The organism is Hymenobacter sp. FMD4, assembly GCF_058932745.1.
The window spans coordinates 57,302-101,219 of sequence record NZ_JBZYWH010000020.1 but is presented as its reverse complement, the minus strand read 5'-3'; the positions used below and the strand labels follow the sequence as shown (position 1 = coordinate 101,219).

Annotated in this window: 34 protein-coding genes (1 of these 34 only partly in view); 20 read left to right on the top strand and 14 right to left on the bottom strand. The window is 56.3% G+C overall.

What is annotated here, in order from left to right; translation table 11 throughout:
• Positions 1–63 precede the first annotated feature (63 nt).
• On the bottom strand, positions 64–1,104 hold the full coding sequence (gene thiL, locus AC5FXY_RS16835) for a thiamine-phosphate kinase (protein ID WP_493557870.1): 1,041 nt from the start codon (positions 1,102–1,104) through the stop codon (positions 64–66).
• 377 nt (positions 1,105–1,481) lie between these two features.
• Here thiL and AC5FXY_RS16830 point away from each other — a divergent pair, with 377 nt between their 5' ends.
• From AC5FXY_RS16830 to AC5FXY_RS16820, 3 genes are read left to right on the top strand one after another with little or no spacing between them, the layout of a single operon-like run.
• Positions 1,482–1,943: a helix-turn-helix domain-containing protein gene (locus AC5FXY_RS16830; protein WP_493557869.1), complete on the top strand. Its 462-nt coding sequence runs from the start codon at positions 1,482–1,484 to the stop codon at positions 1,941–1,943.
• A 6-nt stretch (positions 1,944–1,949) separates the two neighbouring features.
• Positions 1,950–2,354 carry a hypothetical protein gene (locus AC5FXY_RS16825; protein ID WP_493557868.1) on the top strand — a complete coding sequence of 135 codons (405 nt, stop codon included), beginning with the start codon at positions 1,950–1,952 and terminating at the stop codon, positions 2,352–2,354.
• Positions 2,355–2,410: 56 nt separating this feature from the next.
• Positions 2,411–2,821, top strand: a complete 411-nt coding sequence (locus tag AC5FXY_RS16820; protein WP_493557867.1) for a hypothetical protein — start codon at positions 2,411–2,413, stop codon at positions 2,819–2,821.
• Positions 2,822–3,012: 191 nt separating this feature from the next.
• Here the strand turns inward: AC5FXY_RS16820 and AC5FXY_RS16815 are convergent, their stop codons facing one another.
• Complete coding sequence (locus AC5FXY_RS16815; protein ID WP_493557866.1) at positions 3,013–3,636, bottom strand: hypothetical protein; 624 nt, start codon at positions 3,634–3,636, stop codon at positions 3,013–3,015.
• Positions 3,637–3,765: 129 nt separating this feature from the next.
• Between AC5FXY_RS16815 and AC5FXY_RS16810 the strand changes: the two genes are divergently transcribed.
• The 7 genes from AC5FXY_RS16810 to AC5FXY_RS16780 all read left to right on the top strand — a co-directional run bounded on the left by AC5FXY_RS16810 (position 3,766) and on the right by AC5FXY_RS16780 (position 8,849).
• Positions 3,766–4,353 (top strand): TetR/AcrR family transcriptional regulator, encoded by a 588-nt coding sequence (locus tag AC5FXY_RS16810; RefSeq protein ID WP_493557865.1) that lies wholly within the window; start codon positions 3,766–3,768, stop codon positions 4,351–4,353.
• 31 nt (positions 4,354–4,384) lie between these two features.
• Positions 4,385–5,383, top strand: coding sequence for a 1,2-phenylacetyl-CoA epoxidase subunit PaaA (paaA, locus tag AC5FXY_RS16805; protein WP_493557864.1), 999 nt, complete (start codon positions 4,385–4,387; stop codon positions 5,381–5,383).
• A gap of 255 nt (positions 5,384–5,638) precedes the next feature.
• On the top strand, positions 5,639–6,298 hold the full coding sequence (locus AC5FXY_RS16800; protein WP_493557863.1) for a phenylacetic acid degradation b: 660 nt from the start codon (positions 5,639–5,641) through the stop codon (positions 6,296–6,298).
• 26 nt (positions 6,299–6,324) lie between these two features.
• Positions 6,325–7,080, top strand: coding sequence for a 1,2-phenylacetyl-CoA epoxidase subunit PaaC (gene paaC / locus AC5FXY_RS16795; RefSeq protein ID WP_493557862.1), 756 nt, complete (start codon positions 6,325–6,327; stop codon positions 7,078–7,080).
• Positions 7,081–7,214: 134 nt separating this feature from the next.
• Positions 7,215–7,694: a 1,2-phenylacetyl-CoA epoxidase subunit PaaD gene (gene paaD, locus AC5FXY_RS16790; protein ID WP_493557861.1), complete on the top strand. Its 480-nt coding sequence runs from the start codon at positions 7,215–7,217 to the stop codon at positions 7,692–7,694.
• Positions 7,695–7,760: 66 nt separating this feature from the next.
• Positions 7,761–8,363, top strand: coding sequence for a hypothetical protein (locus AC5FXY_RS16785; protein WP_493557860.1), 603 nt, complete (start codon positions 7,761–7,763; stop codon positions 8,361–8,363).
• Between the two features lie 156 nt (positions 8,364–8,519).
• Entirely contained in the window at positions 8,520–8,849 is a 330-nt protein-coding gene (locus AC5FXY_RS16780; protein ID WP_493557859.1) for a hypothetical protein, read from the top strand.
• A 68-nt stretch (positions 8,850–8,917) separates the two neighbouring features.
• Here the strand turns inward: AC5FXY_RS16780 and AC5FXY_RS16775 are convergent, their stop codons facing one another.
• Together AC5FXY_RS16775 and AC5FXY_RS16770 are read right to left on the bottom strand one after the other, a co-directional pair.
• Entirely contained in the window at positions 8,918–10,660 is a 1,743-nt protein-coding gene (locus tag AC5FXY_RS16775; RefSeq protein WP_493557858.1) for a M3 family oligoendopeptidase, read from the bottom strand.
• 123 nt (positions 10,661–10,783) lie between these two features.
• Positions 10,784–11,893 carry a 2Fe-2S iron-sulfur cluster-binding protein gene (locus AC5FXY_RS16770; protein ID WP_493557857.1) on the bottom strand — a complete coding sequence of 370 codons (1,110 nt, stop codon included), beginning with the start codon at positions 11,891–11,893 and terminating at the stop codon, positions 10,784–10,786.
• Positions 11,894–12,100: 207 nt separating this feature from the next.
• Here AC5FXY_RS16770 and AC5FXY_RS16765 point away from each other — a divergent pair, with 207 nt between their 5' ends.
• Positions 12,101–12,802, top strand: a complete 702-nt coding sequence (locus tag AC5FXY_RS16765) for a peptidoglycan DD-metalloendopeptidase family protein (protein WP_493557856.1) — start codon at positions 12,101–12,103, stop codon at positions 12,800–12,802.
• 70 nt (positions 12,803–12,872) lie between these two features.
• Here AC5FXY_RS16765 and AC5FXY_RS16760 read toward each other — a convergent pair whose 3' ends face one another.
• Positions 12,873–14,087 (bottom strand): ABC transporter permease, encoded by a 1,215-nt coding sequence (locus AC5FXY_RS16760; RefSeq protein ID WP_493557855.1) that lies wholly within the window; start codon positions 14,085–14,087, stop codon positions 12,873–12,875.
• Between the two features lie 54 nt (positions 14,088–14,141).
• Between AC5FXY_RS16760 and AC5FXY_RS16755 the strand changes: the two genes are divergently transcribed.
• From AC5FXY_RS16755 to AC5FXY_RS16745, 3 genes are all read left to right on the top strand, one after another.
• Positions 14,142–15,407: an exo-beta-N-acetylmuramidase NamZ family protein gene (locus AC5FXY_RS16755; protein WP_493557854.1), complete on the top strand. Its 1,266-nt coding sequence runs from the start codon at positions 14,142–14,144 to the stop codon at positions 15,405–15,407.
• A gap of 51 nt (positions 15,408–15,458) precedes the next feature.
• Positions 15,459–16,412, top strand: coding sequence for a methionyl-tRNA formyltransferase (gene fmt, locus AC5FXY_RS16750; protein ID WP_493557853.1), 954 nt, complete (start codon positions 15,459–15,461; stop codon positions 16,410–16,412).
• A 67-nt stretch (positions 16,413–16,479) separates the two neighbouring features.
• Positions 16,480–16,965, top strand: coding sequence for a dihydrofolate reductase (locus tag AC5FXY_RS16745; RefSeq protein WP_493557852.1), 486 nt, complete (start codon positions 16,480–16,482; stop codon positions 16,963–16,965).
• Positions 16,966–17,043: 78 nt separating this feature from the next.
• Here the strand turns inward: AC5FXY_RS16745 and porU2 are convergent, their stop codons facing one another.
• Both porU2 and AC5FXY_RS16735 read right to left on the bottom strand, forming a co-directional pair.
• Complete coding sequence (gene porU2, locus AC5FXY_RS16740; RefSeq protein WP_493557851.1) at positions 17,044–22,155, bottom strand: putative type IX secretion system sortase PorU2; 5,112 nt, start codon at positions 22,153–22,155, stop codon at positions 17,044–17,046.
• 56 nt (positions 22,156–22,211) lie between these two features.
• Positions 22,212–23,330 (bottom strand): putative type IX sorting system protein PorV2, encoded by a 1,119-nt coding sequence (locus tag AC5FXY_RS16735; RefSeq protein ID WP_493557850.1) that lies wholly within the window; start codon positions 23,328–23,330, stop codon positions 22,212–22,214.
• A 371-nt stretch (positions 23,331–23,701) separates the two neighbouring features.
• Here AC5FXY_RS16735 and AC5FXY_RS16730 point away from each other — a divergent pair, with 371 nt between their 5' ends.
• Complete coding sequence (locus AC5FXY_RS16730; RefSeq protein ID WP_493557849.1) at positions 23,702–24,091, top strand: PadR family transcriptional regulator; 390 nt, start codon at positions 23,702–23,704, stop codon at positions 24,089–24,091.
• A gap of 26 nt (positions 24,092–24,117) precedes the next feature.
• Positions 24,118–26,712, top strand: a complete 2,595-nt coding sequence (locus AC5FXY_RS16725; RefSeq protein ID WP_493557848.1) for a PspC domain-containing protein — start codon at positions 24,118–24,120, stop codon at positions 26,710–26,712.
• A 309-nt stretch (positions 26,713–27,021) separates the two neighbouring features.
• Here the strand turns inward: AC5FXY_RS16725 and AC5FXY_RS16720 are convergent, their stop codons facing one another.
• The 3 genes from AC5FXY_RS16720 to mce all read right to left on the bottom strand — a co-directional run bounded on the left by AC5FXY_RS16720 (position 27,022) and on the right by mce (position 29,644).
• Positions 27,022–28,464: a CCA tRNA nucleotidyltransferase gene (locus AC5FXY_RS16720; protein ID WP_493557847.1), complete on the bottom strand. Its 1,443-nt coding sequence runs from the start codon at positions 28,462–28,464 to the stop codon at positions 27,022–27,024.
• A gap of 176 nt (positions 28,465–28,640) precedes the next feature.
• A complete protein-coding gene (locus tag AC5FXY_RS16715) occupies positions 28,641–29,213 on the bottom strand; it encodes an L-threonylcarbamoyladenylate synthase (protein WP_493557846.1) in 573 nt (190 codons plus the stop codon).
• 5 nt (positions 29,214–29,218) lie between these two features.
• The gene (gene mce, locus AC5FXY_RS16710) at positions 29,219–29,644 is read right to left on the bottom strand and encodes a methylmalonyl-CoA epimerase (RefSeq protein ID WP_493557845.1); all 426 of its coding nucleotides are present in this window, start codon (positions 29,642–29,644) and stop codon (positions 29,219–29,221) included.
• Between the two features lie 154 nt (positions 29,645–29,798).
• On the opposite strand from mce, the gene AC5FXY_RS16705 reads away from it, so the two are divergent.
• The 4 genes from AC5FXY_RS16705 (at position 29,799) to AC5FXY_RS16690 (ending at position 32,434) form a co-directional block, all read left to right on the top strand.
• Entirely contained in the window at positions 29,799–31,013 is a 1,215-nt protein-coding gene (locus AC5FXY_RS16705; protein ID WP_493557844.1) for an IscS subfamily cysteine desulfurase, read from the top strand.
• A 98-nt stretch (positions 31,014–31,111) separates the two neighbouring features.
• On the top strand, positions 31,112–31,528 hold the full coding sequence (gene iscU / locus AC5FXY_RS16700) for a Fe-S cluster assembly scaffold IscU (RefSeq protein ID WP_493557843.1): 417 nt from the start codon (positions 31,112–31,114) through the stop codon (positions 31,526–31,528).
• Positions 31,529–31,618: 90 nt separating this feature from the next.
• Positions 31,619–32,026 (top strand): hypothetical protein, encoded by a 408-nt coding sequence (locus AC5FXY_RS16695; protein ID WP_493557842.1) that lies wholly within the window; start codon positions 31,619–31,621, stop codon positions 32,024–32,026.
• Positions 32,027–32,107: 81 nt separating this feature from the next.
• On the top strand, positions 32,108–32,434 hold the full coding sequence (locus tag AC5FXY_RS16690) for a HesB/IscA family protein (RefSeq protein WP_493557841.1): 327 nt from the start codon (positions 32,108–32,110) through the stop codon (positions 32,432–32,434).
• A gap of 274 nt (positions 32,435–32,708) precedes the next feature.
• Here AC5FXY_RS16690 and AC5FXY_RS16685 read toward each other — a convergent pair whose 3' ends face one another.
• The 4 genes from AC5FXY_RS16685 to AC5FXY_RS16670 form a co-directional block, all read right to left on the bottom strand.
• On the bottom strand, positions 32,709–35,408 hold the full coding sequence (locus tag AC5FXY_RS16685; RefSeq protein ID WP_493557840.1) for a T9SS type A sorting domain-containing protein: 2,700 nt from the start codon (positions 35,406–35,408) through the stop codon (positions 32,709–32,711).
• A 455-nt stretch (positions 35,409–35,863) separates the two neighbouring features.
• Entirely contained in the window at positions 35,864–39,625 is a 3,762-nt protein-coding gene (locus tag AC5FXY_RS16680; protein ID WP_493557839.1) for a T9SS type A sorting domain-containing protein, read from the bottom strand.
• 993 nt (positions 39,626–40,618) lie between these two features.
• Complete coding sequence (locus AC5FXY_RS16675; RefSeq protein ID WP_493557838.1) at positions 40,619–41,638, bottom strand: T9SS type A sorting domain-containing protein; 1,020 nt, start codon at positions 41,636–41,638, stop codon at positions 40,619–40,621.
• Between the two features lie 247 nt (positions 41,639–41,885).
• A protein-coding gene (locus tag AC5FXY_RS16670; RefSeq protein WP_493557837.1) for a T9SS type A sorting domain-containing protein crosses the window boundary here: on the bottom strand, positions 41,886–43,918 show its 3' portion. The gene runs 1,126 nt beyond the window's last position; the window shows 2,033 of its 3,159 coding nt (coding positions 1,127–3,159); the start codon falls outside the window, past its right edge; the stop codon is at positions 41,886–41,888.

The window sequence follows — 43,918 nt, the reverse complement described above, 5'->3', positions numbered from 1 at the left end:
GAAATTAATGGCAGCTCAAAAAGAGTGGTGCCACAGCTTATAGGCCGTGGCACCACTTTCGTTTTACTGCCGCCCGAAATGCGACCAGCCCTGCGCCCGCAGCGGCACGGCGTTGCCGCCCTTCGTGGCCAGAATAGCGCCGTCGGCGGCTTCCGTAACCTTACCAATGATGGTAATGTCCGGGTGATTCTTAAGCTTGTCAAAATCGGTGAGCGGCACGGTGAACAGCAGCTCGTAATCCTCGCCGCCGTTGAGGATGCACATCACCGGGTCGAGGCGAAACTCATCCGCCACGTCGTACACCTGCTGGTCGGCCGGCAGGCGGTCGGAAAAGATGGTGGCCCCTACGCCCGACGCCGTGCAGAGGTGCATGATTTCGGAAGCTAGTCCATCGGAAATGTCAATCATGCTGGTGGGCACCACCTCCATATCCCGAAGCATGTGCACCACGTCCATGCGGGCTTCGGGCCGAAGCTGGCGCTGCACCACGTAATCATAGGCAGCCAGGTTGGGCTGCGTTTCGGGGTCGGCCAGGTAGGCCTGCTTTTCGCGCTCCAATATTTGCAGGCCGAGGTAAGCGCCCCCTAGGTCACCGGTTACGCAGATCAGGTCGTTGACTTTGGCACCGCTGCGCCGCACCGCCTTGCCGCGGGGAGCCGTGCCCATGGCCGTCACTGAAATGACCAGCCCCGCCCGCGACGACGTGGTGTCGCCGCCGATTACGTCCACCCGATACGCTTCCGAAGCAAGCCGAACGCCTTCATAGAACTCCTGCACCGCTTCCACCGAAAACCGGTTGGGCAAGGCCAGGCTCACCGTAATCTGCGTGGGCAGGGCGTTCATGGCCGCAATGTCCGACACGTTTACGGCCACGGCTTTGTAGCCGAGGTGCTTGAGCGGGCAGAACATCAAATCAAAATGCACCCCTTCCACCAGCAGATCGGTGCTGACCACTACTTCGTGCTCGGCCGGCGGCGCGATGATGGCCGCGTCGTCGCCGATGCCCAGTACCGTGGTGGGTTGGTGCAGGGTGATGGTATTCTGAATGAGGCGAATCAGGCCGATTTCGCCGACTTTATTAAGCGGAGTGACTTGTTCTGACATAGCATTAGCACTACGGTGCAAAGGGCCGCAAAGGTAATCTTCTGCTCTTCGAAAACTTACTGCCTCTTATGGCTGAGACCAAGCAGTATAATGCGCTCGAACTCGGGCGGCGCATACTCCCCTATTTTTCGGACTGATACCGTACGGCAGTAGCGCTCAATCGGACCTGGCCTCTGCTGTGCACTCGGATCAGTTTCCTACTCAATTCACCTTGCGGATAAAAGTATTTCTGCCGATCGGCTACGGCGTGTTCCGATATTCTTTGGAACATATAAATGCTTGACCTTATCTTTCAAGCCCCCTGTACTGTACGTATGCACAAGCATGTGTAAATTGATTGCACGCAATCCAGCATATTGACAGCACGGCAATAATCAATGGAGCCTAAGCAAGAAGGAAATACTATCAATGAGCGCATCAAGGTATTGATATCCGCGCTCGGCATTAGTGGTAGAGCCTTTGCAAACCGCTTAGACATAAAGGACGGCACCCTGCGCAATTACATAGACAGAGGCTCCAAGCCAGGCTCAGATTTTATCGAGAATCTATTGAGAAAGGTGCCGGAGGTTAGGGCCGAGTGGCTTTTGCTGGGCCAGGGAGCCATGTTTCATCAATTGACAGAAGCCGCTGAATTCCCTGCAATCTATCGATCAAACCGCAGCGTCAGCCAAGTCGGAACCACCGGCAGCTTGGCGCAGAGCAGCAGCGCCCAACGCTTCAGCAGTACCGAAGACTGCGAAAAAACGGTGGCAGCACTGCAACGCGAAAACGAGTTGCTGCGCAGCCAACTAGCCGATAAGGAAATGATCATCCAGCTGCTCCAGCAGCGGCAGAAGTAACTTGGTATGCAACTGCTAGCCACCTACTCCTTTCTTGACTTATACCTGCACCAAAGTCCCGGTCGGGCGCTAGAGGCGCACTGGAAAGGCTTTGTTAGCAGCACCTTCTTGCGCCAAGCCGTAGGCGACGCCTTGAAGCTGGCGCGCCAGCACCGCATCAGCGGTTGGATTGCCGATGACCGCTTGCTTGGCCCCGTACGCCCGGCCGATCTGGAATGGATTGGCACGGTAGCGCTGTCTGAGTTGGTGGACATTGGTGTCAAGCGCATGGCCCGCATCGAGGCCCTTGATCCGTTGAACCAGATGCTCATCGGTCAGGTGCAAGAGGAAGCCCAAGCCACGCTTCCCTTTGAGCTACGCGTGTTCACCGACATCAAGGCTGCCCGGGCCTGGGCTTGCGGGTCCATTTAACCGCTTTCTCATTTCTCAGCTGCCAATCCGCAGCTTCCCCATTGCTCCCACCCCGAATGCGCTTACTTAAGACCTACCCTTTTCTCAACCTGTATCTGCATGAAGGGGCCAGCTGTGCCATTGAGGCCCAATGGAGCGGATTCATCAACAGCGCAGACCTACGCCAAGCCGTACTAGACGCGCTAGCCGCAGCCCGTGAACACCAGGCTACGAGTTGGATAGCCGATGACCGGCTTTTGGGCCCCGTTCGCCCGACCGATATAGATTGGATTGCCGCCAATGCGCTGCCCATCATGGCTGATATTGGCATTACCCGCTTCGCGCGCGTCGAGGCCGCCGATCCACTCAACCAGTTGCTCATCAACAGCGCTTACAAAACCCAAGCACTAGGATTGTCCTTTGAAGTCCGCGTGTACAACGACGTCGATGCTGCTCGGGCTTGGGCTTGCGGCGCGCCTAATTCTTAACATGATCTAGCTGCCTCAGCAGCAAAAAAGAGCTTGTTTTCCTCAACTCTAATTACCGCTCACCCCGCTCGTAGAGTAGGGCAGACATGCTTTTACTGCTCCTGATTAGTGGTGGCTGCCGTAGCGCTGACAGTGCGGCGGCAAGCCCATGATGCAAAGCTCTGCTGAGGAACGTTTGGCTTCACCAAACCCTATTGCTTCTTATTCGCTGGAGGAAGCAGCGTAATGCGCTCGATCTTGGGCGCCTCGTGCTCCTCCACCATTTCCACTTGGTAGCGTCCGTACTCCGGCACCGTCACCAGCACCGCGTTGGGCATGGCTGCCGTTGATTGGGCCTGATACGCGGCCTTGGCCGCTGAACTCAGCACGTCGTCCGCCTCCTGCGAGTACAGCAGCCAATCGTACTCAAAGCCCTCCGCTGGCCCGCCGTGCTGCTTAGTTACCGAAAGCTTTTCGTCGGCCTGCTGAAACTGCTGCCGCTTTTCTTCGACAAACCGCTCGCTGAAAAGGCCAGACTTGCTCAGCTCGCTTAGGTACAGCTCCGCTTTTGCGAAATCGACGCGGTAATGAGCCGCGTGGCCTGTGCCCTCCGTCCTGATTACCGCATTCAACAGTTTATTGAGGCTCTGATGATTAGCCTGATACCAGTGTACAAACTGCTTGGTTACGTTGATCCTGTTATCCGGCGATGTGGCAGTGCTTCCCGAAACCGATGCTGTTGCCTCGGTGGCCTGTTCGGGCCGATCAGTAGAGGAATTACATGCGGCGGCTGTAACGAGCAATCCAGCCCCGAGCAGACAAATGCGAAGATTCATGCGTTTATTTAGAACCAATGATTCCGCAAGCACGGGATTAGTTGGGGTACAGCCAAACCCAAAAGAATATTGCAACTTGGAGTTGCTAACGAACGTTAGGAACCATATATTTGTTTGCCTAGTGCATCTATGGAAACTTCGGCCCCTACCCTTTCGCGTAAAGCTCAAATTGATCAGACGGCAACCGCGCTGTTTCGCCAGCGGGGCTACGCCGCCACGAGCATGCGCGAGCTAGCCGCCGCCCTGGGCATTGAAGCCGGGAGCATTTACTCGCATATCCGTTCCAAGGAAGAGATTTTGCACCGCATTTGCTTCCGCCTGGCCGATGAATTCATGGCTGGTCTGAACGAGGCCACGGCCGACCCAGCAGCTTCTCCTGCGACGCAGCTGCGCCGCGCCATCGAAAGCCACGTGCGCGTGCTGATTCACGATGCCGATGCTTCCGTGGTGTTTTTGCACGAGTGGCGGCACCTGAGCGAGCCGGCGCACTCGGAGTTTTTGAAGCTGCGCCAGAACTACGAAGCGGCTTACCGTGAGCTGATTGCCCGCGGCGTGGCCGCTGGCGAGCTGCGCACGCCCGACCCTGCTTTTGCGGCGCTGACGCTGTTTGCTAGCCTGACGTGGCTGCCCAACTGGTACCGCACCGATGGCAAGCTCAGCCCCGATCAGATTGCCGAACGCCTAACCGATCAGCTTCTCGGCGGTTTGGCTAACTAAATCAGTATTCCCACGCCAATTTCACCCTACCATGTACGGATCCGTCAGCACCCACGACATTCCGGCCCAAGCCTCTACCGGACTCGAAAACGAGGACCCGCAGAAGCTGGCTGAATTCGAGGCCCGCATTGCCCGCGGCGAGAAAATCGAGCCGAACGATTGGATGCCGGCTTTGTACCGCAAGCAGCTCATTCGTATGATTGAGCAGCACGCCCACTCCGAAATCATCGGCTCTCTGCCCGAAGGCACGTGGATTACCCGTGCCCCTGGCTTCCGTCGCAAAATGGCCCAAATGGCCAAGGTGCAGGATGAAGTAGGTCATGCGCAGCTCTTGTACTCGGCCGCCGAAACGCTGGGCAAGACCCGCGAGGACATGATTACGGACCTGATCAACGGCAAGTCGAAGTACTCCAACGTCTTCAACTACCCTACTCCGACCTGGGCCGACTCCAATGTTATTTCCTGGCTGATCGACGCCGGCGCCATCGTTAACCAGATGGCTAACGCCAAAGGCTCGTACGGCCCGTACTGCCGCGCTCTAGAGCGGATCTGCGCCGAGGAATCCTTTCACCTGAAGTACGGCCACGATGCCGTGGTGCACATGGCCACCGGCACGCCCACGCAGCGTCGCATGATGCAGGAAGCCCTCAACCGCTGGTGGCCGCCCATCATGACGTTCTTCGGCCCGGCCGATAAGATGAGCCAGCACACCGAAATCCTGATGCGTTGGAAAGTAAAAATGGCTTCCAACGACGATTGCCGCCAGCAATTCCTCGACATGTACGTGCCGAAGATTCTGGAAATCGGCCTGACCATTCCCGATCCGAACCTGCGCAAAAACGAGGAAACCGGCAAGTGGGAATACACTGAGCCGGATTGGGACGAACTGCGCCGCGTGATTAACGGCGACGGCCCCTGCAACAAAGAACGCCTCGCGGTACGCCGTGCCGCCGAGGAAAACGGTGCCTGGGTACGCCGGGCACTACAAGCCAAGCAGCAAGCCACGAAATACGTGCGGCCGCTGGCCTAAGCATTTGCCATTGGCCATTTAGCAGCCGCTTTCCCACGTTTCCCGCTCCGGGCTGCTAAATGGCTATTGGTAAATGACCCTTGAAACGAGCGCGGCGGGGTACCTGAAGCTGCATTCCCCCCTGCATTTCCCCGAAATTCGGGTACCCTGCTGCTGCTCTCCCTACTCTGTGAACTTGTGTGATGGTGAAATCGTGAGTCTGACGTTCTACGACGCTCACCATTTCACCATTTCGCTACTCACCACTTCCCCATCATGCTTACTTCCCTCGACCCACGTATCACCCGCCTGGGTCTGCCGGATTCCGACCCGGCCATTGCTCCCAAAGAAACCCTCGACCAGTTTGAGACTTTCGAGGTGTTTCACCAGAAAAAGGACGGCGCCGCTTTTACATATGTAGGCCCGGTGCACGCCCCCACGCCCGACGTGGCCTTTCTTTTTGCCAAGGAGCAATACAGCCGCCGTTTCCCGTGCACGGGCATGTGGGTGACACCCACCCGGGCCATCAGCCTCACGGGCTACGTTGGCGACACGGAATCGGTGTACGACACCATTACGGAGGCGCTGCCGACGGAAGCGGGCACCGCTCCCGACGAAAGTGTGCAGCAGGCCGAAGCTTACGCCCGCGGCGAGGAAGATTACGCCATTTTTCACCTCAAGAAACGCGGCAAGGCGCACACGCACGTGGGCATGGTGCGCGCGGCATCGGCCACCGAAGCCTTACTACAGGCCAAGGCTGCATTTGGTGAGCAGCGCCCGGTGGTGAATGTATGGGTGGTGCGCTGGGCTGAGGTGTTGACTTCCGACGAAGACGACCGCGACATCTGGAGCACCACGCCCGAAAAGAAGTACCGCGACGCCATTGCCTATAAAGTGCAGGACCGCATCGACCGATTCAAGCAAGAACAGGCCTAGTACGGGCTTTGCGTTTTTATACCCTCATGAATACCAACGCCCTCAAAGACCTGCTTTACCGCCTCGCCGACGACCAGTTGATTCTTGGTCACCGGAATTCCGAATGGAACGGCCTCGGCCCCATTTTGGAAGAGGACATTGCGTTTTCCTCCATGGCGCAAGACAAGCTAGGCCACAGCCTGCAGCTGTACACGCTCTTGCACAACTTGGGCGAAGCCGAGCCCGACACGGTGGCTTTCACGCGCAATGCCCCGCAGTTTCACTGCTGCCAGTTGGTAGAGCTGCCCATCGGTGACTACGCTTTTAGCCTGATTCGTCATTTCTTGTACGACCACGCCGAGCTGCTGCGCTTCGAGATGCTGGCTACCAGCTCCTACGAGCCCCTGGCGCAAGTGGCCCGCAAGCTGAAAGGCGAACTAAAGTACCATGTGCTGCACGCCAATACCTGGGTGAAGCAGCTGGGTACGAGCACCGACGAAGCCATCGAAAAACTACAAGCGGCGCTGAACGAAACGCTGCCTTACGCTCTCGGTATCTTTGAAACCACCGAGCAGGAATCGGCCATCATCACTGAGGGTTTCTTCCTTGGCGAAGACGAGTTGAAGGCCCGTTGGCAGGAAAGCATCAGCAAAGTACTGGCTCAAACCAGCCTCGAGCTACCCGATCTGACGACCACAGTGCCAGTATTCGGCGGCCGCCACGGAGCGCATACCGCACACCTGCAGCCCTTGCTGGATGAAATGGCCGAGGTATTCCGCCTCGACCCGACTGCCGATTGGTAGGCTACTTGCTGTGCCCGTTTAACCATTCCCAACTGATTCCGCTGATCCTTTTAGCGGAATCAGTTGTTTAACAGCAGCGCCTCTCACCTTTCCTAAGCGCCCCTAAGTATCCGCCGCTTATACCCACATCAGTCATGGATAAGGCAACGATTTTCTCTTGGCTCGAAGTAGTGAAGGACCCGGAAATACCGGTGCTTTCGCTTGTCGACCTAGGCGTCATCCGCGATGTACGCATTGCCGACGACGGCTTCGTGACCGTACGCATGACCCCTACCTTCTCTGGCTGCCCGGCTATGGATTACATGCAGCGCGACGTAGAGCGCGTGTTGCGGGAACATGGAGTGGAGCGCTTTGCGGTAAAGATGTCGTTGGAGGAGGCTTGGAGTAGCAATTGGGTAACGGAGAAGGGTCGTGCCGCATTGAAAGAATTCCGGTTGTCACCGCCGCCGATGCACCAAGGCATCGTAGACCTGGATATTTTGGAGTATGCTGAGTGTCCACACTGTGGCAGTCACAATACCACGCTCAGGAGCCCGTTCGGCCCCACGCTATGCCGGGCACTGCATTATTGCAACGACTGCCGGCAAGGCTTTGAGCAGTTTAAGCCGGTTTAGTGCCGCGCCTGCATATCAATTGCAACTTTGGGAATAATTCAGCTTCTTCCTGCGTTTTACCGACCTATGCGTAAACTGCTGTTTTACTTGCCACTGCTTATGCTGCTGGCTGCGGCTTCCTGCCGCAAAACCGGAGACAATCCGGTAGCTAATATTCCAGTTGACCCTACATCACCCACGGCGGCTCGTGCTCAGCTGGAGGTACTGCGCGACACTGTGGATTCGCGTTGGAAGCAGATGATGGACAGCGACAACCAGAAGCTGGTGGCTACCACGGCCGTTCTGAAAACACTGGAAAAGCTTCCCGGCACCAACCCTGGGCGCGCTCAACAACTAGCTAAAGCCAATGACCGCCTGCTAGGTCTGCGCTACGACCAGCAGACAATGTCTGTCTCCGAGCGCATCGATGCTTACGATATAGCTCAGGATTCTGTCCTGCGTGCTGTGTACGACCTGGCCCAGGCGCAATACGACCGCAGCCAAGAGGTGCAGGCCTTGACGGAAACCATCAAAGTAGCCGACAACGAAGTGGCGGGCTACCGGGTGCGTTACGATCAGGCTGCCAAGCTTTATAACAACTACTTGCAGATGCACGGCCAGGCGTTGCAAAAGGCTGGCCGTAAGTACGCCAAGCTGCAGCCATTGCCGTTGTTTGAACTAAAGCCGTAAAGCACCTTAACACCTTGTCTTCCAGTCACCCAAAGCAGTGCTTTGGGTGACTTTTTTGTTTCTAAGGGCTACATATATATGTCATAAATTGTATGCAACGCCAAGCTGATTAACTGGCTCTTACTATTGATCTATCACCCTAACCAACCTAACTCCATGCGTCGCCCCTTAATCTGGATGCTTGGCCTGCTGCTGACCCAAGCTGCATTCACTTGCGAAAAGAATGAACCCGGACCATGCGAAGATTGCGCTACCCCGGCCACGGTGCGTAACCTCGCGGGCCTCGATGGCTGCGGGTATGTGCTGGAGCTCGACAACGGCCAGCGTCTCGAACCAGCCGGCGAGCCGTGGCACCGGTTCACAAAACGTGACGGCGATAAGGTGATGGTTACCTACGCCCAGGAGTCACGCGTTAGCATCTGCATGGTTGGCCAAACGGTGCAGGTAAGTTGCATTCGCGCCATGTCAGACGGCAGCGGCAACTAATGCCTTGCCTCATAAAAAAGCCCGAACTACAGCAGTGGTTCGGGCTTTTTTGCTTTAGAAAAGCGACTTTAGAGTTGGGCCATTTCGGCGCGAACAAAGTCGGCCAGGCTGCGCAGGTAATCGGTGCTGAAATCGAAGCGGATACCTGCTGCTTCGTATATCTCACCGATGGTGGCCGTGTAGCCTAGCGCCAAAGCCCGCTTGTAAGCTTCGAGGCCAGCGTGCGGATCGTGGCGGAAATTGCGCCATACTGCTATGGCGCCGAGTTGCGCCATGGCGTACTCGATGTAGTAGAACGGCACTTCGTACAGATGCAGCTGCTTCTGCCAGAGCCACGGCTTATAGGCTTCGATGCCTTCCCAGCTTACCGTGCGCTGGTTGAACTCGTCAAAAATCTGCGTCCAGCGGGCTTGGCGCTCGGCGGGGCCGTGCTTCGGGTTTTCGTAAATCCAGTGCTGGAATTTGTCGATAGTAGCTACCCACGGGAATGTTTCGAGGACGCTTTCCAGGTGCGTCTTCTTGGCCCGGCGCAGCTCATCGGCATCGGAGAAAAACACGTCCCAGTGGTCCATTGAAATGAGTTCCATGGACATGGAAGCCAGCTCTGCTACCTCGCTCGGCGGGTGCTTGTCGGCACCCATGGGCAGGCGGCGCGTCAGGAAAGAGTGTACGGCGTGGCCGCCTTCGTGCAGCATCGTGATGACGTCGCGCAGCGAAGAGGTAGCGTTCATGAAGATGAACGGCACGCCGGTCTCGTCCAGCGGGTAGTTGTAACCGCCCGGTGCCTTGCCTTTGCGCGACTCCAAGTCCAGATGGCCCATATCGCGCATGGTAGTAAGGCAGTCGCCGAGGAACGGGTCGAGGCGCTGAAAGACGGTGATGGTCTTGCCAAGGAGTTCCTGGCCGGTCTCAAACGGCCGCAATGGTGCCTTGCCGGTGGTATCCACGTCGAGGTCCCAGGGGCGCAGCTCGTTTAGTTGCAGATCCTGCCGGCGCTCCTGGTCGATTTCATCGATCAGCGGCACTACCGTATCCTGAATAGCCTGATGGAAGTCAAAGCAATCCTGCGGCGTGTAATCGAAGCGGCCGAGGGCCGCAAACATATAGTCGCGGAAATTGGGAAAACCCGCATTCAGCGCCATCTGGTGCCGAAGGCCTACCAGTTGCGTAAACAGTTTGTCCAGGGGCAAAGCATCCTGCACCCGACGGTCCTGCACGGCGCGCCACGCTTCTTCCCGCTTGGCGCGGCTGGGGTCTTTGAGGCGGTCGGCTGCCCGCTGCAAGGTCATTTCCTCACCGTCGAGGGTGACCGTCATGGCCCCCACGGTAGCGGCGTACTCCTGCTGCTTGGTGCTGATTTCCGTTTTGAGCGGAATGTTCTCGGCACGATAGATTTCCAGGGCGCGCCGCACAGAGCGCAGGAAAATGCGGTACCGCTCCGGGTTCAGCTCGCCGGCGTAAGGCGACTGCACCAGCTTCTCGTTCAGGGCATGGTCGTAAGGCGCCGCATTAGGTTCGATCTGGCTTACGAAGTACTGAAACGCCTCGGAACGCTGCTGATCCTGCGTATCGCAGGTCATGCGGATGTAGCGCCACGCGAGGTCTTCGCTCAGCACCGACTCCAGCTCGGAGCGGTCGAGCAGCCACGCTTCCAGCTCTTCGCCGTTGTGCACAGGCCGGTCGCGCAGCTCAATGAAGTAGGGCTCAAGAGCTGCCCAATCGGTGACGGTAAAAGATTCGGGCAGGTAACGTCGCGGCGGCCGGGTGGCTGTCGTAACGTCGGTGGTAACTTCCGGAAGTGAGTGGATCATGGGCAAGAGCAGCGGTACCAAAGCACCAGCATTAAAGTATGTACCTACGCAGAATTTCGCCAGGCGGCTGCAAGAAAAGCCGCAAAAAAAGCACCAATTAGCCGCGAAATTCCGGTAGGTAGATTACCCGATTTCGATGACTACATCGTTGGTGAGCGGGTGGCCCACGCATACCAGCACGTAGCCCTGTTTTAGCTCAGAGTCGGACAGGCCTTCACGCTCGTCCAAATGCACTTTGCCCGAAAGGCACTTGCCACGGCAAGCCGTACATAAGCCGGCCTGACAGCTGTAAGGCAGGTCGATGTCCAGATCAAGCGCCGTTTCCAGAATTGTTTTCCCGGGCGGTACTTCCAGCTCGTAATCGGTGCCTTCGTACTGAATCTTGACCTTACGAGCCACAATTTCATCGGAGTCGTCGGCCGTGACGGTACCGTGGCCTTCGGGCTGGGTGGCAGCGGTTTCGGCTGAGTCGGCAGAAGCCACGAAGCTCTCGCGGCGAATACGCGCCGCTGGCACGCCCAGCAGCTCCAGAGCAGCTTTGGCTTCGGTCATCATACCTTCCGGCCCGCACATGTAGTACTCGGCCTGCTCGGCCGGGAACTGATGCCGATTCTCCAGAATGCGCAGCAACATGGTGCGATTCAGTCGGCCGGCGTGCTGGTGAGCAGCCACCGGCTGGTTGGGCTGGCTGAACACGTGCTCTACTTGGAAACGGCCAGCGTATTGTTGCTCCAGGGCTTGCAACTGCTGCCGGAAGATGACAGACTCCTCGTTGCGGTTGCCGTAAACCAGCAGCACGTGGCTTTGTGGCTCGTCATGCAGTACGGCCTTCAGAATCGACATCAGCGGTGTAATGCCCGAACCAGCACCAACGAGCACAATGGAGCGCGACGTGGCCGGGTTGCACTGCACCGTGAAATTGCCCATGGGGACCATGGCCTCTATTTGCTGCCCTACTTGCACGTTGTCAAGCAAGTAGTTGCTTACCAAGCCGCCGGCCACCCGCTTTACCGTTACGGAAAGACGCGGCGATTCGCTTGGGGTGCTGCTCAGGGAGTATGAGCGCCGCTCGGGACGGCTGCCAGAGCCGCAGGGCACAATCAGGGTGAGAAATTGACCCGGTTGGCAAGCCACGGGCTGCCGATCGGCGCGCTCGAGGTGGATGGTGATGGCGTCGTCGGTTTCGTGGGTCAGCTCGACGACGTTCAGGCTCAGGTAAGGACTAGTGCTCATGCGGTTCTCGGCCGGTGGGCGGCGTTCGAAAACAGGGTGTAGTGGAACAACAACGAAGCCCGCCGCAAGTTGCGGCAGTGGGCGTGCAAGGTACGGCAAAAGCGGAGTAAAGGGTAGGCTATACTTGCTTGGGAGTTGCGAGTTTGTCAGTTGTTCGTTGTTAGTTGCGGGTGTTTTGGGCTGATAATTAACAACTGCACCTTTCTTTTGACACCCGCTTCCCCCCTCACCCAGCTGCTGCAGCGCCACGCGGCCGAATTCGGCCCCGTGCTGCCCGTCGATCTGAATGCCGACGATGTCATGCGGCTTGACTTTACGGCTGCCAATCCACTGCTACAGGATGCCGACCTGCGCGACACTTCGGCATTCGATTCGCTGGTTGCCGATTTGCTTGCGGCTGGTCATGCCCGAATCGGCGTGGGTGGCTACTTGGAAAACCGCGTTATCTACCGGCGCAGCCCGGTTTTGTTTGGCGACACAGCCCTACCAGCCCGTTCCCTGCACCTGGGTGTAGATGTGTGGCTACGCGCCGGTACGCCCGTGCTGGCCCCGCTGCCCGCTGTGGTACATAGCCTTGCTGATAACGACAACTTCGGCGACTATGGCCCTACCGTAATCCTGCAGCACGAGCTGGAGGGGACCGTGTTTTACTCACTTTACGGCCACCTTGGTCGGGCCGAATTGGTGTACTTGCAGGAAGGTCAGGAACTAGCCAAAGGCGAAGCTTTCGCCGCCGTAGGGCCGTGGCCGGAGAATGGCGACTGGCCGCCGCACCTGCACTTTCAGCTCATCGCCGATATGCAAGGCCGGCGAGGTGACTTCCCAGGTGTGGCATTGCCGGAAGAGCGCGACATCTGGGCCGAGCTTTGCCCCGATCCGAACCTGGTGCTGCAGAGCCGGTGGCTGTAGTTGCAAGTGCTTTCAGCCCGCAGTAGCGGCAGTGTTCAGCTGCTTATGCGGGCTTGCACTGCAGTTGAACCTAGTCGAATTTAATGGCCACCACCGGCTTGATGCGCGCAATCATGTAAGTCGGAATCAGCACAGCCAGCTGCGAGGTAATGAACACGGCTAAGTTTATCAGCAGGATAACCGAAGGGTCCCAGTAAATCGGTACCCGATCCATGTAATAGTTCTCGGGGTCGAGCGGGATGGGGTGGAAATAATACTGGATAGCGCAGAAGCCCAGACCGATAATATTGCCCCAGAGCAAGCCTTTCAACGTCAGATTGAGGCCGCGGAAAAAAAACATGCTCCGGATCTGATTGTCAGTAGCCCCAATGGCTTTCAGCACCCCGATCATGTTGGTGCGCTCCAAAATCATGATAAAGATGGTGGCCACCATGTTAAACGTCGCCACAAAAATGATCAGGATCAGGAAGATGATGACGTTACGGTTGAGCAGTTGTAGCCAGTCAAACAGCTGCGCGTACTGATCGGTAATCTTGTCCAGCTTCAGGTCGTAGCGCAGCGTGTTGTAAAGGTCATCGGCCACGGGATTGAGTTGGCGGAAGTCTTTCAGCACCACTTCGTAACCGCCCACCAGCGAATCGGGCCAGGCGTTCAACTCCCTGATTTGGCGAATGTCGCCGATGACGTAAACCTCGTCGAACTCGTCGAGCCCGGTCTGGTAAATGCCCGACACCACGAATTTGCGTACCCGTGGCGGATTTTGGATAAAGTAAAACAGCGCATCGTCGCCTACTTTCAGGCGCAGCTTATCGGCCATCTTGCGCGAGAGCAGCACTTGTTCCGAAGCACTGGTATCGGAAAAAGTCAGAAACTTTCCTTCCAGTAAGTTGGCCCGCATGGGCGACAGGCCGTTTTCTTCGTCGATGCCCTTCAGCACCACGCCCAGTACTTCGTCGTGGGTTTTGATAATGGCCGTCTTGCGGGCAAAAGGCTGCGACGATTTGATCTGGGAATAGCGCCGAAAATCGCGCGTCAGTTCGGCGCCGTTGATGGGCTCTACCTCCAGCGAATTATTGTTATCGTACTTGCTGACGGTGAGGTGAGCCCCGAAAGAGAATATCTTGGCCTGGATTTCGTTGCGGAATCCTTCCAGGATGGCAAAAGACACCACCATAACCGCCAAACCCATGGCAATGCTGATAATGGCGATTTTGGTCACCGACGAGGTGAAAGACCCCGAGTCGGAGCCTTCAATCTTCTGGGATATGTACCGCGAAACGTTCACTGGCCGTAAAGCTACGCGAAGCGGGCTAGTTTTGTCACCCTTTCTACTGTCAGGATGTCGACGATGATTTTCAATGGACTGTCGGCGCTGTGTGCGCTTTTCTTAATGCAAGGTCCGGCCTGTACGCCGGCGCGGCAAACAACGTTGCCCGATGCGAGCAATAACGCCACATCCAGCAACGAGGGTTCAACGGCAGGCAGCACCGCTCCGGCCGCGGAGCCAGCCGCGCCCAAACTGCAGGTAGGTGCCGAACGCTTCGGCGAGTACCTGCCGCAGCTGCGTGGTAAACGCGTGGGGCTGGTGGTTAATCAAACCTCCCGTACGCACGGCTCGCACTTGGTGGATACCCTGCTGGCGCAGGGCGTGCAAGTCAAGAGCATTTTTGCGCCCGAGCACGGCTTCCGCGGCGAAGAGGCCGATGGGGCAACCATAAAAGACGGGAAAGATGCCCGCAGCGGCTTGCCCGTTCGCTCGCTTTACGGCGCCACCCGCAAGCCCACGCCTGAGATGATCAAGGACCTGGACGTGTTGGTGTTCGATATTCAAGATGTAGGCGCGCGGTTCTACACCTTTATCAGCACCATGCATTACGTGATGGAAGCGGCGGCTGAGCAAGGCAAGACCGTACTGGTGCTGGACCGACCCAATCCCACCGGCTACTACGTCGATGGCCCCGTACTGGAGCCCAAGCACAAAACCTTCGTGGGTATGCACCCCATTCCCGTGGTGCACGGCCTGACGGTAGGTGAGCTGGCCAAGATGATCAACGGCGAGAAGTGGCTGGCCGGCGGCAAGCAGTGCCAGCTGACAGTAATTCCGGTGGCCGGCTACACCCACGCCACGCGCTACGCGCTGCCCGTGCGGCCGTCGCCGAATTTGCCGACGGCCCATTCGGTGGAGTTGTATCCCAGTCTGTGCCTGTTTGAGGGCACCGATGTGAGCGTAGGCCGCGGCACCACCATGCCGTTTGAAGTAATCGGGGCTCCCACTCAGCCAGCTACCCGACCGTTTAGCTTCACGCCTTCGCCTAACCGAGGCTCTACCTCCCCGCCGCAGAACGGCAAGCGGTGCTACGGTGAAGACCTGCGGCAGATCGGCGACCTGGGCTTTACGCTTAAGTACCTGATTGACTACTATCAGCAGAGCACCGACAAGGCCAACTTTTTCAACAAAGGTTTCGAACGACTCATCGGTACCGATGCCGTGCGTCAGCAGATTATAGCCGGCAAGTCGGAAGCGGAGATACGCCAGTCCTGGGAACCGGCCCTTGGCCAATACAAGCAGATGCGCACGAAGTACCTGATGTATCCCGAGAAATAACAAGCGGCGCGGAGTAACACTCCGCGCCGCTTGGCTTTATTTGCCGCCTTTATGACTGACTCTTCTCCCCTCCGCATCGTTTTTATGGGCACGCCCGATTTTGCCGTGTCCACGCTTGAAGCTCTGCTGGGCTGGCCCGGCTGCCAAGTGGTGGCCGTGGTGACGGCCCCCGACAAGCCGGCCGGGCGCGGGCAGCGACTCAACGAGTCGGCGGTAAAGCAGGCCGCGCTGCTACACAGCGTGCCGGTACTGCAGCCTCCCAACCTGAAGTCGCCGGAGTTTCAGGACGAGCTGCGCAGCTACGCCGCCGATTTGCAGGTAATCGTGGCCTTTCGGATGCTGCCTGAAGCCGTATGGAACATGCCGCCCATGGGCTCCATCAACATTCACGCCTCCCTGCTGCCCCAGTACCGTGGCGCGGCGCCTATCAATTGGGCTTTGATCCATGGGGAGCAGGTAACGGGCGTAACTTCTTTTTTCCTGCGGCACGAAATCGACACCGGCAACCTCATCTTTCAGGATGAAGTTGCCATCGCGCCTGAAGATGATTTTGGGACCCTGTATGGCAAGCTGAAGCAGGCCGGAGCGGCCCTCGCGCTACGCACCGTGCAGGCTATTGCGGCCGGCAATGCTCCGAGCATCCCGCAGCCCGACCGCGGCGACCTGCGGCCGGCGCCCAAGCTGCAAAAGGAAACGGGCCGTCTCGACTTTTCCCAGCCAGCGGCGGCACTGGTCAACCTGGTGCGTGGTCTGGCTCCTATTCCCACGGCCTTTACCACACTTCCTGATGGCCGTGGGCTGAAGGTATTTCGGGCCCAAGCTCAGCCTGGTAGCCCGACGGAGGGCACGCCACCGGGCGCATGGTTGAGCGACGGCCGCAGCTACTTGCGTGTGCAAACATCGGAGGGTCAGCTGGACTTACTGGACGTGCAGCTCGAAGGCAAGAAACGGATGCAGGTAGCCGATTTTCTGCGTGGATTTAACAGTTCAGTGCTACATAGCTAAAGCTTTGATGGGTGGTCATGCTTTCGTGGCCAGCCCGTGGAGCACCTAGCTTTTCAACTTTTGCCTTATGCTTGCCATCGTAGTAGCCCGCGCCGATAATGGCGTAATCGGCCGAGACAATCAATTACCCTGGCATCTGCCAGCCGACCTCAAACACTTCAAGAGCCTTACCACTGGCCATCCCATCGTGATGGGGCGCCGCACATTCGAAAGCATAGGCAAGCCCCTGCCCAACCGCACCAACATCGTGGTGACCCGCCAGAACGACTGGCAAGCGGATGGCGTGGAAGTAGCCCATTCCGTGCTGGGTGCTTTGGAAATGGCGCAGCAGCTCGACGACGACGTGTTTGTTATTGGCGGCGCGGAGGTGTATCGGGAGGCCCTTCCGGCTGTGGATACCGTGTACCTTACCGAAGTTCACCACGAAGCAGAAGGCGACACGGTACTGCCTGACTTCACCGCTAATATCTGGCGTGAGGCAGCCCGGGAACGGCACGAGCCCGACGACAAGCATGCTTACGCTTACAGCTTCGTGACGCTGCGCCGGCGTTAAGTTTATTATTGCCACCGCACGTAAACAAAGAGGACCGCGGCATGTGCCGCGGTCCTCTTTGTTTACGTGCGCTGTCGGTTAGCGCAGCAGCACCAATTTACCCCAACCTTTCTTGAAGGCTTGGTCAGCGGCGGTGCGCCGGCGCTCAAATTTGTTTTGCGGGTCGTCCATAACCACGCGGTACAGGTAGGTGCCGTTGGCTAGTTGGTCGCCAAACTGGTCGGTGCCGTCCCAAGCGTATTCGGTGATGTTGTTGCCGATGCGCAGGTTTCCGAGCTCGTTCTGCATGATTTCGCGAACCACTTTACCTGACAACGTCAGAATCTGGATCTTCATGTTGCGCGGCAGTTCGCTACCAGTCAGGGTAAACACGAAACGGGCCTTGCTGGTCACCGGGTTCGGGTACGGGAAGATGTTGGTAATACTAGAAGCATTGACCACCTCGAACGACACGGCATAACGTTGCGCGGCCACTGGATTATCGTTCATGTCTTTGGCCTGGGCTTCCAACTTGTACACTCCATCCGGTAGCGTGCCGGGTGTGTAGTACACGCGGGCGCGGCCTGCGGTAGGCTCAGGCACAAAGCGAATGTGCGCAGCATCGGTCATGTTTACTTGCTGCGGTGTCGTTTGGCCCGGTCGGGTCAGGAAGAGCTGAACTTTGCTCGGGTCGTCCAAGGGACGGCGGCGGTCTTCGTAGCGCACATCCACCAAGATTTCCGGGTTGGCCGAAACGATGTCGCCGTTCAGAATATGCACACCATCGAAAGCGACGTCCAGCACAGGCGGCACCGAAGGATCGGGCGCAGTGAAGTTTAGGTTCAGCTCGTTGTTGAAGTAGTGTAGCTCAGGCAGACGACTGGGGTTAGCCTCTATCCGCACCGTAGCGTCACCGCGGAACCGGCGGACATCGAGGCGGAATACATAATGTGCCGTGGAATCCGCGCCGGGCAGTTTGGCGCCGATGGAGCGTACCGAAACGGTATCGACGCGGCCATTGGAACCGGCCTCACGAATCGTAGCTAAAGCCCGCAGGCGTTGGGGAAACCCAACGGACGAGACGTTCTCGTAATAGACCGGAATGTCCAAATAGCCACTTCCCGCAGCGTCGGTGCTAAGCTTGGTGGCGGCGTACGCATTGGCCGGAATAGCCGGATGGTCACGACGCACTACTCCCTCTGGCACTCCACGGTAAGTGATGAGCCATTGCTTGAGCTGCGGAGGGGTGCGGTTGGTGGTATCGCGCAGCTCAGCTTCTAGTTGCAGGTATGGGTATTGTTGCGCCGATATATTGGCCAGGGAGAACGTCCGGTTGGTCACGTTGCTTTGCAGCACCGTGCGTACGTTGTTCTGATCGAAGCCAATCAAGCGCAACGTGTAGCTATCCGTGGCCTCGGGCAGCTTTACATTATGGTGCAGCGTGAGCCACTCCTGCGCCGGCCCAATACGAGTGCTCGTAACGGTGGCTGCTCCTTCCCGGGTGCGCAAGGTCAGGTTCAGGCTGGCCACCTGATCCTGCCGGGGCGTGGCACTGCTCGGGTCAAAAGTCCGCTCTTGCGTCTGGCTCGGGAAACCCTTACGCAACATCATCACCAGCGGGTCGCTGTCCTGGGCTTGGTTGATGAGTTGTGACCCCATGGCTGCCAACTCAGCCTTCAGGGCCGGATCCATGGTGCTGAAGTTTACGCGGTTCATGGTGAACAGCGCTACGTAGTGCCCATTAGGAACCGCACGCAGAAACTGCAGCAGTTTGGCTTGCTGAGCCGGCGTGTTGATGCTGCCGTTTGGTCTGTCGCTGAAGTTGTAAAGCTCCGCTCCGGGTTGGCCGCACATGACAAAGCCAGTGACCGGCGTTACCCAGCGCAGGTTACGCGGTTCGAAAATCGCAGCAACAATGCCAGGTAACCGAGTGAAGTCGGAGCAGTTGTCTGTACGGGTGGAAATATTATCAGCTATGACGCCGTGCGAGGGCTGATAGGTAAAGGCACTCCCATCTCCCCCACCAGTGGTTATCAGTTGTATGGAACGGGTACGCTCATTAAACTCCCAACGACCCGACGGGGCGCTCTGGCTGATGCCGCGCTTTTCAGCTGAAGCCATTTGTCCGTAATGACTCTGCGACCAGCCGTTCTGGGTACTGGTACTGATGTAGCGGAACGAGCTACTGGCCCAAGTGTCGTCTAGCCCGCTCTGGCCGGGCTGAAAGCGGAAACGCCAGTAGTATACCAAGGAGTCGCGCGTGGCGGTGGCAGCGGGCAGGCCCGGCCGCCATTCAGCTACGTCAGTTGCGGTTACAGTGGTTCGGCGCACTGCTGGCGAGTTGAACGTAGCAGCGGTATCAAGTTCAAACTCATAAACGCGTGCCTGCGCTTGGGGCAGATTGCTCTGCCCCACTAGCCGCACGGAGGCCCGGTTTACAATGGCGTAGTCTGGAGGGTTGAGTGCCGTTACGCCGCCTTGTAAGAAGCTAAAAGTGGTAGTAACCGAGTTGTTGCCCTCGTTCAACTCGTCAATGACGTTCGGATCGTCGAGGCGCACCGTGAAGGTGTTTAATCCAAAGACATTGCCGGTATTGGTCATGTCAAACTCAAGCGTAGCATCGCCGCGCCAGTAAGCAAAGGTGCGCGTGATGCGCGGTTGAGCTGGTCCGGAACCTACTTGGCGCTCTACGGTCACCTTGACAGAATCGGGAATTACCTTTCCGGGGTTACTCACCGATATCCGCAATTTAAACCGAGTCGAAGATGCCAGTACGGGCCCTGGATCAATGGGCACCACCTGCACGCTATTGGCAACGTAGTCGGGCTTCGGCGGAGCAAACAACGTCAAAGCCGGGTCGCCTTGCCAAGTAGTATTCATCAGCATCGACACTGCGTACAGCCCATTGGTGAACTGAGGTATGAGCGATAGGCGCCGAACTACTTCGTTTTGGACTACCGTAACTGGCTTGCCATACCACTGAGGGTCATTGAACAGCAACTGGTACTGCCGGTCACACATCATATCCAGTTCGCCATCCAGCGCAAAGTCAGACGAAGCTAGAAAACCCACTACGCCCTTGTTCGAGGCTAGAGTCCAGTCCTCGCCAGTAGAGCCGTAAGCGGTATAGCAGTTACCGGCAGCACAACCATTGACTATGAAAACAGGGTATTTACCTTGGTTTGCGTAGCCATTAGCCGCATTATTGATGTTTTCAGGCATCAGGTCAAATGCCGTAGGCGAACCGTGTCCGAAGTAGGTTATCAACGACAGACCTTGGTTCATTTGTGGAGCAAGATTTACCGGTACTGGGTAATCCCCCAGGTTATTCCGGTATAAATCGGTGACGTTTGCGCCAAACAATGGCCCTTGAGCCCGCTGCTTGTAGCGGTTCAGATAAGCCTGAAACTGGGCAAACTCGTTAGCAGTCCGCCCACCAGCTAGGTGCAAGATGTTCTTACGCCATGGCTCTACGCCCAAAGCCTCGTGTTCCTTTAGTTTGTTTAGGTAAGCCAGGGCCTCTTGAGGCGTTTTAGCTGACACGCGCCCAGTCGGAATTTTGGCTACGTAGTTGTTATTCTGCCAATCAGCTGAAAAGAAAGCATCGGAACCGCCGCGCGTGCTAGCGGGTACCAGATCAGGCATGAAAGCAAAGGCAGCAGCGCCGCCTTGGCGGTACCAAGTGCGCCCACGCCCCGGCGGAAAAAATTCCTCCGTTATCAGCACACCCTTACCCAACAGCAGCATGTAGCGGTTAGGCACGTTGGCCGTGAGCATGTACTGCGCAAAGTGCCGAATAGCCAATGGTGACCGTTCGCCATAGTGAAACTGGTCTACCAGCAAATCTGTGGTCACTACGAGGGTGTCGTATCGTCCTCCACCCGTCGAAGCCCGGTAGTTAGCATACTCCCGCACGGGATTAGCAATGGAGCCCGCCGGGCGCATCAGAGCTTGGTGCGATACAATCAAGAAGTTGTGAGTTGCTGGCGTAATAGCCCGGAAGCGCACCCGCAGGGCCGGTGCAGGCAGAAGGGATTGAGCGCCGTCGGCTAGCAAAAACCGACGCGTAACGCCGGCAGCAGTCGGAAACACATACCGACGCTGCTGGCCTACAACGGCAGCTCCAACCACCCGCTGCACATTTATGGGGTCAGTTATATCGTAGCCGGCCACCGTAGCAGGAATGCTATCGAGCAAGTAGCTCGCAGGACCAGTTAGAGTAGAGTCGCTCCAGACTTGCAAGGCCCGCTGGCCGCTTGGCCAATGCGGAGTTTGGGAATTGGTTACATGTATGTAGCCTACCCGAAAACGGTCCGTGGCCGGATTGGTCTGATTATGTACAGACACCCGGATGGCCACTTGACCATTGCTGCCAATGTCGCTGCGCTGCAACTGCAGCCGCACCCGGCGTACTTCATATGCCCCGTAGGTAACGGGGGTGGCAGTTAGCAAACGTTCGGTACCAGTTCCGCCCGGCAGTACAGATATGTTGGTACTATGCGTACGAGTAGAGGCTCCCACCAGCAGCACCTCCACGAGCGGAGCGGCTCCGCTAGCCGAGCGGCGGCCCAGAGAGTCGATAGTCAAGGTTATAGCCCCGGTCGTGACTTCGCTCAGAAAGCCTTCGCCGGTATCCGCCCAGGGCATATAAGCTTGCTGAGCATCGGTCTGGCCAAAATGGTAGCTGTTGATGCGCAAGTTTAGGCGCGGCTGCAGCCAGTTGGAATGCCCGGCACCCGCGGTAGCCGCTGGTTCAGCCATACGACGGCCATTAGCAGTAGCTGACCATGTCAGGAAATAGGCTGCGGTGTCGGTAAAGAGACTGTAGAGCTGATGGGGCTGATGCGCGGCAGCCTTATACATGCCGCGGTCGAGTTTACCGTCGTTACGTTGGCCGTAGAACTCAATGTAGGTGGTAGCATCAAGTTGATTCTGGTTGCCGCCTACATGGATAGCCACCTCGCGGCCGCGGCGCCATAACTGAAAGCGCCGTGGGTCTACCCCACTAATGCCCGCCTGCGTCAGGTACGCATGGTTGAGCCGGTATAGACCATCCTTCGTTACCTTGATCTTATAGTAAGTCTGACTAGGTACAATCCATTCGTTGCCGTACTGCACTGCTTGTCCATGGCCCACCATCGGCAGGCACAGCAATATCAGCCCAAGCAACCATCCCCAACCCCGCACCGGATGCGCGTATATTTTTCCCATAGCCTCTCTGCTTCTTACGAAACTGGTTTTTAGCACCTTCTAAGTAGTATCTACGATTATTTAAAGCCGTAACCCAACGATACCATTACCGAATTGGCTTGGGAGCTTTGCCCAAGGCGTTCAATAGCCAGGCGCGACAGGGCCAGGTCCAAGCGCAGGCCACTCAGGGCAACACCCAACCCCAGGGTGGGCTGCACCTTCCATTCTTCCTTGCCCGAAAAGGCCTGAATCTTCTGAATATTGGTAGCGCCGCCGCGCAGGAAAAACAGGTCGCGGTAACCAATTTCTGCCCCCACGTGCGGCGCGATGCTCACCACACTGGTTGAGATGGGCGTATTGCGCCGGCCGTCGGTGGTGATTTCCAAATCGGTGGCGAGCAGAGCCGTCAGCTGACCAGGAAGCTTAAACGAGCGGCTTGCGCCCAGCACAAAGCGCGGCAGCGTAACTTCGGTGCTGTTCTTCGGAATGAAATCCAACGAATCCTGCGTGGGCTGAAACTTATCGGTGTTGATGGCCCAGGCGTTGAACGTAGTGGTGATGTCGCGGGCCATCAGGCCGAAACGCCAGTTGTTGCGCGCGTACTGCGCACCGGCGTCGATGCCAAAGCCCCAGGCATTGGCGTAGTCACCTACGTTGCGGTAGATAATTTTGGCGTTGGCCCCGATGCTCAATCCTTCTACAGCTTCGAGCTTGCGCGCGTAGGTCAGCAGCAGGCCGTAATCGGCCACCGAGAAATAGGTAATGCGGTCGTAGGAAATCTGGTTGTACTCGTTGACCAGCGCCCGGGTATCCGGAATATCATCGACGCCCACGCGGATGAGGCTGGCCCCGATGGCGCTGCGCTCGTCCAACGGCATGGAAAAAGCCAGGTAATCGTTTTTGACGATGCCGGAAAAAAGCTCCGAGTGCATCAGCACCGCGTCGTATTTGGTTTTTTGCCGCAGCAGGCCCGCGGGGTTCCAATAGCCGGCCGTGGCATCCTGCGCCAAGCTTACCTGGGTACCGCCCATGGCCAAGGCGCGGCCGCCTACTCCAATAGATAAAAAGTCATTGCTGTATTTGGGCGTGGCATCCCGGCTGGGCGGATCCGAAGGCGACTGTGCTTGTGCAGCCCCGGCTCCCAGCAATGGAGCAACCAGCATAGCAACGATACGACGGCGGAAGAGGTGTGGCATAGACTAACTTTAGAGGAGGCCTAGGTTGTAAACAGGCTTCACAACGCAAGTTACTTAATATTAGTGCGAGGCTGCGCGGGCAGATTTGATACTGGCTTAATGCCATACCGCCGCAAGCAGGCAAATGTTGGCATTGCTCCGGCACAAGGCCTCTTGCAGGGTTATTCCACTCCTTGTCTAGCCTTGGCAACTAGGCATAACCCCTGCCGGCATCCACTATCCTGCTGCGAATCAAGGGGAATCATCTATTGCAAAGACTCCATTAAGCAGCTATATCCTGCAACAAAAATATTTTTACCACAGTACCTTGCGTTACAAAGTACCTTCCTTTATATTTGTACCATACTTCACCGACTACCGCCCGCAAGCCTATGAAAGTCGAAAACACCCAAGTGCAGATGCGGAAGGGCATTCTGGAATTCTGCATCCTGGAAATCATTGCGCGGGGCGAGGTGTACGCCTCCGATATGCTGGAAGAGCTGACCCAAGCCCGCATGATTGTGGTAGAGGGCACGCTCTACCCGCTGCTCACCCGCCTCAAAAACGCTGGCCTTCTGGATTATACCTGGAAGGAATCCAGCAGCGGTCCGCCCCGCAAGTACTACACCCTGACGGACATCGGGCAGCAATTTCTGCACGAGCTACGCCTGACCTGGGAGGAGATTGAGGATTCCATCCAGATCATCCGCACCAAGCCCAACGGCAGCGCCCCGCCCGCCAGTTCATCAGGTCTTTCCGCCGCCCCGGAAGCCTCTTTCTGAATCACTCCTACAGTTGCAGCACTGCGATGAAAAAGAATATCAGCATCAACCTGCAGGGCCTGATCTTCCACATTGAGGAAGACGGCTATGAAGTACTTCAGCGCTACTTGCAGGACGTGAAGGCGCACTTCAGCACTTACCGGGGCCATGAGGAAATCGTGGCCGACATCGAAGGCCGGATTGCCGAAATCTTTGCCGCTCGCACTTCCAGCACCAAGCAGGTCATCACCTACGAGGATGTGGCCGCTATGGTAGCCAAGATGGGCCGGGTGCAGGACTTCCAGCAAGACGGCGCCCTCGACGACGACGACGATATTGCCGACACCGCCAGCTACGGCCAGCCGATTGGTGGCACGTACACGGCCAGCGGCTCTGCTACCACTACTGCTCCGCCAGTAATCGAAGAGCCCCGCCGCCTGTACCGCGACATGACCAACCGGCGCATTGCCGGGGTGGCCGCAGGCCTGGCCCGCTACTTTAATATCAACCCGCTGTGGGTACGCCTGATCTTCATCGGAACCCTTTTCTCCGTGGTTATCGGCGACTTTGTGGGCGCCCTGCCCATGCTCAGCATCCTGAGCTACGTGGTGCTCTGGATTGCGCTGCCCAAGCGCTTCGATGACCGCCCCATGCCCGACGACGACGTGACGCGCAAGCTTTTTCGCGACACCGACCGCGGTTCCATCGGCGGGGTAGCAGCTGGCCTAGCCGCTTACATGGGCATCGAAGTAGCCGTCATGCGCATCGTGTTCGTGCTGAGCATCTTTCTGGGGGGCACCGGATTGCTTCTCTACATCATCTTATGGATGGTGGTGCCCCCGGCCCGCACTTTATCGCAGAAAGCGCAGATGCGCGGCGAGGCCGTTACGCTCTCCGGTTTGGAGCAAAGCTTGCGCAATCAGGAAGGTCAGACGGTCAGTAACCGGCCGGTAGGAGCCTTTCTGGAAGAAGTAGCCCGTGCTATTCAGCCGGTTGCTCGGATCATCGGCACCATTCTGCGCGTGTTTGTGGCGCTGCTGTTCATCATCATAGGCTTCTCGCTGCTCATGGGCCTATTGGTACTGGTTGGCGTAGCTTTAGGTTGGATGCCGGAGTCGCAGAACATCCAGTTGGGCGACGCCCCTGCCTATACTGTACTGGCGGGCATCCCGTGGTGGTTTATCGTGAGCGGCTTTCTGGCCGCTGGCATCCCGATCTTACTGCTACTGTTCTCGGGCATCGGCCTGATTGTACGCCGCTGGTTGCTGGGCCGCACGCTTACCTTGGTGCTGCTGGGCTTGTGGATGCTGGGCATTGTGGGCTCCATTGCGGGCGGCGTACGCCTTTCGCAGGAGTTCCAGGAAGAGGGCAGCTATACCACAGAGCGCACTTTGGGCCGGATTGCCAACCCAACGGTGCTCCTGTCAGCCCGCAACCTGGATTTTGAGTGGCGCATGCGCCCCGAAGTACGCTTGGCATCGGCCGATAGCAGCGACGTAATTCGCATGACGGAGGAGTACACAGCTTACGGCCCCAGCCTGGAAGCTGCCGAAGCCACCGCCCGTACCAGCGTTCGGTACCGGGCCGTAGTGCGCGACTCCTCGGTAGTGCTCGACGACCGGTTTGCCTTCCGCTCGGGGGTACCGTTCCGGGCCCAGCGCGTTAACTTGACCTTGCGCCTGCCCCGCAACAAGCAGTTCCGTATCACCGAATCTTTCGTGCACCTGCTCGATGACGAGGACTACGTGAATGATCGGCGGCCTAACGACCCGGAAAAGCACCTGTTCCGCCTACGCGGTAATCAGCTGGAGTGTGTGGATTGCGCTCCGGAGGACATCAGCCGCGATGACGAAGAAACTGAGAACAGCGAGGATTACGACACGGAAATCCGCGTTGGTGATGTGCGCGTCAACGTTGATACCGACAATGAGGGCCAGGTAGACGTGGACCTGGGTGAGCTGAAAGACTTTTCCACCAACCCCGGCGACTACGGCGACGCCCGCCGCAGCTACAGCGAAAGCAATTTCCGCCGCGTGGACGTCAACGGCGCCTACCGCGTGATTATCCGGCAGGGCAACGAGTTCCGTGTGCAGGCCCTGGGCACCGACCGCCGCCTGAAGGAGCTGGAAGTACGCACCAACGGCAATGAGCTGGTGATTTCGCCCAAGCGCCGCAATTTCTTCGGTGGCAACTGGCGTAGCTCTGATGGTGGCCGCGTGCTCATCGAAGTAGAAATGCCCACGCTGCAAGCCCTCGACTTGTCGGGCGCTGTGCAAGCTCAGGTAACCGGTTTCAATGACCTACGCGACCTTAACGTGGATCAAGCTGGCGCCAGCCAGCTGAACTTCGATGGCAGTTGCCAAGCCTTGACCATGGACTTATCGGGTGCTTGCAAAACCGCCCTGCGAGGCCGCTCGGGTCGTCTGCGTCTTGAAGGCTCAGGAGCTTGCCAGGTGCAGGCCCGCGACTTCCAGGTCGACGAGGCTACCGTAGAGCTATCGGGGGTAAGCAAAGCCCGCCTGCAGGTGCAAAATCGCCTGCGTGCCGAAGTTCACGGCGCTAGCCAGGTGGCCTACAGCGGCCCGGTCGACAATGTGACTTCCGACAAATCGGGTGCTTCTAAGGTAGTTCGGGTGCAATAATTACTGCCAGAAAAACCTGTGTGTCATGTAGGTTCAATGAAAGTTCTCTTTATATTGACCGTGCATCCTTAGCGCTGACACTGCGTAAGCAACTGTACAGACTTTCGTAGCAACTCCGATCTAAACACGACGAGTTTAGGGGCCCCTTGGTGAGTGAATGGTTGCCCCCGAGGAAACCGGCCTTCTTTCCCGGCTGCAACGGAAAGAAGAAGGTTTCCTCGAACTCGAAGTGTTATTACCGGATGAGCTCAAACAAAGCGGCCGCCCTAATTGGGGCGGCCGCTTTGTTTAGTTATGGTCGGATTGCTGCTATTTCGCCGTTGCGTCCGCTGTATCGGCCGGGCGCGGCTCTAGGCCTTTACGCTGGCCCAACTGCAGCAAATAGGCATACGCTTCGTCGAATTCGTTGCGTACTTGCCCATCCAGGATGGCTTCCAGCAGAGCATCTTTCAGCTCGCCCACGGCGCGCGACGGCGACAGCCCGAACGTGTCCATGATGATTTCGCCGGTAATCACGGGCTTGAAATTGCGCAGGTGGTCCTTCTCCTCCACCTCCTTGAGCTTCTCCTCCACCCGCTCGAAATTCTTGAGGTAGCGAGCCACGCGCTGATGGTCCTTGCTGGTTATGTCGGCGCGGCACAGCAGCATCAGCCGGTCGATGTCGTCGCCGGCCTCGAAGAGCAAGCGGCGCACAGCCGAATCGGTTACTGTTTCCTTTACCAGCGCGATGGGACGCAGGTGCAGCTTAACGAGTTTTTGCACCATGCGCATTTCCTCGCCCAGCGGCAGCTTCAGATCGGTAAAGATGCCCGGCACCCACCGGGCGCCTTTGTCCTCGTGGCCGTGAAAAGTCCAGCCTACTTTGGGGTCGAAGCGCTTGGTGGGCGGCTTGGCAATATCATGCAGGATGGCAGCCCAGCGCAGCCACAGGTCGGCCCCAGCGTCCACCACGTTGTCGAGCACCTGCAGCGTATGATAGAAGTTGTCCTTATGCGCGTGCTGCCCGCGGCGTTCTACGCCTTGCAGGGCTGCCATCTTTGGAAAAATAAGCTGCAACAGCCCGCTGGCAAAGAGCAATTTGAAGCCGTAGCTTGGCTTCGGCGCCATGATGATCTTGTTCAGCTCGACGGTAATACGCTCCTGCGACACAATCTTGATGCGCTCCTTGTTGCGCTCAATAGCATCGAAGGTATCGGGGTCGATATCGAAGTTCAGCTGCGTAGCAAACCGAATGGCCCGCATCATGCGCAACGGATCATCGGAAAAGGTCACATCCGGGTCAAGCGGCGTACGGATGACCTTGTCCTGCAGGTCCTGCATGCCGTTGTACCGATCGACCAGCGTGCCGAAGTCGTCAGCGTTAAGGCTCAAGCCCAGCGCATTGATTGTGAAATCACGGCGGGCAAGGTCTTCTTCCAGGGTACCAGCCTCCACTTCCGGCTTCCGCGACTCGGCGCGGTAGCTTTCTTTGCGTGCCCCCACAAATTCCAACTCGATGTCGGGCGTGGGCAGCATAGCCGTACCAAAATTCTTAAACACGGTGACCCGCGGCCGGTTCGGCAGCTTCTGCCCCACCGCCTGCGCCAGTCGAATGCCGTCGCCCACGCATACCACGTCCACATCCTTGCTTGGACGCTGCAGCGCTAAATCGCGCACGTAGCCCCCAATAACGTAGGCCGGATATCCCATTTCCTGGGCGGCATCGGCAATGGTACGGAACAGCGGAAGATCGGGCAACTGCGGGTGTTTCATGGCGCAAAGTTCGGCAATAGCGGACTAGCAACCATGCCCAAGTAGGTGTATACGAAGCTCAGGCGGGCTTTAGTCACCGTTCACCCAGGCTCCTTAATGCTTGGTCAGCAAGCAGTTGTGTCAGGCCCGGCTACCCTACAGGTTTACAGTGTTCGTGTCGCTGCGCACTGCCAGTTTTAGTCGCGCAGCACTTCCAGCTGCCCATCAGGCAACACCCGCACCACTCGCGAGGGGACGGCAGGCTGCTCGTCGTCCTGGCGCCAGTTTACCACGTGGTCGGCACCGCGCACAATGGTTGGCGTCACCTCCTTGTAAGTAGTGGGAGCTGGCTCCCCGCTAATATTGGCCGAGCTCGACACCACACCGTGTCCCAAGCGGCGCACCAGCTTGAAGCAGAATTCATCACGCACTACGCGCAGCCCAACGGTGCCATCGGGCGCCAGCAAGGCGGGCGCGAGGTAGCGGCTGCCCTTCACTACGTAGGTTGTGGGGCGCTCCTGCTGGCTTAGCAGTTCCGTCAGGTTCTCCGGCACCTGCTCGGCATAGCGTGCAAACATGGCTTCATCAGCCACCAGTACAATGCAGCCTTTATCGGCCGGGCGCTGCTTTAGCTTATAGAGCTTTTCCACTGCCCGCGGCACCTCGGCATCGCAGCCAAGCCCCCAAACGGTGTCCGTGGGGTACAGTATTACCAACTGCATGAGCAGGGCATCCACGGCAGCATCTACTTCGTTCAGGAAGTGTTTCATAAGCGCTAATCGACTTCCAGGTCCGAGGAAGCACGCTCCTGGCAGAGCTCTACCAATACGCCGTGCGCCGACTTCGGGTGCACAAAGCACACCAGCTTGTTGTCGGCACCGCGCTTAGGCTGCTCGTTTAGCAGCGTGAAGCCCGCCTCGCGCAAGCGCTGCATCTCGGCCCGAATGTCGCTTACTTCAAAGGCTACGTGGTGAATCCCTTCCCCCTTCTTGGCCACAAACTTGGTAATGGCGCTTTCAGGCGTAGTACCGCCCAACAGTTCAATTTTCGATCCTCCCACTTTAAAGAACACAGTATCAACGCCTTCGCTTTCCACGGTTTCGCGCTTGTAAGGCTCCATGCCCAACAGGGTAGTGTAAAGGGCGGTAGCGGCTTCCAGGTCCTGCACGGCTAAGCCGAGGTGCTCCAAATTGGTGAACATAGCTAGGGGAGAAAAACAGCGCGGCCGAGGGTGCCAGTGCTATTTGGATTGTGTCTATTTTTGTCGCGTAAAAGTAAACCTCTGGGCGAACTTTGGTGTTCTAGTGGCGAATCATTCTCCGCTAGCTACCTTTACGCCGTCAATAAAAAGCACCATGCTCAAGCTGCCCATTTACCTCGACAACAACGCAACCACGCCAATGGACCCGCGGGTGTTGGAGGCTATGCTGCCTTATTTCACCGAGCAGTTCGGCAACGCCGCCTCGCGCAACCACCCTTTTGGCTGGCAAGCTGAAGAGGCTGTGGACTATTCCCGCGAGCAAATTGCCCAGCTGATCAACTGCGACCCGAAAGAAATCATCTTCACTTCGGGCGCTACCGAATCGGATAACCTCGCCATCAAAGGCGTGTATGAGATGTACGCCCAGAAGGGCAACCACATCATCACCGCCACCACCGAGCACAAAGCTGTGCTCGATACCTGCAAGCACCTCGAAAAGCAAGGTGCCCGTGTTACCTACCTCCAGGTAAACGATGAAGGTCTTATCGACCTAGCCGAGCTGGAAGCAGCCATGACTCCCCAGACTATTCTGGTGACCATCATGTACGGCAACAACGAAATCGGTGTGCTACAGGACATTCGTGCCATTTCGGCCATTGCCAAGAAGCACGGCGCGCTGTTCTTTACCGACGCCACCCAGGCAGTAGGTAAAATACCCGTTGACGTCATTGCCGACGGCATCGATCTGATGGCCTTCACCGGCCACAAAATGTACGGCCCGAAAGGCATCGGAGCGCTGTACGTGCGCCGCAAGAACCCGCGGGTAAAAGTTACCGCCCAGATGGACGGCGGCGGCCACGAGCGCGGCATGCGTTCGGGCACGCTCAACGTACCCGGCATCGTGGGCTTGGGCAAAGCTTGTGAGCTGGCCCGCCTGGAGATGGAATCGGACACCGCTCGTATCTCGGCCATGCGCGACCGGCTGGAGCGCGAGTTGCTCACGCTGGAAGAAAGCTACGTCAATGGCTCCCGCGAGCATCGCCTACCCCACGTTACCAACATCTCGTTTAAGTACGTAGAAGGCGAAGGCCTGATGATGGGTGTGAAAGACCTAGCTGTTTCGTCGGGCTCGGCCTGTACCTCGGCTTCGCTGGAACCCTCGTACGTGCTGAAGGCCCTGGGCCTGAGCGACGACCTAGCCCACTCCTCCTTGCGCTTCGGTCTTTCCCGTTTCACCACCGATGAGCAAATCGATTATGCCATCGGGCACGTAAAAGAAGCTGTAACCAAGCTACGCGAAATGTCGCCGCTGTGGGAGATGTTCAAGGAAGGCATCGACCTGAACTCCATTGAGTGGGCTGAACATTAATCCAGACCTGAGTACTGAGACACGAGACGTGAGACTCTTTTGTCTGCCCTACTTTGTTAAGTCTCACATCTCACTTCTGACTTCTCAAATCGAAAGCCATGGCTTACTCCGATAAAGTAATCGACCATTATAGCAACCCCCGCAACGTGGGCACGCTGGATAAAAGCAAGAAAACGGTGGGCACCGGCTTGGTTGGCGCCCCCGAGTGCGGCGACGTAATGCGTCTGCAGATCGAGGTGGACGAAACCACCAACATCATTACCGATGCCAAGTTCAAGACCTTCGGTTGCGGCTCGGCCATTGCTTCTTCGTCGCTCGCTACCGAGTGGCTGAAAGGCAAATCGGTAGACGAGGCGCTGAACATCGACAACATGGAGATTGTGGAAGAGTTGGCCTTGCCGCCGGTTAAGATCCACTGCTCGGTGCTGGCTGAAGACGCCATCAAGGCTGCCATCAATGACTACCGCGTGAAAAACGGCCTGCCGGAGCTGGAAGTCGCCAAGTCGCACCACTAAGTAGAACCGAGAGCTTAAAAGTGAGAAGTTAGACTCCGCGTGCCGGGGCTGACTTCTCACTTCTCAGTTCTTACCTCTCACTTCTATCTAATGGAAGTTTCCAACGACGTTCACATTGAAAGCGCACGCATTCAGCGGCAAATCGAAAACAAGCTCGGCTTGCAGCCCGGCAACCTCGTTTTTGACTTCCGCCAGCTTGATGGGCAAGTGCGCCTGGATTTGATTACCGTCAACCCACGCCACCACCAAAGCTTTCTGTTTCGCTACGAAGTCGGCTACGATAAGCTGGACGCGCTTCGTAAGATGCTTGGCTATGTGCAAAGCTTCCGCGACAACGAAAGCTCCTTCACCATTCAGTGGCGCGCCCGCGGCGACAAAGAGCTGCAAACCTCCTACTTCCGCGCCCACAACGCCTACGAAGCCTTGGACAAGCTCTACTACGGCCGCGACCTGACGACCATCACCGTGTTCAGCGTGGTACTGAACCCCTCCTCTTAAGGCTTTGTTACAGTTGGTATAGGATGGGTTGAGCCCTTGCTCTCCGGCCTTACCAACAACACCTGAAAACCAATAACCAACATGATTACCGTTTCAGATAAAGCAAAGGAAAAAGTGGAGCGCCTCCGTCAGGACTCGGGCATCTCCGATGCTTTCCGCCTCCGCGCTTCTGTTGCGGGCGGTGGCTGCTCGGGCCTTTCTTATAAGCTCGACTTCGACGACGAAGTGAAGCCCATGGATCAGGAATTTGAAGATAAAGGCGTGCGTGTGGTAGTGGATATGAAAAGCTTCCTCTATCTAGCCGGCACTGAACTTGACTTCTCTGATGGCCTCAACGGCAAAGGTTTCTTCTTTAACAATCCTAACGCTTCGCGTACCTGCGGTTGCGGCGAGAGTTTCTCAGTATAAACTCTACGGAAACAAAAAAGCCGCTCACGCAAAGGCCACACCCATTGATAAGGTGTGGCCTTTGCGTGAGCGGCTTGCCTTATGTGGCATTGGCATAAGCTTTTGCCTAACTTCCATGGCCGTAAAGACTTGGCGAATGCTAGCAGTTGAAGTCTGTCGTCTATCAGAGCTTCTGCGGATTGTCAAACTTCGGCTCTCGACGTTGTAATCCAACCCTCAACAAAAAGCCCCGCCTCAGTACGAGGCGGGGCTTTTTGTTGACAGAAAGAGCAAACTACTCTTTGGCGAACTTGTGTACCGTCCGCTGTGAGCCGTCGTTTATTTCCAAGTAGTACATACCAGCCTGCAGCTTGCTTACGTCCAGCTTATTGCTGGCTTTTCCGCTTTGCAAGGCTTGGCCTGCAATATTGAGCACTCGGTAAGTAGCTTCTGCCGAAGTCGCCAGAATGTTCAATTCGTTTTTGGCTGGGTTCGGATATACTTGTACTACTTCTAAGCCGCTTACAGCCACTACAGCTGAGGTTTGCGAAGCACCATTGAAGTCCACTTGCTTCAAGCGGTAGTACACTACTGACTTGGGAGCCTGCTGGTCTACAGCCGTGTAGAGATTAGCCGAAGTAGTGGTGCCGTGGCCACGTACCGTAGCTACAGTAGTGTAACCTTCGCCGTCGGTGGAACGCTGCACTTCAAATCGGTCGTTGTTGAGTTCTGCAGCCGTCTTCCAGCGCAGGGTTACGCCAGCATTCTGGCGCTGCGCCGTGAACGATACCAGTTCTACTGGTAGCGGGTTGTTGTTGGGCCCTGCGTTACCTAGTGCAAAGAAGCCGAGTTCGGCAAAGGGTATTGCGGATGTGATGTTGCCAATTATGAAGGTGTTGCCATCGGTTCCGGTAGCTACGCCGCCCCGATTTACCCAGTTGGTAGTAGGCGTTCTTTGAGCCACCCGCAATTGACTTGGGGTATCCACCATATCGTCGGTTCCATAGTAAATTCTAATGGCACCGTTGGTGAAAGCGCTACCGGTAGCAGCCAGCGAGTAATGGCGTACTCGGCTGACGTTGAGTAAGCCAGAGTTAGGATCAATGGCTCCGCCTGCATCACCAGGTACCACCACAGCTGAGTACGTAGCGGCTGTTGCAGCGCTCTGGGTCAAGTTGAGCAAAAGTGGGCGGTAGGTGGTTCCATTGCCGATAGGATAAAACAGCCCTACTCCTGTCGCTTCGTTGGTAACAATGGCCCCGGCAGTAGCCGACGTGCGGTTCATCGGACCATTAACGAAGGAGGTTGTGTTTGTAACGTTGGTCAGCGAAGTGTTTGGTGCTGTATCGATAAAGCCAGCGGCTGCCAGCGTAAATGGACTTGCAGTGTTAGTGTTGATCCGTCCGTTTAGCAAGCGCAGCCCGCGAGTTACGGTGACTGGCACATTTAACGTTACGCCCAGAATGCTCAAGTTTCGTACTTCAAAAACGGCATTGGCACCGAAAGTTGGAGAAACTTGGTTGACAGCACCAGGTACACCTGCTGCAAAACCAATTAGCTGAGAGTTAACACCAACTAGCGCAACAGGAGCTTCGTTTGCCGGAGCGAAAGTCAGGGTGTTACCGCTAAATACCCGGACATCTCCGCTTAGCTGAGTACCAGCGGTACCAGATGAATTCAAGCTCACGGATATGCCCGTCGCAGTTCCGTTACCTACCGTAAGGTCGTTAAGAACGGACATGGTTTGGGTACCGGTCACAGCACCCGGGGTAGCCGTAAACTGGAGGAAGCCATAGGTTTGGCCGATGGGCGAAAAAGTACCTCCTGAATAAATGTAGGTGCTTCCAGCCTCAAAAATTGTAACAGGCCCCGTGACAGTAGCTCCCGTATTGGCGAAAGGATGGTTACCAGAGGAGTGAGTAAATGTAGCTCCTGGACGAAATACCACTGCATTAGCTACGGTAGCCAGTTCAGTAACTGTAGCCGTTTGCGTAGTCCCGAACGGTGATCCTAATACCGCTGTGGCAAAGAAGCGCGCTCCGGGTAAGAAGCGAATTACACCTACTGCCCCGGATGGGACAGGTCCGATGGCTCGCAGGCGGTGCGGAATAGCAGTGTTGTTGGTAGATGCAAATGTTATCGAGCCAGCAATAGCCGCCGTTTCGCCTTGCCCAATCGACATAATGACGTAACGGTTTGTGGTTTGACTCTCTGCCAAGAAGGTGAGGCTAGATGTCGATTCTACCACAAAATCATCTCCTTCTATCCCTGGATTTGTAATGACTAGCTCAGCTGGACTGTTGCCACTTCCTGGACTATTAAACACAGTATTATTAGGGATATTCGTACCGTCTGTGTTCGTAAACACGTAGAGCTGGGCTATTTCTTGTCTGTCAAAATTCAGTACAGCCGAATTTGCCGCTGTGCTGGTACCATCAAAAGTGATGACGTCGTTTGCCGTTATAGAAGATCGAACCGGAGACCAGTTCGCCGCTATGGTCCAGTTATTGGCATTGCCACCAGAACCTTGTCCTCCCACCCAACGATAGGTTGGCAATGCAGTAAACGGGGCAGTGCCCAAGTTCAGTTGAGGAGTTAAGTAGTCCGGATCTGCTGTTCCACCTGGACCCGTGTTGTAGGTATATACGTCAATGACATATTGTGACGAGGCTGGGGTCCCATTGAAAGGAAAGCCTCTAACCAGAATATCATTAGACGGCACCGTTACCTGCCCGTTGAAAACCACGAAGTTTCCAGGACCAGTAAGTGTAGTTGACGAACCGAAAGTAGTGCTGACCCCAGCTGTAGGGTATACTACATTATCTTGCGGAGGCGCAGCGGCAACAGATGCCTGCCGAGCCACCACCAAGTAATTTACTCCATTGCCACCGGCTACTTTTACCAAAGCAGACGGAAGATTGGCATTGTTGGGGTTGCTGACTGGAAAATAGCCTACTGTTGGTTGGATGGTCGGTTCAACAGCAGCTGAACTCACAAGTGGAGTTATGAGTAGCAGCGCTGGGACTAACCTCTTCAAATGCGCCCTCATCTTGGTAAAACTAAACTTCATGCGAACAGGTGTTTTTTAGACGTGACGAGATTTTATCTTTTGCCAAGGCAGGATTAGGCCCTACCTATAAACTTACATCAAACAACCAACTAATTCTAACATTTTTATAACTACAGGGCTAGCAAGCTGCAATACATATATGATTAGCCCACTGGCATTTTATGCCACGTACGGAGCTTAGTGCAATTAGGATACACTTGAGCTAACGCTTAAGTGACATTATTTGAGTTTAGCTCAAAGGCCCGCTGCCCAGACTTTCTGAAAACGCTTCTTCATACATTGACGCTCACTCACTTGCCCCAGCCGGGCACGCTTACCTGCTGAAATAGAAAAAGCCCCCGCTGGCGCGGGGGCTTTTTCTATTTCAGCTTAGAACAAAGCTATTGCTTGGCAAATTTCTGATTCCGACGCTGCTGGCCGGTTATCACTTGCAACTGGTATATACCAGCTGGCAGCTTTGATACATCTAGTGTTAAGGGACCATTGGCAAACCCTTCTAGTACTATTTGGCCAAGCCCGTTACTAACTTGCCATTGACAAGGTTCAGCACCTAGTAGCAGGTGCAGCTGATCAGTGGCGGGGTTGGGGTATACCTGCACGGCTGGCCGTTTTGCTTCGGTGAGCGTCACAATCTGAGACATGGTGGCGGTGCCGTCCAGATCAATCTGACGCAGTCGGTAGTACACGGTAGCTGCAGGCGCATTGCGGTCGAGCAAGGTATAGCGGCGAAGCGTGCTGCTGGTACCGGCAGCTACCACGCTGCCTACGGTAGCAAACTCGCGCCCATTGAGGCTGCGCAGTACCTCAAATCGTGCACTGTTTTTCTCTTGGGCGGTGGTCCAAATCAGCAGCGCGTGGGCATCCTGCCGCTCGGCGGCAAAGGCAGTTAGCGTAACTGGTAGCGGGTTCTGGGCGTTTTCGGCAGCAGTGCTGGCCAGGGCAAACTCGCCGACAGCGCCAAACAGATCTGAGGTGAGTGAACCGGGCACATAGCTCCCATTGCTGGCAGTGCCGGTATGCGCTGAGCGCCCTACACTCGCCCACCCATTGCCAGTATTAGTGGCAATTATAAAGGATGAAAGCGCAGGATCAGTTACTTGGTCGTCGGTCTCGAATGCTAGGGTAATGCTGCCGCTAAAACCGGTAGGAGCAGCATCAGTCGTCAGGCTTACCTGCCGGATTTGTGACACTCGGGTCAGGTCGCCAGTCAACGTTTGGTCCGTGGGGCGGCCAGCTTTCAGCTCGGCCGTGTAGGTGGTAGCAGAAGTTTGGGTAGCAATGTTCAGGATAACCGGACGGTAAGCATCGTTTTTTCCTATTGGGAAAGATCTAGCTGTGGTGGTAGCTATCGGCCCTGTTTGCCGCGCCAGCGGGCCGTCCACGAAGCTGATGCTGCTGCCACCTCCGACGGTAACGCCATCAGCCAGCACCAACGGTGTAGTAGCGGTTGTGGTCAGAATACCATCGGTGAAAGTAGCCTGGCGTTCGATTACCACCGAAGTAGTTGCACCTGTGACTACCGGATTTACCACGGCGTTACCACCGTTCAGTACCAAGCTGTGGTAATAACCAGGATTCAAATAGCTGGCCGTTTGCATCTCTACTTGTCCAACGGCAGCACCCCAGCCCGTTGCTATCCGAACATTGTCGACACTTAACGTGGCTGCATCACCACTGGCACCTTGCCGTAGCACAATAGTACCCGGCGTGAAGCTACTGGTGGCAGTGGTATTGAGCGGTCCAACGATGGGAGTGGTAGGCTCCAGCGCAAAGTTGGTAGAGCCAGGCTCGATTACAAACAAGCTCGCTGCATCGTCGCTTTCGATGGCAGTACCGCCGGTAGCGTACTTCAGCACCAGTAGATGGGTAGCATTTAGGCTAAACTGAGCAGGAGCGTATTCAATATTGGTACCGGCCACGCTTAGGCCAAAGTTAATTTTGGTAGCGTCGCTGGGGTCGCGGCGGACGTGCACCCGGCCGCGGAAGGAAGTTCCGAGGGCAGCTGCATCCGCAAAATGCAGGAAATAATCGCCGTCAGGCTGAGCAGTTGATACCTGTACCAGTGCCGAGGCATAAAAGCTCGTAACCGGACTACTGGGCGTAAGGAAAGCACGATTGACGTCTTGGCCCGTGTTTCGTAGCCTTGCTTTGCTTGACGAAGCTGCCGCCGACGCGGCCAGCCCTTGCGGATAGCCCACCAAGCTCAGGTTGCCGGCTTCGGTATCAATGCTGTTGGTTGAGGCACCGCTATGCACGGCCCATTTGGTAATGGCATCGGGAGTAGCCGAAGTAGCGGCATTCAGCCTGGTACCAGCCGAATAGTCAAAGTCTTCCTCCAGCAACAACACATTGGCCTCCGTTGGCTGGTCGTCGTTGAGAATGGTGATGGTGGCAGTAGCAGCTACCACGGTAGCCGGGCCACCGCTGTTTACAGTAAGGGCCAGCACTACGGTTTCATCCGGCTCGTTGTCACTGTCACCATTGATGACTAGCGTCACGGCCTGGCTTCCAGCCGCGCTAAAAGTAAGCGTTTGCGGCGCGAAGGCTACGTAATCGGTACCGGAAGTGGCCGTACCCGAGCCGGCATCAGCTACGGTCACCGCTAGCGGCGTAGCTGGGTCGTTTGCCACAGTCACGTTCAAGGTTACGGTGCGGGTGGCGTTGTTGCCTTCAGCTACGGCAAGGCTACTGGGATTGAATCCGACGTAGACGTCGCAGGTCAGCGGTGCATCAATTCGAGAAATGATCAATGGATTGCGGCTTCCCCCCGTGGGCGCGGCCGTATTAGTACCGCTTGGCCAAGTGCCATCGGCATCGGTGGAAGCACAACCGGCCAAGGCGCCCGTTGCTAAGCTGTATTGCGCGATGTAGCGCACACCGTTGGTGTTATCGTTCGGCGTTAGCATCCCCCAGGCACTGCTTTGGCCCTCTACGTTGGTGGCGTAGAAAGCTGCGTAGCCGTTTGCGGTGCTATTGGCAGAGCCGTCGCTTTCCACAAAGGTGCCAGCGAGCGGACGGCCGGTACCGTTGGTATTATCGTAGGTGAAAACGAGGTTGGAAGCAGGGGCAAAAGAAAGGCCATAGAGGCCGGTAGCCTGGGTAGCAGCAGTACCAAGCTGCCGCACTTGCACAGTGCTGGAAGTAGAGAGGTACGACACCGCGCTCGTGCCGTTGTTGCCATTGTTGAGCACAATGCGCATTCTGAGTAGCTTGCCGTTGTCGAAGCGGCTATTGCCGGTTGGCTCCAATATAAACCAGCCAGTATAACTCCCGGTGGCGTCGGCGGTGAGCGTGCCGTACCCGCCGGCGGTGCTCAAGCTAAAACTGGTAGCCCGCACAAAACCACCTGCTGCTACGGGATAAATGGGTACGCCGGCACCCGACGAGGTAGCTGCCTCGCCAGGTTCTACAGCGGTGTTGTAGTAGCGGTAAGTGGCATTGGGCATGAGGCCCGTAATAGTGGCCCGGTAGGCATAGGGCAGCCGGTCGGTATGCGTAGTGGTACCCGTAGCATGACCTGCTAGGTACTGAGGCAAAAGCAATTCTGCGAGGGCCAAAGACGGCGCAGGAGTAGCCGAACGCTCTACCCCGTCGCTGAAGCCGCTGCCATTCGTTACAAATGCTTTGAAGTAATACTGCGTGGCGTTGGCCAAGCCGGCCACAGTCACGTTGTTGCCGGTACCGTCATAGACCACAAACTGGTTGGGGTTGCCTGCCGTACCGATGTCGGTGCCGCTCCCAAACTGAGCACTGGCTGTGAGCGTAGCAGTGCTGGAAGGCTTCAAGGATACGGGGCTACCGGCCCGCGCTACCACCACTACCCGCGCAAAGCAAGACGTTGGATTGGTCCAGTTTAGGCTCACCTCTTGGTCGCCCACCGCTGCGCTGTAGGCCGTTACATCGTTGGTCAGGTAATTGATTACCGTCAGGTTGCTGCCGTTGTCAGAACCTGTGGTAGTGGGGTTGCTGGCGTCCACCCGAATTCGGTAAGCATTGCCGGTGCTGATGCTGCTCGGAATAGTGGCATTAATGGTGCCAGCTGGATCGTTCCCCGATTGGCTAAGTGTACCTATAGTCGTGGTACCGATGTATGCGGTGAATACGTTGCCTGCAGCATAAGTACCAGTGGTAGTGAACGGCACTGAGACGGTTGCGCCGGCCTGGCCCGCGCAAAACGGAGAGCCGCTGATGGTCCCGGTAGTGATGGAGGGAACTGGTGCACCACTATTTGCCGTGATGCTGATATCATCGACTGCCAAGCCCTGAGCATTGGAAGTAGTTGAGCCACTCGTTACAGAGTAATTCCAAGCGAGGTATAACGAGCTCCCAGTGGCCAATGTCTGATTCAGTTGTTTGTCTGAAACTGCGACTGTGACACTTGGTGCTGGTGAAACACCTGAATTATCGGAATCGGCTGTGAAGCTGGTCACAAAATCTGAGCCTGCAGCGGTCCACGTTGTTCCATCAGATGAGTAGAACATGCGAATAGAGTAGCCTGCTGCGTTCGAGCCATTACGGTATTTTTCAACATTATAACTAATTGTGAAGCTTGGAATAGTGGCGGTACCGTTGTTTGCGAGCTGCACCATCAGGTTTACCGATTTGCTAGCTGTACCAGAAGAAATACCGCCTACTGCCCGGTCAGTTGTAGTGATACTATTCCCAAAATTATAAATACCATTGGCTGCTGATGTGCTTATGTTAGCAGAGCCAGCCAATTCTGTATTGTTGCTAGCAGAAGCATATGACGTTACCTGCCGTTCGGTCGTTGACTTACTAACCTTCCAGCCGCTAGGCAACGATGCAGTAGGAGAACTACCGATAGTCAATGCTTGGGTAATCGTTGTCCCGGGAGAAATATTGACCTGCCCCCATCCCACCGCCGGCAGCCAGAGCACTAAAAAAACCGCCAGCCAATGGCCCAACGAAAAAGCGACATTCCTAGCGTAAGTGGAAAGTTGTTTCATGCAATCAGGTGGGTATTAAGCAGTTTTTCAGCCCAGGCACGAAACTAAGGCATGGCCTAGCGTTACCTATTTACCAAATATTAACATTTTATTAAATAGAGTTTTTAAATCAAAAAAGGCCCCTGTCAGATAACAGGGGCCTTTCAAGTCAAGTGTATACTCCAGCAATTACTGCTTGCTCACTTTATGGGTGCTGGTGCTTTCACCGTCATTCACGATGAACAAATAGCTACCAGCTTTCAGGCTGCTCATGTCAAAGGTGCCGTTCGTAGCGGTAGTACCCGTCAGCACAGTACGACCGAGCAAGTCGGTTACCGTCACCTGAGCTTTGGTAGCCCCAGCGGTGCGAATGGTTACTACGTCGGTAGCCGGGTTCGGGAACAGGCTCACAGAGCTGGCTTTGGCAGCGTTGCGGTTGCTCAGCGTGGTGGTACCAGTGGAAATGGCGAAGTCATCAACTGCGAGCAAAGCATCTGCTCCTGTATCATTGACATCTTTCCAACGAATCCACATCGTAGTGTTGTTTGGCCAGTTAATGCCAGTGATAGAACCGCTAATTGCACTCCGATTAGCGGCATCGTTGCCGTCGAGTGGTCCTACAGCTGTTGTGCTGGTAGCACGTTCTATTAAGTCCAAAGACGTTACAGTTACCCACGTTGCAGCAGCATCGTTGATACTAGTTGCGTTCAGGCTATATTCAAAAGGAGTAGTCTCGTTAATATCGTTTCTATCACCTGCCCGCCACTGCTCGTTACGGGCAGCAATGTTTACGCGTGTAACGGCAGCACCTGTTTGGTTAGAAAATACGGCTCCAAAAGTTGCTACTGTCGTACCTGAAGCCAAGCTGCCAAGAGCACGATCGGTATCATTTGCAGCACCAGCAAATGGTCCAGCGTTGTAAACTGCGCCGGAAGTACTTCCCGATAGAACTACTATAGGAGCTAAGGTTTCATTGGCTTGACCATTACCAGACAAACGTACGCCCGTCCAACCGGTTGGGTATGCAGTGGATGAAGCACCCGTTACACCCATTCCATCAAAGTTCTGGGTGTAAATGGCGGTAGCGCTGGAAATGGCAATCGGGGTCGGAGCCGTTTGCGCTTGAGCCGCTGCGGAGAAGCCAAAGAAGAGTGCTGCTACGGCTGACAAAGAACGCAGACGAGCCAAGCGAGGAGTAAAGAGTGCCACGATATGTGAATTGAAAAAGTGAGTGAACCTGTCAAAAACTGCGCAAAGGTATTGGGAACAATCAAAGAAAGGCAAAGCCTTGCATGTTACCAAAATGTGAACTACACATCACTCTCGCACAACCTTTATGAGGTCTAAACTTACTGCTTCCTCTGAAAATGGTTATGGTCCAGCCTTGTTTAAAACATAAAAAGAAAGGCCCCGACCGTGTGGTCGGGGCCTTTCTTACCGAGCAACAAGTTGCTGATTATCGCTTCGTGATTTTGTGCGTGGATTTCTCCGTGCCGTTCGTCACGATGATGATGTAGTTACCAGGCTTCAAGCTGCTGGTATTGAAGGCACCTTCTACCGACAGCTTGCCCGTCAGTACAGTACGTCCCACCAAGTCCATCACCGTCACTTTGGTATCAGCCGAAGGCTCGGCCAAACGGATGTTCAGTACATCGTCTACGGGGTTCGGGAACACCGCTACTTCTGTCGTGCGACCGTTTTTCACGGCCAGCACCGGCGAGTAATGTGCCGTACCATCGTTGTCGATTTGCTTCAGGCGGTAGTAGGAAGTACCATTCAACGGACGCTCGTCTACGTGATTGTATTCGGTGCGCTGCGTAGTGGTGCCGCGGCCAGCCTTGAAGACAATGCTGGTGAATTCACGACCGTTGGCGCTGCGTTCTACCTCAAACCCACGGTTGTCTTTTTCCTGAGCAGTTATCCAGTTAAGCAGCACGCGGCCATTGCGCAGCTTGGCTTCAAACGAAACCAGCTCAACGGGCAGCGGTACTTGAGGCTGGTTATTGGGCACCTTGTAGTTTTCTGCGTTGAGGAGGCCGTCGTCGTTGAATTCGAACGCGAAGAAGTAGTAGTCGGTACTGGCATCCAGGTTGCCCACGGTGAAGCTGTTGGCAGCACCACTGAACACAACGTACGTACCAGTGCTAGCCTCAATTACGCTGCCAGTACCATACTGATACGCACCGCCTACCGTCGTACCCGGGTTGAAGTTCTGCTTGCTCTGCGGGAACAGGCTCGTAGGTAGCAGCGTGTAGTCGCGGGAAGCAATTACCAAACGGTTCTGACCGTAGCTCTGGCCCGCGGGCGGGTTTGCGAGGTCGAAGGTAATAGTGGCAGTAGTACCACTAGGAGCCCGTACAATTTGAGCCGTAGACTGAACCGTGGGCTCTTCAGCAATAGCGAAGCCCGATGCCCGGCCGTTGCCGCTTAACAGCGTCGCGGGGTTACCGCCATTAAGCGCCGCATTGAGGAAGGTCAGTTCCTGGGTGGTGGCGCCTACACGAGTAGGAGCATAACGCACCATCAGATCAACGATACGGTTGCCTTCGTTGTTGTTGAGCAGCGTGTCGGCTTTGAAGTACACATTAGCGCCTGCCGGGGTGCCACCATTCGAGATTTTGAACTCGAACTGGGGTGTGCCAGCTGGGTTACGCTGCGGGTCTTCGTTGTCGGCGGGGAAATAAAGGTTCAGCGGCCCCGTGAGCAGGAAGGTTTCTAGGCGAACTGTCCGTGGCGCTGAGGTAGTATTCTTAATCGTCATGTCCCCGAAAGAACCGATGGGCTGCGTCAGACGAATAGTTGGCTCGCTGATACCAGTCACAGATACGTCGCGGTCAGGCGCCGGGCTGCTGGTAGCACGAATCAAGGCATTCACCGTGAGAGCGTTGCTGCCCGGCACGAAGCGCACATACACCGTTTGCTGCGGCACGTTGTTCTGGCCGTCGCGCCCGAATGTAATCGAGGAGAAGTAGTCTACGCCGTCCTTCGACACTTGGAAGTAGCCGCCATTAGGACCAGTCGGAGCAACGGTGATGTCCTGCAGCAGGTTGGTACCCGAAATCAGGAAAGTCTGCGAGAACGAGAAGGTAGCCGGGCGGGTGGCGAAGGTGAAGGTGTTATTGTTCGGGTTGGTAATAGAAATATCCGACACGTTACCGTTTGAAGTAGCCGTCACTGAAACTACCACTGCCGTAGCACCCGGGCTGGCTACCTGAATGTTTTGTGTAAACGCTCCACCCGCAATGGGGGCTACCAAGCGAACCTCAATTGTTACTGGGGCAACAGTACCGCCAATTGAAGCAATTGAGAGCGGCCCGCTGCTGAAGCTACCACCAGCCGATACGTTACGAAGCTGAATATTGGCGCTCGAAGGGGTGAGAGTAATCGGGTTGGTGCCTAGGTTAGTACCACTTACCGTAATGGTGCGTGTATCGGCCGAGCCGCTTTGGGTTACGTTGCCGAAGGTTACCGAAGTAGGCGAAACGTTAA

Excerpts from the sequence above, each read along its gene's own strand:
- AC5FXY_RS16770 (WP_493557857.1), bottom strand. The coding sequence starts at position 11,893 with ATGAGCACTAGTCCTTACCTGAGCCTGAACGTCGTCGAGCTGACCCAC.
- paaC (WP_493557862.1), top strand. The coding sequence starts at position 6,325 with ATGAATACCAACGCCCTCAAAGACCTGCTTTACCGCCTCGCCGACGAC.
- paaD (WP_493557861.1), top strand. The coding sequence starts at position 7,215 with ATGGATAAGGCAACGATTTTCTCTTGGCTCGAAGTAGTGAAGGACCCG.
- AC5FXY_RS16830 (WP_493557869.1), top strand. The coding sequence starts at position 1,482 with ATGGAGCCTAAGCAAGAAGGAAATACTATCAATGAGCGCATCAAGGTA.
- AC5FXY_RS16715 (WP_493557846.1), bottom strand. The coding sequence starts at position 29,213 with ATGAAACACTTCCTGAACGAAGTAGATGCTGCCGTGGATGCCCTGCTC.
- AC5FXY_RS16755 (WP_493557854.1), top strand. The coding sequence starts at position 14,142 with ATGTCGACGATGATTTTCAATGGACTGTCGGCGCTGTGTGCGCTTTTC.
- AC5FXY_RS16735 (WP_493557850.1), bottom strand. The coding sequence starts at position 23,330 with ATGCCACACCTCTTCCGCCGTCGTATCGTTGCTATGCTGGTTGCTCCA.
- AC5FXY_RS16780 (WP_493557859.1), top strand. The coding sequence starts at position 8,520 with ATGCGTCGCCCCTTAATCTGGATGCTTGGCCTGCTGCTGACCCAAGCT.
- AC5FXY_RS16730 (WP_493557849.1), top strand. The coding sequence starts at position 23,702 with ATGAAAGTCGAAAACACCCAAGTGCAGATGCGGAAGGGCATTCTGGAA.
- AC5FXY_RS16785 (WP_493557860.1), top strand. The coding sequence starts at position 7,761 with ATGCGTAAACTGCTGTTTTACTTGCCACTGCTTATGCTGCTGGCTGCG.
- AC5FXY_RS16825 (WP_493557868.1), top strand. The coding sequence starts at position 1,950 with ATGCAACTGCTAGCCACCTACTCCTTTCTTGACTTATACCTGCACCAA.
- AC5FXY_RS16705 (WP_493557844.1), top strand. The coding sequence starts at position 29,799 with ATGCTCAAGCTGCCCATTTACCTCGACAACAACGCAACCACGCCAATG.
- porU2 (WP_493557851.1), bottom strand. The coding sequence starts at position 22,155 with ATGGGAAAAATATACGCGCATCCGGTGCGGGGTTGGGGATGGTTGCTT.
- fmt (WP_493557853.1), top strand. The coding sequence starts at position 15,459 with ATGACTGACTCTTCTCCCCTCCGCATCGTTTTTATGGGCACGCCCGAT.
- AC5FXY_RS16695 (WP_493557842.1), top strand. The coding sequence starts at position 31,619 with ATGGAAGTTTCCAACGACGTTCACATTGAAAGCGCACGCATTCAGCGG.
- AC5FXY_RS16725 (WP_493557848.1), top strand. The coding sequence starts at position 24,118 with ATGAAAAAGAATATCAGCATCAACCTGCAGGGCCTGATCTTCCACATT.
- AC5FXY_RS16745 (WP_493557852.1), top strand. The coding sequence starts at position 16,480 with ATGCTTGCCATCGTAGTAGCCCGCGCCGATAATGGCGTAATCGGCCGA.
- iscU (WP_493557843.1), top strand. The coding sequence starts at position 31,112 with ATGGCTTACTCCGATAAAGTAATCGACCATTATAGCAACCCCCGCAAC.
- thiL (WP_493557870.1), bottom strand. The coding sequence starts at position 1,104 with ATGTCAGAACAAGTCACTCCGCTTAATAAAGTCGGCGAAATCGGCCTG.
- mce (WP_493557845.1), bottom strand. The coding sequence starts at position 29,644 with ATGTTCACCAATTTGGAGCACCTCGGCTTAGCCGTGCAGGACCTGGAA.
- AC5FXY_RS16820 (WP_493557867.1), top strand. The coding sequence starts at position 2,411 with ATGCGCTTACTTAAGACCTACCCTTTTCTCAACCTGTATCTGCATGAA.
- AC5FXY_RS16720 (WP_493557847.1), bottom strand. The coding sequence starts at position 28,464 with ATGAAACACCCGCAGTTGCCCGATCTTCCGCTGTTCCGTACCATTGCC.
- AC5FXY_RS16800 (WP_493557863.1), top strand. The coding sequence starts at position 5,639 with ATGCTTACTTCCCTCGACCCACGTATCACCCGCCTGGGTCTGCCGGAT.
- AC5FXY_RS16775 (WP_493557858.1), bottom strand. The coding sequence starts at position 10,660 with ATGATCCACTCACTTCCGGAAGTTACCACCGACGTTACGACAGCCACC.
- paaA (WP_493557864.1), top strand. The coding sequence starts at position 4,385 with ATGTACGGATCCGTCAGCACCCACGACATTCCGGCCCAAGCCTCTACC.
- AC5FXY_RS16815 (WP_493557866.1), bottom strand. The coding sequence starts at position 3,636 with ATGAATCTTCGCATTTGTCTGCTCGGGGCTGGATTGCTCGTTACAGCC.
- AC5FXY_RS16690 (WP_493557841.1), top strand. The coding sequence starts at position 32,108 with ATGATTACCGTTTCAGATAAAGCAAAGGAAAAAGTGGAGCGCCTCCGT.
- AC5FXY_RS16810 (WP_493557865.1), top strand. The coding sequence starts at position 3,766 with ATGGAAACTTCGGCCCCTACCCTTTCGCGTAAAGCTCAAATTGATCAG.